Source organism: Oceanobacillus sp. HCA-5259, from assembly GCF_037892815.1.
Classification (GTDB): Bacteria; Bacillota; Bacilli; order Bacillales; family Amphibacillaceae; genus Oceanobacillus; species Oceanobacillus indicireducens.
On record NZ_JBBKBV010000004.1, the window covers coordinates 115,344 to 173,014 of the forward strand.

58 protein-coding genes, 2 tRNA genes and 2 other annotated features (2 of these 62 cut by a window edge) are annotated in these 57,671 nt (G+C 40.5%); of the genes, 52 read left to right on the forward strand and 8 right to left on the reverse strand.

Features of this window, described 5'->3' with window-relative positions; genetic code table 11:
* A protein-coding gene (gene uvrC, locus WKU33_RS04020; protein WP_340453337.1) for an excinuclease ABC subunit UvrC crosses the window boundary here: on the forward strand, nt 1-1,160 show its 3' portion. Its footprint begins 658 nt before the window's first position; the window shows 1,160 of its 1,818 coding nt (coding positions 659-1,818); the start codon falls outside the window, past its left edge; it ends in the stop codon at nt 1,158-1,160.
* A 178-nt stretch (nt 1,161-1,338) separates the two neighbouring features.
* Here the strand turns inward: uvrC and WKU33_RS04025 are convergent, their stop codons facing one another.
* Nucleotides 1,339-1,776 (reverse strand): YslB family protein, encoded by a 438-nt coding sequence (locus WKU33_RS04025; RefSeq protein ID WP_188857041.1) that lies wholly within the window; start codon nt 1,774-1,776, stop codon nt 1,339-1,341.
* A 568-nt stretch (nt 1,777-2,344) separates the two neighbouring features.
* Here WKU33_RS04025 and WKU33_RS04030 point away from each other — a divergent pair.
* The 4 genes from WKU33_RS04030 to WKU33_RS04045 all read left to right on the forward strand — a co-directional run bounded on the left by WKU33_RS04030 (nt 2,345) and on the right by WKU33_RS04045 (nt 6,195).
* Nucleotides 2,345-2,965 (forward strand): succinate dehydrogenase cytochrome b558 subunit, encoded by a 621-nt coding sequence (locus WKU33_RS04030; RefSeq protein WP_156857865.1) that lies wholly within the window; start codon nt 2,345-2,347, stop codon nt 2,963-2,965.
* Nucleotides 2,966-2,996: 31 nt separating this feature from the next.
* Nucleotides 2,997-4,748: a succinate dehydrogenase flavoprotein subunit gene (sdhA, locus tag WKU33_RS04035; RefSeq protein ID WP_340453340.1), complete on the forward strand. Its 1,752-nt coding sequence runs from the start codon at nt 2,997-2,999 to the stop codon at nt 4,746-4,748.
* A gap of 15 nt (nt 4,749-4,763) precedes the next feature.
* Nucleotides 4,764-5,528, forward strand: a complete 765-nt coding sequence (sdhB, locus tag WKU33_RS04040; protein ID WP_340453342.1) for a succinate dehydrogenase iron-sulfur subunit — start codon at nt 4,764-4,766, stop codon at nt 5,526-5,528.
* 211 nt (nt 5,529-5,739) lie between these two features.
* A complete protein-coding gene (locus WKU33_RS04045; RefSeq protein ID WP_340453344.1) occupies nt 5,740-6,195 on the forward strand; it encodes an acyl-CoA thioesterase in 456 nt (151 codons plus the stop codon).
* Nucleotides 6,196-6,274: 79 nt separating this feature from the next.
* Here the strand turns inward: WKU33_RS04045 and WKU33_RS04050 are convergent, their stop codons facing one another.
* Entirely contained in the window at nt 6,275-6,685 is a 411-nt protein-coding gene (locus tag WKU33_RS04050) for a carboxymuconolactone decarboxylase family protein (RefSeq protein ID WP_336251334.1), read from the reverse strand.
* 235 nt (nt 6,686-6,920) lie between these two features.
* Nucleotides 6,921-7,145 (reverse strand): helix-turn-helix domain-containing protein, encoded by a 225-nt coding sequence (locus tag WKU33_RS04055; protein WP_156857869.1) that lies wholly within the window; start codon nt 7,143-7,145, stop codon nt 6,921-6,923.
* Nucleotides 7,146-7,367: 222 nt separating this feature from the next.
* Here WKU33_RS04055 and WKU33_RS04060 point away from each other — a divergent pair, with 222 nt between their 5' ends.
* From WKU33_RS04060 to yihA, 13 genes are all read left to right on the forward strand, one after another.
* Complete coding sequence (locus tag WKU33_RS04060) at nt 7,368-7,823, forward strand: MarR family winged helix-turn-helix transcriptional regulator (protein WP_156858027.1); 456 nt, start codon at nt 7,368-7,370, stop codon at nt 7,821-7,823.
* Nucleotides 7,824-7,844: 21 nt separating this feature from the next.
* The gene (racE, locus tag WKU33_RS04065; protein WP_340453348.1) at nt 7,845-8,660 is read left to right on the forward strand and encodes a glutamate racemase; all 816 of its coding nucleotides are present in this window, start codon (nt 7,845-7,847) and stop codon (nt 8,658-8,660) included.
* Between the two features lie 109 nt (nt 8,661-8,769).
* A complete protein-coding gene (locus tag WKU33_RS04070; RefSeq protein WP_340453350.1) occupies nt 8,770-9,849 on the forward strand; it encodes a GerMN domain-containing protein in 1,080 nt (359 codons plus the stop codon).
* A 220-nt stretch (nt 9,850-10,069) separates the two neighbouring features.
* A complete protein-coding gene (gene rph / locus WKU33_RS04075; protein ID WP_340453352.1) occupies nt 10,070-10,837 on the forward strand; it encodes a ribonuclease PH in 768 nt (255 codons plus the stop codon).
* Nucleotides 10,838-11,431, forward strand: coding sequence for an XTP/dITP diphosphatase (locus tag WKU33_RS04080; protein WP_340453354.1), 594 nt, complete (start codon nt 10,838-10,840; stop codon nt 11,429-11,431).
* A 52-nt stretch (nt 11,432-11,483) separates the two neighbouring features.
* Entirely contained in the window at nt 11,484-11,996 is a 513-nt protein-coding gene (locus tag WKU33_RS04085) for a metallophosphoesterase (RefSeq protein WP_340453356.1), read from the forward strand.
* A gap of 883 nt (nt 11,997-12,879) precedes the next feature.
* Nucleotides 12,880-12,953, forward strand: a tRNA-Gly gene (locus WKU33_RS04090).
* 1 nt (nt 12,954) lies between these two features.
* Nucleotides 12,955-13,028 (forward strand) — tRNA-Arg (locus WKU33_RS04095).
* A 412-nt stretch (nt 13,029-13,440) separates the two neighbouring features.
* Complete coding sequence (locus WKU33_RS04100) at nt 13,441-14,409, forward strand: tetratricopeptide repeat protein (RefSeq protein ID WP_340453358.1); 969 nt, start codon at nt 13,441-13,443, stop codon at nt 14,407-14,409.
* Nucleotides 14,410-14,525: 116 nt separating this feature from the next.
* On the forward strand, nt 14,526-15,815 hold the full coding sequence (tig, locus tag WKU33_RS04105; protein WP_340453360.1) for a trigger factor: 1,290 nt from the start codon (nt 14,526-14,528) through the stop codon (nt 15,813-15,815).
* Between the two features lie 268 nt (nt 15,816-16,083).
* On the forward strand, nt 16,084-17,361 hold the full coding sequence (gene clpX / locus WKU33_RS04110; RefSeq protein WP_188857038.1) for an ATP-dependent protease ATP-binding subunit ClpX: 1,278 nt from the start codon (nt 16,084-16,086) through the stop codon (nt 17,359-17,361).
* 229 nt (nt 17,362-17,590) lie between these two features.
* The gene (gene lon / locus WKU33_RS04115) at nt 17,591-19,939 is read left to right on the forward strand and encodes an endopeptidase La (protein WP_188857037.1); all 2,349 of its coding nucleotides are present in this window, start codon (nt 17,591-17,593) and stop codon (nt 19,937-19,939) included.
* A complete protein-coding gene (gene yihA, locus WKU33_RS04120; protein ID WP_188857036.1) occupies nt 19,908-20,489 on the forward strand; it encodes a ribosome biogenesis GTP-binding protein YihA/YsxC in 582 nt (193 codons plus the stop codon). The genes lon and yihA overlap by 32 nt, the downstream gene beginning before the upstream one ends.
* 66 nt (nt 20,490-20,555) lie before the next feature.
* Here yihA and WKU33_RS04125 read toward each other — a convergent pair whose 3' ends face one another.
* Nucleotides 20,556-21,035: a LiaI-LiaF-like domain-containing protein gene (locus WKU33_RS04125; RefSeq protein WP_188857035.1), complete on the reverse strand. Its 480-nt coding sequence runs from the start codon at nt 21,033-21,035 to the stop codon at nt 20,556-20,558.
* A gap of 755 nt (nt 21,036-21,790) precedes the next feature.
* On the opposite strand from WKU33_RS04125, the gene hemA reads away from it, so the two are divergent.
* From hemA to WKU33_RS04160, 7 genes are all read left to right on the forward strand, one after another.
* The gene (gene hemA / locus WKU33_RS04130; protein WP_156856307.1) at nt 21,791-23,164 is read left to right on the forward strand and encodes a glutamyl-tRNA reductase; all 1,374 of its coding nucleotides are present in this window, start codon (nt 21,791-21,793) and stop codon (nt 23,162-23,164) included.
* A 37-nt stretch (nt 23,165-23,201) separates the two neighbouring features.
* Nucleotides 23,202-24,128, forward strand: a complete 927-nt coding sequence (gene hemC, locus WKU33_RS04135; protein WP_340453367.1) for a hydroxymethylbilane synthase — start codon at nt 23,202-23,204, stop codon at nt 24,126-24,128.
* Nucleotides 24,128-24,871 carry a uroporphyrinogen-III synthase gene (locus tag WKU33_RS04140; RefSeq protein WP_188857033.1) on the forward strand — a complete coding sequence of 248 codons (744 nt, stop codon included), beginning with the start codon at nt 24,128-24,130 and terminating at the stop codon, nt 24,869-24,871. Before hemC ends, WKU33_RS04140 begins: the two co-directional genes overlap by 1 nt.
* 3 nt (nt 24,872-24,874) lie before the next feature.
* Nucleotides 24,875-25,876: a porphobilinogen synthase gene (gene hemB / locus WKU33_RS04145; RefSeq protein ID WP_340453369.1), complete on the forward strand. Its 1,002-nt coding sequence runs from the start codon at nt 24,875-24,877 to the stop codon at nt 25,874-25,876.
* A 14-nt stretch (nt 25,877-25,890) separates the two neighbouring features.
* On the forward strand, nt 25,891-27,180 hold the full coding sequence (gene hemL / locus WKU33_RS04150) for a glutamate-1-semialdehyde 2,1-aminomutase (RefSeq protein WP_340453372.1): 1,290 nt from the start codon (nt 25,891-25,893) through the stop codon (nt 27,178-27,180).
* 704 nt (nt 27,181-27,884) lie between these two features.
* The gene (locus WKU33_RS04155) at nt 27,885-28,841 is read left to right on the forward strand and encodes a LysM peptidoglycan-binding domain-containing protein (protein ID WP_188857031.1); all 957 of its coding nucleotides are present in this window, start codon (nt 27,885-27,887) and stop codon (nt 28,839-28,841) included.
* 64 nt (nt 28,842-28,905) lie between these two features.
* Nucleotides 28,906-29,895: a hypothetical protein gene (locus WKU33_RS04160; protein ID WP_340453373.1), complete on the forward strand. Its 990-nt coding sequence runs from the start codon at nt 28,906-28,908 to the stop codon at nt 29,893-29,895.
* Here WKU33_RS04160 and WKU33_RS04165 read toward each other — a convergent pair.
* A complete protein-coding gene (locus WKU33_RS04165; protein WP_336253640.1) occupies nt 29,892-30,137 on the reverse strand; it encodes a hypothetical protein in 246 nt (81 codons plus the stop codon). The genes WKU33_RS04160 and WKU33_RS04165 overlap by 4 nt on opposite strands.
* A gap of 67 nt (nt 30,138-30,204) precedes the next feature.
* Nucleotides 30,205-30,429, forward strand: a binding site (T-box leader).
* 53 nt (nt 30,430-30,482) lie between these two features.
* Between WKU33_RS04165 and WKU33_RS04170 the strand changes: the two genes are divergently transcribed.
* Nucleotides 30,483-33,125: a valine--tRNA ligase gene (locus WKU33_RS04170; RefSeq protein ID WP_340453375.1), complete on the forward strand. Its 2,643-nt coding sequence runs from the start codon at nt 30,483-30,485 to the stop codon at nt 33,123-33,125.
* Between the two features lie 60 nt (nt 33,126-33,185).
* Here the strand turns inward: WKU33_RS04170 and WKU33_RS04175 are convergent, their stop codons facing one another.
* Entirely contained in the window at nt 33,186-34,067 is an 882-nt protein-coding gene (locus tag WKU33_RS04175; protein WP_188856601.1) for an ATP-grasp domain-containing protein, read from the reverse strand.
* A gap of 59 nt (nt 34,068-34,126) precedes the next feature.
* Between WKU33_RS04175 and WKU33_RS04180 the strand changes: the two genes are divergently transcribed.
* The 26 genes from WKU33_RS04180 (at nt 34,127) to yajC (ending at nt 55,650) form a co-directional block, all read left to right on the forward strand.
* Nucleotides 34,127-35,347, forward strand: a complete 1,221-nt coding sequence (locus WKU33_RS04180; protein ID WP_188856600.1) for a bifunctional folylpolyglutamate synthase/dihydrofolate synthase — start codon at nt 34,127-34,129, stop codon at nt 35,345-35,347.
* Between the two features lie 93 nt (nt 35,348-35,440).
* Nucleotides 35,441-36,196, forward strand: coding sequence for an SPOR domain-containing protein (locus tag WKU33_RS04185; RefSeq protein ID WP_188856599.1), 756 nt, complete (start codon nt 35,441-35,443; stop codon nt 36,194-36,196).
* A 166-nt stretch (nt 36,197-36,362) separates the two neighbouring features.
* Complete coding sequence (gene radC / locus WKU33_RS04190; protein ID WP_156856296.1) at nt 36,363-37,043, forward strand: RadC family protein; 681 nt, start codon at nt 36,363-36,365, stop codon at nt 37,041-37,043.
* Nucleotides 37,044-37,242: 199 nt separating this feature from the next.
* Nucleotides 37,243-38,280, forward strand: a complete 1,038-nt coding sequence (locus tag WKU33_RS04195) for a rod shape-determining protein (protein WP_156856295.1) — start codon at nt 37,243-37,245, stop codon at nt 38,278-38,280.
* Nucleotides 38,281-38,292: 12 nt separating this feature from the next.
* Nucleotides 38,293-39,195 carry a rod shape-determining protein MreC gene (gene mreC, locus WKU33_RS04200; RefSeq protein WP_156856294.1) on the forward strand — a complete coding sequence of 301 codons (903 nt, stop codon included), beginning with the start codon at nt 38,293-38,295 and terminating at the stop codon, nt 39,193-39,195.
* Complete coding sequence (gene mreD, locus WKU33_RS04205) at nt 39,192-39,725, forward strand: rod shape-determining protein MreD (RefSeq protein ID WP_156856293.1); 534 nt, start codon at nt 39,192-39,194, stop codon at nt 39,723-39,725. The genes mreC and mreD overlap by 4 nt, the downstream gene beginning before the upstream one ends.
* 44 nt (nt 39,726-39,769) lie before the next feature.
* The gene (gene minC / locus WKU33_RS04210) at nt 39,770-40,456 is read left to right on the forward strand and encodes a septum site-determining protein MinC (protein WP_336251341.1); all 687 of its coding nucleotides are present in this window, start codon (nt 39,770-39,772) and stop codon (nt 40,454-40,456) included.
* Complete coding sequence (gene minD / locus WKU33_RS04215; protein WP_336251342.1) at nt 40,449-41,249, forward strand: septum site-determining protein MinD; 801 nt, start codon at nt 40,449-40,451, stop codon at nt 41,247-41,249. Before minC ends, minD begins: the two co-directional genes overlap by 8 nt.
* Before the next feature lie 323 nt (nt 41,250-41,572).
* Complete coding sequence (locus tag WKU33_RS04220; RefSeq protein WP_340453380.1) at nt 41,573-42,334, forward strand: M23 family metallopeptidase; 762 nt, start codon at nt 41,573-41,575, stop codon at nt 42,332-42,334.
* A complete protein-coding gene (locus WKU33_RS04225) occupies nt 42,321-43,172 on the forward strand; it encodes a site-2 protease family protein (protein WP_336251344.1) in 852 nt (283 codons plus the stop codon). The genes WKU33_RS04220 and WKU33_RS04225 overlap by 14 nt, the downstream gene beginning before the upstream one ends.
* A 60-nt stretch (nt 43,173-43,232) precedes the next feature.
* Nucleotides 43,233-43,309, forward strand: a sequence feature (ribosomal protein L21 leader region).
* 14 nt (nt 43,310-43,323) lie between these two features.
* Nucleotides 43,324-43,632, forward strand: coding sequence for a 50S ribosomal protein L21 (gene rplU, locus WKU33_RS04230; protein ID WP_336251345.1), 309 nt, complete (start codon nt 43,324-43,326; stop codon nt 43,630-43,632).
* Between the two features lie 12 nt (nt 43,633-43,644).
* Complete coding sequence (locus tag WKU33_RS04235; protein WP_340453383.1) at nt 43,645-43,974, forward strand: ribosomal-processing cysteine protease Prp; 330 nt, start codon at nt 43,645-43,647, stop codon at nt 43,972-43,974.
* A gap of 13 nt (nt 43,975-43,987) precedes the next feature.
* On the forward strand, nt 43,988-44,278 hold the full coding sequence (gene rpmA / locus WKU33_RS04240; protein ID WP_156856287.1) for a 50S ribosomal protein L27: 291 nt from the start codon (nt 43,988-43,990) through the stop codon (nt 44,276-44,278).
* A gap of 263 nt (nt 44,279-44,541) precedes the next feature.
* Nucleotides 44,542-45,054 carry a Spo0B domain-containing protein gene (locus tag WKU33_RS04245; protein WP_340453386.1) on the forward strand — a complete coding sequence of 171 codons (513 nt, stop codon included), beginning with the start codon at nt 44,542-44,544 and terminating at the stop codon, nt 45,052-45,054.
* 11 nt (nt 45,055-45,065) lie between these two features.
* A complete protein-coding gene (gene obgE / locus WKU33_RS04250) occupies nt 45,066-46,346 on the forward strand; it encodes a GTPase ObgE (protein WP_340453387.1) in 1,281 nt (426 codons plus the stop codon).
* A 22-nt stretch (nt 46,347-46,368) separates the two neighbouring features.
* Complete coding sequence (pheA, locus tag WKU33_RS04255) at nt 46,369-47,220, forward strand: prephenate dehydratase (RefSeq protein ID WP_156856284.1); 852 nt, start codon at nt 46,369-46,371, stop codon at nt 47,218-47,220.
* 136 nt (nt 47,221-47,356) lie between these two features.
* Entirely contained in the window at nt 47,357-48,298 is a 942-nt protein-coding gene (safA, locus tag WKU33_RS04260; RefSeq protein WP_156856283.1) for a SafA/ExsA family spore coat assembly protein, read from the forward strand.
* A gap of 296 nt (nt 48,299-48,594) precedes the next feature.
* Nucleotides 48,595-49,335 (forward strand): NAD(+) synthase, encoded by a 741-nt coding sequence (gene nadE, locus WKU33_RS04265; RefSeq protein WP_336251351.1) that lies wholly within the window; start codon nt 48,595-48,597, stop codon nt 49,333-49,335.
* 58 nt (nt 49,336-49,393) lie between these two features.
* A complete protein-coding gene (locus WKU33_RS04270) occupies nt 49,394-49,912 on the forward strand; it encodes a YhcN/YlaJ family sporulation lipoprotein (protein WP_156856281.1) in 519 nt (172 codons plus the stop codon).
* 299 nt (nt 49,913-50,211) lie between these two features.
* Complete coding sequence (locus WKU33_RS04275) at nt 50,212-50,946, forward strand: YebC/PmpR family DNA-binding transcriptional regulator (protein ID WP_156856280.1); 735 nt, start codon at nt 50,212-50,214, stop codon at nt 50,944-50,946.
* A 351-nt stretch (nt 50,947-51,297) separates the two neighbouring features.
* Complete coding sequence (gene ruvA / locus WKU33_RS04280) at nt 51,298-51,900, forward strand: Holliday junction branch migration protein RuvA (protein WP_156856279.1); 603 nt, start codon at nt 51,298-51,300, stop codon at nt 51,898-51,900.
* Between the two features lie 18 nt (nt 51,901-51,918).
* Nucleotides 51,919-52,923 carry a Holliday junction branch migration DNA helicase RuvB gene (ruvB, locus tag WKU33_RS04285; protein ID WP_156856278.1) on the forward strand — a complete coding sequence of 335 codons (1,005 nt, stop codon included), beginning with the start codon at nt 51,919-51,921 and terminating at the stop codon, nt 52,921-52,923.
* Nucleotides 52,920-53,117: a DUF2905 domain-containing protein gene (locus WKU33_RS04290; protein ID WP_188856584.1), complete on the forward strand. Its 198-nt coding sequence runs from the start codon at nt 52,920-52,922 to the stop codon at nt 53,115-53,117. The genes ruvB and WKU33_RS04290 overlap by 4 nt, the downstream gene beginning before the upstream one ends.
* Before the next feature lie 45 nt (nt 53,118-53,162).
* A complete protein-coding gene (gene queA, locus WKU33_RS04295) occupies nt 53,163-54,191 on the forward strand; it encodes a tRNA preQ1(34) S-adenosylmethionine ribosyltransferase-isomerase QueA (RefSeq protein ID WP_340453392.1) in 1,029 nt (342 codons plus the stop codon).
* Nucleotides 54,192-54,207: 16 nt separating this feature from the next.
* Nucleotides 54,208-55,347 (forward strand): tRNA guanosine(34) transglycosylase Tgt, encoded by a 1,140-nt coding sequence (gene tgt / locus WKU33_RS04300; protein ID WP_156856277.1) that lies wholly within the window; start codon nt 54,208-54,210, stop codon nt 55,345-55,347.
* A 54-nt stretch (nt 55,348-55,401) separates the two neighbouring features.
* A complete protein-coding gene (yajC, locus tag WKU33_RS04305; protein WP_156856339.1) occupies nt 55,402-55,650 on the forward strand; it encodes a preprotein translocase subunit YajC in 249 nt (82 codons plus the stop codon).
* Nucleotides 55,651-55,943: 293 nt separating this feature from the next.
* Here the strand turns inward: yajC and WKU33_RS04310 are convergent, their stop codons facing one another.
* Nucleotides 55,944-56,321 (reverse strand): TIGR04086 family membrane protein, encoded by a 378-nt coding sequence (locus WKU33_RS04310; RefSeq protein ID WP_156856276.1) that lies wholly within the window; start codon nt 56,319-56,321, stop codon nt 55,944-55,946.
* A 93-nt stretch (nt 56,322-56,414) separates the two neighbouring features.
* Nucleotides 56,415-57,671 carry the 3' portion of a stage V sporulation protein B gene (spoVB, locus tag WKU33_RS04315; protein WP_340453394.1) on the reverse strand. It continues 297 nt past the right edge of the window, so the window shows 1,257 of its 1,554 coding nt (coding positions 298-1,554); the start codon falls outside the window, past its right edge — the gene reads right to left on this strand; it ends in the stop codon at nt 56,415-56,417.

Sequence of the window (57,671 nt, forward strand, 5' to 3'; positions counted from 1 at the left end):
AACTGCGAGATCAAATTCAGCATATCGATGTTGTCATGGAGAAACAGAAAATGACAATGACCGATAAAACGGATCGTGACATATTCGGGTATAGTTATGATAAAGGCTGGATGTGTATTCAGGTATTCTTCATGCGCCAAGGTAAGTTGATTGAACGGAATGTAACAACTTTTCCATTTTATGACGATCCAGAAGAGGCGTTCACTAGTTTTATTGGAAGATTTTATTTACACCAAAACCATTTGAAACCGAAAGAAATTCTAATGCCAATTGGTACAAATAACGAATTGATCAGTAAGTTGTTGGAAGTCCAGGCACATACCCCTTTCCGTGGCAGGAAGAAAGAACTTGTTGAATTAGCAATGAAGAATGCAAAAATCGCCTTAAATGAGAAGTTTCTTTTAATTGAAAGGGATGAAGAACGGACGATTATCGCAACAGAGAAGCTTGGTGAGATTCTTAATATTGAAACGCCTTATCGCATTGAAGCCTTTGATAACTCGAATATCCAAGGAACAGATCCAGTTTCCGCGATGATAGCTTTTGTAGATGGTCGGCCGAGTAAAAAAGATTACCGCAAATATAAAATTCGAACAGTTGATGGTCCTGATGACTATGAAACGATGCGTGAAGTAATCCGAAGAAGGTATACGCGCGTACTTAAGGAAAATCTACCACTGCCTGACTTGATCATTGTTGATGGTGGAAAAGGCCAAATAAGCGCGGCGACGGATGTGCTCGAAAATGAATTAGGCCTTGATATACCAATAGCCGGTTTAATAAAAGATGAAAGACATAAGACGAGTGAACTACTCTATGGCTCGCCGCCAACGATTGTTCCACTCGAGCGACGATCTCATGAATTTTATCTTGTCCAACGGATTCAGGATGAAGTGCACCGGTTCGCAATTACGTTTCACAGGAATCTGCGCAGTAAGGGATTATTCCAATCTTCTCTTGATGGTATTCCAGGTGTCGGTGAAAAACGGAAAAAGTTATTGCTCCGACATTTTAAATCAATCACGGAGCTGAAAAAAGCGTCGGTCACAGATATTACTAAACTGGGAATTCCATCGAACACGGCTCAAGAGATCATCAATCATTTAAATGAAATAGATGCACAGGAGAAAGAAGAAACGGAAGAAAAAACGAATTCATAATACAGATCTTCATTCAAAGAGCTCTTTTCCCATGAAATTTGCTTTCGTGAATTATGGCGTTAGTCCGTTATCTTCTGGCTGTATAACATAATAAATTTCCCTGTTGGCAGGGAGGTTGCACCACTATGAAAATACGCACTGCTCTCGTATAAACAGTACGAAGAAACAGTGCGTATTTTTAATTTGTGTAAAACACAGTGAATTGGATTTGATGGATGCGGCGATTGATCTCTTCTTTGCATTCACATTCTATTCCATCAATCATTTGTACAGCTTCCGCTAGAAAGCCTGCTTCCAAACGGAAATCTGCTTCTAGTGGACCTTTTAAGCGCAATACGACCGAGTCAGAGAGAAGATGAAATATTTTCTCCTGTTTTTTTTCTTTTACGAGTTCCATTTTGCCGATACCTAACATTTCAAAGATATATGTAATATCATCTATAGAATTTATTTCAAATTTCCTTGCAAGATTTTTCCCCATGAAATAAAGCAATGTAGGTGCCTCGTTGCCTAATAGATCAGGAAGCGCGAGATAACGAAGGATATCAAACCCTGCACCGGATGTCTGTAATTCTTCAAGTTGAGAAATCGGGATCGTCGTCAGCTGCTTACTCATTTCTGTCACCCTTTCCATCATAGACTGTCAATATACTAAACTATCATAAATAGACTTTTATTTATTATACAATACATAAATACAGCGAACCAGTCATAACTGGAGTTAGGATAATTACGTGTTACTGCGAGTCTGCAGTTACGCTAGCTCTCCTTAAATTAGGATGTCTGCTACCGTTCCGGAAATATACTAAGCTTTCCGCAAGATTCGTGCTGAGCCCCGGCGCATAGGACGTGTTAAAGTAGACGTTGCCATATCATAGTTTGCCTCGAAAGAAAAGCGTTTCCTGAGAGGGTTCATCGACTTTGCTTCCTTACTGAGTCTTTTTTAAACGCAAATTATTTTAAGTTTGGTATAATTAAACTATGGGAGTTTTTGGAAGGTCCAAGCTGCTTACTTCGAAATTGTTAGAAATAAAATCGTTTTCTTGACGGTTTATAAACTAAGAAGTACAATAAAAGTGTTACAATTTTGTATCATTTTAGAGGTTCATGTAGAAATAAGTAGAACCTATTAAACTAAAATGATAACTAAATATGAAATTATTAACCTACAAGGGGGGAAAAACATGGCGGGGCAACGTGATTTTTACTGGAGAAGGTTACATTCTTTACTAGGTGTTGTTCCAATCGGAATATTCTTAGTCCAGCACTTAATAATTAACCACTTTGCCGTGTATGGAGAAGAAAGCTTCAATAAAGCAGCAGGTTTTATGGGAGGGCTTCCATTTGTCATATTACTGGAAATCTTTGTGATCTACCTGCCGATTCTTTATCATGCAGTATTAGGGGTATACATAGCATTTACTGCAAAGAATAACGTAGCGAAATATGGATTCTTCCGCAACTGGATGTTCAAGCTGCAACGCTGGACAGGAATTATTACATTAGTATTCATTGCATGGCACGTATGGGAAACACGCGTCCAGATTGGACTTGGAAATGCTGAAGTAAACTACAGCTTAATGGAAGGAATTCTTTCCAGTCCATTTATGTTCTGGTTCTACATAATCGGTGTAGTTTCAGCTGTATTCCACTTCGCTAATGGTCTGTGGAGCTTCTTTGTAACATGGGGTATTACGCAATCACCGAAATCGCAGCGTGTGTTGACATATGTAGCACTCTTCATTTTTATCGCGGTCAGCTATATCGGTGTAAGAACATTAATTCAGTTTGCGTATGGTGTGTAAAAGTAAGTAATTAGAGGAGTGAGTCAAATAAATGAGTAATCGTAAAGTTGCTGTAATTGGTGGTGGTCTAGCAGGATTAATGGCTACAATCAAAGCAGCAGAAGCAGGTGTAAAAGTTGATTTATTTTCAGTTGTTCCTGTAAAACGTTCTCACTCTGTATGTGCTCAAGGTGGAATTAATGGAGCGGTTAATACGAAGGGTGAGGGAGACTCACCATGGCTTCATTTTGATGACACGATATACGGTGGAGACTTTTTAGCTAATCAACCACAAGTAAAGGCAATGTGTGAGGCGGCTCCGGGGATTATACATATGTTTGACCGGATGGGAGTTATGTTTAACCGTACACCAGAAGGCCTGCTAGACTTCAGACGTTTTGGTGGTACACAAATGCACCGTACTGCATTTGCCGGAGCAACTACGGGGCAACAGTTATTATATGCATTGGATGAACAAGTCCGTCGTTATGAAGTAGAGGGACTTGTTACAAAGTTTGAAGGATGGGAATTCCTCTCAGCGATCATCGACGAAGAAGGTGTCGGACGGGGAATTGTTGCTCAGGACATTAAATCACATGAAATTCGAGCATTTCGTTCTGACGCTACTATTTTCGCAACAGGTGGTCCTGGTATCATCTTTGGAAAATCAACGAACTCGATGATCAATACTGGTTCAGCTGCAAGTATTCTTTATCAACAGGGAGTCAAATATGCAAACGGAGAATTTATTCAAATTCACCCGACAGCAATTCCTGGAGATGATAAACTGCGCTTAATGAGTGAATCTGCTCGTGGAGAAGGTGGACGGATCTGGACATATAAAGATGGGGAGCCTTGGTACTTCCTGGAAGAAAAATATCCAGCTTATGGAAACCTTGTACCGCGTGATATTGCTACAAGAGAAATCTTTGATGTTTGTGTGAACCAAAAGCTTGGTATTAATGGAGAGAACATGGTTTATCTTGACCTCTCGCATAAGGACGCAAAAGAACTTGATATTAAGCTTGGTGGAATTATAGAAATCTATGAAAAGTTCGTTGGAGAGGATCCGCGTAAAGTTCCGATGAAGATATTCCCAGCAGTTCACTATTCGATGGGCGGACTTTGGATTGATGAAAATCAAATGACAAATATCCCAGGAATTTTTGCAGCGGGAGAGGCTGATTATTCCCAGCACGGTGCGAACCGTCTAGGTGCAAACTCGCTACTATCCGCAATTTACGGTGGTTCTGTTGCAGGCCCGAAAGCGATTGAATATATTGACGGACTTGATAAACATGCAGAAGACATTAGTGACCAGCTCTTTGACGAGAAAGCACGAGAAGAGCAAGCGAAATTCGATGATCTATTAGGCATGGATGGAACCGAAAATGCTTATGTGTTGCATAAAGAGCTAGGTGAATGGATGACGGACAACGTAACTGTTGTACGAGAAAATGAAAAGCTGCTTCAAACAGATGAAAAAATTCAGGAGTTACAAGAACGCTGGAAGAATATCAATATTAATGATACTTCTCGTTGGAGTAACCAAGGAGCCATGTTTGCGCGTCAGCTGGATAACATGTTGCATCTTGCGCGTGTTATTACCATTGGTGCCTATAAACGTGATGAAAGCCGCGGAGCTCATTACAAACCGGCATTCCCTGAACGTAATGATGACGAATTCCTGAAGACAACAATCGCGGAGTTTGACAGCAAGAATGTGGAACCGATTATTAGTTATGAGGAAGTTGATGTGTCATTAATCAAGCCTCGTAAACGTGACTACACAACTACACACTAAGGGGGAGAATACAAGATGGCTGAAAAAAGTACAGTTACATTTATTATAACTCGTCAAGACAGTCCAGACTCTGAACCCTACGAAGAAACGTTTCATGTTCCATACCGTCAGAATATGAACGTTATTTCCGCGTTAATGGAAATTCAACGGAATCCGGTGAATGCAAATGGGGAAGAAACATCACCGGTCATGTGGGAGATGAGTTGTTTAGAGGAGGTATGTGGTGCCTGTTCGATGGTAATTAATGGTACCGCAAGACAATCATGTGCAGCGTTGGTTGACCAGTTGGAGCAGCCAATCCGCTTGGCACCAATGTCGACCTTCCCGGTTGTACGTGATTTAATTGTCGACCGTGAGCGGATGTTTGATGCATTGAAACAAGTGAAAGCTTGGGTTCCAATCGACGGAACGCATGATCTTGGACCAGGACCAAGAATGCCGGAGAATAAACGGCAGTGGGCGTATGAACTTTCAAAATGCATGACGTGTGGTGTTTGTCTGGAGGCCTGTCCGAATGTTAACGACAAATCCGACTTTATCGGACCGGCGGCTCTTTCACAGGTGCGCTTATTTAATGCCCACCCAACAGGAGCAATGCATGCAAGTGATCGATTAGAAGGTTTGATGGAGGATGGCGGTATCAGCGGCTGTGGTAACTCACAAAACTGTGTACAAGTATGTCCGAAAGGCATCCCGCTTACTACTTCGATTGCAGCAATGAACCGTGCAACAAATCTGCACGCCTTCAGAAGCTTCTTTGGCAGTGACAAAGCATTATAAAGTGAAACTTAATAAGTGGGGGGTTATTTTATCCCCACTTATTATTAGTTGAACAAACTGGAGTATAGGGCCCGTTAACTTCCATCAAAACTCCTTTGGCAGACTTTTTGATGTGGGAGTTTTACGGACGATTGTACTGGGATGAAATAAAGCGAATGGTCCTTACCTATGTAGGCGAGGACCATTCCGTTATTTAAGGGGGAGCATTGCGATGAAGGGAATAGATTACATAAATGATTTGGAGACATGGCGTTCCGAATTTTCTTTTTCCATACCGATAAAGGTGCGTTTTTCCGAAACGGATTTATATGGTCATGTCAATAATACGTCCGTTTTCATTTATTTCGAAGAGGCACGAATTGAGTTTTTGCAATCTTTTGGCTCATTTAAGGATTTGGATCAAAAGAAACGAGGGTTTGTTGTCGCTGACCTCCAATGTAATTATCTCAAGCAAATGTTTTTCAATGAAACGATAGATTTCTATGTTAAAGTGGAAACAATCGGTACAACATCCATGGACTTACATTATATGGCGGTTAATAATCAAGGTGAAATAACGGTAACGGGAAGAGGTCGTGTCGTAATGATGGATTTTACAACGAACAAAGCCTGGGCTATCCCTGAGGAAATGAAAACAATACTTGCAGACAAAAATCATGTACGCTAAATGGAGAAAACCGACTTTCTATGAAAAGGAAGTCGGTTTTTTAAATCTATGTATCTTTTAAAACAAATTCAATCTTATATTAATCTTCAGGAGTTGAAACGGTTAAGCCACGTTCGGCGAAAACTTTTTTCGCGACAGAAAGTGCATTCAGCACACTAGGGAATCCTGTATATGGAATGAGATGCATAATACAACCGACAATCTCTTCCGGCGTTAGACCAACAGATAATCCAGTTTTAATATGCATTTCGATTTGCGGTTTTCCTTGAGCGACGAGAGCAGTAATGGTTGTCATTACCTTTTGCTTGTTGTCCAATCCAGGACGCGCATAAATGTCTCCAAAAGCAAATTCAACAACATACTTGCTCAAATCTGGCGCAATATCTTTAAACGCCTCCCCAATATCCATTTCTCCAGTTGGATTACGATCATCGGATGCCGTAAGTTCCTGTATCTTATCTATCCCTCTTTGATAACGATCGTTTGTCATTGTAAAAACCTCCTTGATTTAATTGTATAAAAAGACTTTATAAAAGATAATATTCTGTCTTTTCGTATTAGTATATAGCCTTTTTGGACGACTCGTCAATGAGGGGCCATGCGTTACATTGTACAAGCCTGTTAGTTTATACTTTGAACCTCTCATGACTGAAGTTACGAGTGCGCTTGGTTTATTCATAAAAAGATAAATTAGACCGACTTCCACTAATGAAAGTCGGTCTAAATTACAGCTTAAGTTCTCCCATACGAAGAAGCTCAACGACTGCCTGTGAACGCCCCTTTACTCCCAGTTTCTGCATCGCGTTTGAAATGTGATTTCTCACGGTTTTTTCCGATATAAACAGTTTCTGGGCTATTTCTTTTGTTGTCATATCTTGTACAAGCAGTTCAAATACTTCCTTTTCTCGCTTCGTTAATAATTGCTTCGGTTTATAGTTGCTGTCCTTCAAATTATAACCCCTCCTTGCTCTTGATAGAGCTGCTTTTTGAAGGGAATTATTTAGTCATTATAGCTTATGAACGGAAAGGAATTTAGTGCGTGGTAAATGACCTATTTTAGAGCCTTTACTCCGGGGCTAAGCAGCAAATTTACTATGCTACGGATGAAAATTTGGTATACTAGTCTAAGGCGTTGATTCAAATTTGAAATTAGAGTGTAAGGAGGTTGCCGAATGGAGAATGAGATTGCTTCATCAGAACCCATCGTTAAAATTGAAAAAAGATTACGTTATATATCTGGAATGATCAAACAAAACGGCAGGAAGATTTTACATAACTATCCCATAACCTCTCCGCAGTTTGTAGCCCTCCAGTGGTTACTGGAAGAAGGCGACTTGACGATTGGAGAGCTTTCAAATAAAATAAGTCTTGCTTTTAGCACAACGACCGATCTTGTAGACCGAATGGAAAAGAATGAACTGGTTGAACGAATCAGGGATAATAAGGATCGACGGGTAGTGAGGATTCATTTATTGGACAAGGGAAAAGTGATTATCCACGAAGTAATTGAAAAGCGTCAGGAATATTTACGGGAAGTTCTCGCCGGCTTTACCACGGAAGAAGAAACAGTATTAAATGAAATGCTTGATTCATTGTATGATCGAATGAAGCAAGTAAATGAGAAATAGTAGATAAGGAATGAACGAAAAGTGGAGAGACCAATAGGAGTAATTGATTCAGGTGTAGGCGGTTTGACCGTAGCACTTGAACTTATGAGGCAACTGCCAAGAGAGAAATTAATTTATCTTGGGGATACGAAACGCTGCCCATATGGACCAAGAACGAAAGAAGAAGTTCAGCAATTCACTTGGGAAATGGTGAATTTCTTATTAGAAAAAGAAATTAAGCTGCTTGTAATTGCGTGTAATACAGCTACAGCCTATACGATTGATGATTTAAAAGATAAATTAGATATCCCGGTGATCGGTGTCATCAATCCGGGGGCAAGGGCAGCGATTAAAGCAACAAACAATCAAGAAATTGGCATTATCGGGACAGAAGGTACAGTGAAAAGTGGCGCTTATCCGGAGGCATTAAAGCGAATCAATCCAGAACTTCATGTACAAGCGCTTGCCTGTCCATTGTTTGTGCCACTAGTGGAAAGAGGAGTCTTTTCAGGTGAGGAAGCAAGAACAGTTGTACAGACAACGTTAGAGCCTTTAATGAAAGATAACGAGATGGATACATTAATTTTAGGATGCACGCATTATCCTTTATTAAAACCGCTGATTCAAGATGTAGTTGGTAACAAGGTTGCGGTGATTTCCTCAAGTGAAGAAACAGCAAGGGAAACAAGTGCTGTACTTGAAATTAAACATCTGCATAATAAATCAGGTGTGCAACAGGTACATGAAATTTATTCTACAGGGGATATGGAATTATTTAATTGTATCGCAACTAAAATTTTCCAAAGTAGTATCCAGCAGCAATTTAAAATTAAACGAGCAGTCATTGAAAAAGATTAGCGCCTAGCTAGTCTTTTTTAATAGGAATTTTTATTTTTCGGTAAGATGGTCTATTTTCACATGATAGCTCGTATATATTGTAGTACAAACCATCGCAGGGAGGTATTGCATGAAAGCGAGTCGATTATTAATTCCAGGTGTATGTGCGTCATTATTGTTACTGACAGCCTGTTTCCAAGGGGAACAGTCTTCTGTTGAAATCGATCCACCAGAAAATGCAGAAGCAGTGAATGATACAGCAAACAATGATCAAACGGAGGTAGAGGACGTTGAAGCGGCTGAGGAAAACACTGAAGAAGCTGCAGATATGATTGCCCGCCAGCTATATTTGATTGATGAAAACGGCATGGTCGCCTCACAAATAATTGAATTGCCATTGCTTGATTCAAATGAAGTTGCAACCCAAGTATTAGAGTATCTAGTTGATGATGGACCGGTAATGGATCTACTGCCAAATGGTTTTCGTGCGGTCTTACCCGCAGGAACGGAAGTACTTGGTTTAAACCTTTTAGAAGACGGGACAATGGTTGTAGACTTTTCCAAGGAATTTGAAGAGTATGCCGCTGAAGATGAAGTGAAAATACTTGAAGCGATCACACATACTTTAACACAATTTGATAGTGTAGAAAGGGTTCAACTTTGGGTTAATGGCCATCCACTGGATGAAATGCCGGTAAATGGTACACCGATTGGAAAAGGTTATTCGCAAGCACATGGAATTAACGTTATTCAGAATGACACGATTGATTTTATTAATAGCGAGGCAGTAACAATGTATTACCCTGCAAGTGACCAGGAGAATCGTTATTATATCCCGGTTACTCAATATGTAGGTGCTGAGAATGAAGAAGAAATGTTTGAAGCGATTGTCACTTCTTTAATGGAAGGTCCGGGCTTTATGACAAATGTGACTCATGTATTCAATGATGAGGCAATGCTCGTGAGTGAGCCTGTCCTATCAGAGGGCGTGTTGGAACTCACTTTTAACGAAGCGATATTAAAAGATGTTGAAGAAGCAGTTATTGCCGACGAAGTGATGGAGACGATTGTCCGAACATTAACAGTACAAGATGAAATTGACGCTGTTGATATTAAAGTGGAGAATAAGGATGTTATTGCAAATGAGAACGGGGAACCATATAGTGACCCTGTTACTGCCGACTTCTTTGTTCCAAGTGAGAAGCTTTAATAAAAGGATTCCGAAGCTGGGGGATGCCCTGGCTTCTTTTTGTTTCATAGCATGCCAAATACTTTTTTAGAGTTTTTGAGTATCGTTAATATTTCATGCACAAGGAAACTATAAAATAAAAATACAGTGGATTATTAATCTGCAACTTTTGTAGGAATGATGATTTTTCTTTCGGGAAAAGTATGGTAAGCTTGATTTGACGAATGAGGAGGATTTTTACATGAGAAATGATGGAAGAAAAATAAATGAATTAAGACCTATTAAAATGGAAAAAGATTATATTATGCATCCTGAAGGTTCAGTATTGATCGAAGTGGGGAATACAAAAGTAATCTGTAATGCAAGTGTTGAAGACCGAGTACCACCATTTATGAGAGGGCAAGGGAAAGGTTGGATTACTGCTGAATATGCGATGCTTCCACGGGCAACAGAGAAACGAAATATCCGGGAATCCTCGAAAGGGAAAGTCACAGGGAGAACGATGGAAATTCAACGACTCATTGGACGTGCATTACGTTCTGTTGTTGATTTAGAAGGGTTCGGTGAGCGTACGGTATGGGTAGATTGTGATGTCATTCAAGCGGATGGCGGGACCAGAACTGCTTCCATTACCGGAGCTTTTGTTGCGATGACACTTGCGCTCGGAACTTTACTGGAAAAAAAGCAAATCAAATCCTTGCCTGTAAAAGCTTATTTAGCAGCGGCGTCAGTCGGAATACTATCATCAGGAGAAGCAGTTCTTGATTTAAATTATGAGGAAGATGCCGATGCAAATGTAGATATGAATATTGTAATGACTGGTGCAGGTGAATTTGTGGAAATCCAAGGTACAGGAGAAGAGGCCACATTCTCGAAAAACGAGCTCTTTACCATGCTGAATTTGGCCGATGAAGGTTTACAACAGTTATTTGAGTTACAGAAAGAAATACTGGGGGAGCTTGGAGAATCCATTGGAAGCGAGCAAGTGGCGCAAGGTGAGGAGATTTAAATGAAAGAAATCATTATCGCAACTCGGAATAAGGGTAAAGTCAATGAATTTATCGATTTTTTTAAACCCTACGGTATAAAGGTGCAATCCTTGCTGGACATTGCTGAACAACTCCCTGATATTGAAGAGACTGGAGATAGTTTTGCAGAGAATGCGACACTTAAAGCGGAGCAAATTGCAGAGTTGTTGAATCGTCCAGTTCTAGCAGACGACTCCGGTCTCGTCGTTGATGCGCTCCACGGTGCTCCGGGAATTTATTCCGCCCGTTATGCCGGAGAAGAGAAGAGTGATGAAGCAAATAATCAAAAGCTACTTAAGAATTTGCAGGAAGTTCCGCAAGATAAGCGAACAGCAAGATTTGTTTGTGTACTTGCAATCGCCGTTCCTGGTGAAGAAACAACGCTTTACAGGGGTGTCTGTGAAGGGAAGATAGCGCTTAATCCCAAAGGGACGAACGGTTTCGGCTATGATCCACTGTTTATCCCTAATGGATATCAACAAACGATGGCAGAATTAAGCGCTGCAGAAAAAAATCAGATAAGCCACCGAAGTAACGCAATAAAACAATTGGAAAACTGGGAAAAGCTAACTTGAGGTTAAACATCCTCTTTACATGAAAAAGGACGAATAGAGAGGGAGATGCAGCATGACGAAAGTTTTGATTGTCAGTGATAGTCACGGACTAGCAGAGGAACTATCGGAAATCAAAGAAAGGCATGAGGTTGATTATCTCATCCATTGCGGAGATTCTGAGCTCGATATCGACTCCGGTCCAATGGAAGGTTTTTATAAAGTAGCAGGAAACTGTGACTTTGACAACCGTTATCCGATAGAGCAGACGATGGAGATTGATGGCTTGAACTTCCTCGTTGTTCACGGGCATCTGCATAAAGTGAATTATGGTCTAACCGCACTTTCATTACGTGCGCGGGAAACGAATGCGGATGTAGTTTGTTTCGGCCATACACATGTCGCTGGTGTTGTTCAGGAAGGGGAACAGCTATTTATTAATCCAGGTAGTATCTATCAGCCAAGGGGTGGAATGCAAGAGAAAACCTATGCTATTTTAGAATGGGATACAGATCGGGATATAGCCGTGAAGTTTTATACCCTCACTGGCGAACATTATGGAGCGTTGGATTATCCGAAGAATACTTGATGTTTCAAGTAGCTTGCTAAGGAATTTAGTTTTCTTGGCGAGCTTTTTTAAATTTGATAAGATGTTTCAAGGGTAGTTGTCCGGCTTCGGTGTATCCTTTCGACTTAACCATTTCTTTCATCTCCCGGCTACGTACTTCCTTCCGCTTGCTTTTCCACTTGCAGTCTCTCCGTCCAGTAAATTTAGGTTCGATGGAAGCTTCGCCTTGGCCTTCACCTTGACCCTTGGATTACTATTACTGCTCTCACGTCCCACAGCCCCTCCCGAAAATTGAAGGAATCTGTAAGAAACGAAAAAGTCCCGTTAGCTTTCCGAAAGGTTTATCGAGTGCCGTAACGGTTGAGCTAACGGGACTTCAGCGGACATTTAGTGCCGAAGCGTCCCAAGTAGGATTCGAACCTACGACTTACAGCTTAGAAGGCTTTCGGAAGGACGACGACTATATTCCGCTTATATTTCGTAAAATTCACTCTTTCCGTTCCGCCCCATAGAACCTTCGTAACGACGTTTTTTCAATCAAATCGGTTAATTTTACGATAGGATAGCCACGTACCTGCGTCATGTAATCCGCTAGATATTGCGTATGCCGAATATACTCCCGGATTGTACTATCGTGAGGATTCCGCGCTTTCTTCGCTTAAACCTTGCTCTAACGTGTAGCCCTTCGCCAGTACTGTCGGCTACTACCGATCCCCGTGATGAAAGTTGCACTCACACTGAATGAAAGTAATCAGCGGTACAATGGAAAAGAGAAATAGTACGTTACAAAAATCTTTCAAAATAGATGTTGACATTTTATGTGAAACTGCTATAATAAATCTTGTTCGCTTCTAAAACATATATTTACATAATGAATTTTTAAAACTAAATAAAAAAGCATCCTGCGGGTGTAGTTTAGTGGTAAAACCTCAGCCTTCCAAGCTGATGATGAGGGTTCGATTCCCTTCACCCGCTCCATGTCCCAATAGCTCAGCTGGATAGAGCAACAGCCTTCTAAGCTGTAGGTCGTAGGTTCGAATCCTACTTGGGACGCTTTTCAAACAGCAAAAGAGAAACCTAACTTGTTTTAGGTTTCTCTTTTGTATTATGATAAGATATATATACTTTTATCTACTTGCTTGCGCTTTCGAACCAGATGAAACAACTCCTCGATTGGATGAACGGAATTAAACCGTAGCAGAGAATGCAAAAAGCTGCTTTTTTCTTTCTCTTCATCACGGTGTCATCATCCATAAGACTTCCGCCTTTAAGTAGGGGAATTGTGTAGGTGGGAGATAATGGATGTTAGCACCCTGATCATTCAACTAACATTCCGCCGGAGTAGAATAAACTTCCCGCCGAATGAAGTTTCATTTTATGTTTCATATTCAATAGGAAAGGTAAAACTATTTATTAAGTCATTCTCATATAAAATGAAACAAAAGGAGGAGGTGACCTGAGAAAAATGAAACCTGGAAATATCATTTTGTTTCCAAAATGGCAAAAAGTGTTAGAAGAAGAAAGTGTTGCAGCAATTAAAGAAAAGAAATTCGAGGATGCATTAGAAAAATTAGATAACCTGTTAAGCTATGACGTGAAAAATCATGATATTTATACCGGTAAATTAATCTGCTTAATGGAACTGGAACGTTATAAGGAAGCGCAAGAACTCTGTGAATCTTTAATAGAAGAAAAAGATTCCCACTACTATCAATACATACATATTTATTTAACATTATTATTCCAAACAGATCAGTATGATACATTAATTGATGTAGTATCTGTGGAATTAGAAAGCGGAAACGTACCAAATCATTTGCAAGAACCATTTAAACAGCTCTACACGATGAGTGAAAAAATGCGGCTGAATGTGGAGCTGGAGCGTTCGAATGTTTTTCTGAATGCACTCTATGATGCCGTTCACCAAGATAATCATATCGAACAATGGAGACTTATTGACAAACTCAGTAAAACGACAATCCAACCAAATGAGAAAGTGATCTCGTTGCTTGCAAATGAACATATCCATCCGCTTGTCAAAACAGCCATCTATTTATGGTTGAAGAATCTAGGAGTAGCAAAACCAGTAGAAGTACATAAGTTTGGTATTCAAATGAAGGTGATACCGAGTGAGACGCCGGAAGTTAATGAAAGTGCAATCGCAAAAGAAATTGCTACTGAGATTAAGAAAATAGAACAAAGCAATCCATCGCTATATGAGGTGATGAATACGCTTTTAGAACACTATCTCTATGCGCTCTATCCGATTACACCATCAATTGATGAATCATTTTATATCGCGGAAGCATTATTACAGATTGGGAATGACTATTTAAACATAGCCGTGTCCACACCAGAACAGGCAGAGGTAGATAAGTATATCCAAGAAATTAAAACAACCGATCTATTATATGCAAGTATTATTGATGATTAGGAACAAAGGCTTGAAAGACCTCTCAATTATGGTATAATGATTAAGTTGTAAAAATTGAAAACGAACCCTAAAAAAATGTTATTAAGTTAAACAATAGATGTTGGAGGTAATTAATAATGACAGCGAAATGGGAAAAACAAGAAGGAAATAAAGGGATTTTAACATTTGAAGTTCCTGCTGAAGAATTTGATCAAGCATTAGATCAAGCATTTAAAAAGGTAGTAAAAGATGTACAGCTTCCAGGTTTCCGTAAAGGAAGAGTTCCGCGTGGATTATTTGAAAAGCGTTTCGGAGTAGAATCCCTTTATCAGGATGCAGTAGATATCGTATTACCAGAAGCTTACTCAAAAGCAGTTGACGAGGCGGATATTTTCCCAATCGAACAGCCGAGTGTAGATATCGAACAAATCGAAAAAGGGAAAGAATTGATCTTCACTGCAGAGGTTGAAGTGAAGCCTGAAGTTACTTTAGGTGAATATAAAGGACTAGAAGTGGAAGAAGAATCAGTTGAAGTGACAGATGAAGACATCGAGCAAGAATTAAAAAATCTTCAGGAGCAACATGCGGAGCTTGTTGTTAAAGAAGATGGGGAAATTGCAGAAGGCGATACGGTTGTTATCGACTTTGAAGGTTTCACTGATGGAGAAGCGTTTGAAGGCGGTAAAGGTGAAAACCAAAGCCTGGAAATCGGTTCTGGTCAATTCATTCCTGGATTTGAAGAGAAGTTAATCGGTAAGAAACCAGGAGAAGAAACAGAAATCGATGTAACCTTCCCAGAAGAATACCATGCAGAAAATCTAGCTGGTAAGGAAGCAACTTTTAAAGTTAAAATTCATGAAGTCAAAGCAAAAGAACTTCCAGAACTTGATGATGAGTTCGCGAAAGATGTTGATGATGAAGTAGAGACACTTGAAGAACTCAAGACGAAAAAGAAAGAACAAATGCTGGAAGAAAGAACGCAAGCAGCAGAAACTGCAAAACGTGAAAGTCTAATTGAAAAAGCATCTGATAATGTTGAAGTTGATATTCCAGATGCAATGGTAGAAAATGAATTGGAACAAATGCTTGCTGAATTTGAACAACGTCTACAGATGCAAGGAATGACGTTAGAAATGTATTCCCAATTCTCTGGTCAAGATGAAGATGCGCTGAAAGAACAAATGAAAGAAGATGCGGCTAAACGAGTGAAAACTAGCTTGACGCTTGAAGCAATTGCAAATGCGGAAAATCTTGAGGCTACAGAAGAAGAAGTGAATGAAGAGATTGACAAGATGGCTGGCATGTACGGTGTAGAGAAAGATCAACTTGTTCAAATCCTTGGTGGAAACACAGAGACAATCCAAAACGATCTTAAAATAAGAAAAGCAATCGATCTATTAGTGGAACATAGCAAAGCAGCTAACTAATCATCCCGGCTAAGACAAGACAACATGAACAAGGTGCGAATTCCCTCGCACCTTGTTTCTGTATAACCGAAACGGAACAAGCATTAATTTACATTTCACTGACTTAACGGTTGCTATCTGTCATATAGATAAGTAATATGGAATTAATTAAAGTGGCTACGATATCATGCTACAAGGTTTATCGTTTTGTTTTTTATTTCGTATCTGATATGATTGCTATAATTAAGTCAGGAAATTTAATTTTCTTATGAACTATAGGGGTGAAAAAATGTTTAAATTCAATGAAGAAAAAGGACAATTAAAATGCTCCTTTTGTGGAAAGAATCAGGAACAGGTTCGTAAATTAGTTGCCGGGCCTGGTGTCTATATATGCGATGAATGTATTGTGTTATGTACAGAAATTGTAGAAGAAGAACTCGGTTCGGAAGATGCGATGGAATTTACAGAAATCCCAAAACCAAGGGAAATCTGTGAAATCCTTGATGATTACGTCATTGGGCAAGATCAAGCGAAGAAGAGTCTGTCTGTAGCTGTTTATAATCACTACAAACGAGTCAACTCAATGAATAAAACCGACGATGTAGAACTGGCGAAAAGTAACATCGCTCTGATTGGACCTACAGGAAGTGGTAAAACATTACTAGCTCAAACATTAGCACGCATCATTAATGTGCCTTTTGCTATGGCTGACGCTACATCACTTACAGAAGCTGGTTATGTAGGAGAAGATGTCGAGAATATTCTTCTTAAACTAATCCAAGCAGCCGATTATGACGTGGAAAAAGCGGAAAAAGGAATTATTTATATCGATGAGATTGATAAAGTAGCAAGAAAGTCTGAAAACCCGTCAATTACAAGAGACGTTTCAGGTGAAGGTGTACAACAAGCTTTACTTAAGATTCTAGAGGGAACGGTTGCAAGTGTACCACCACAGGGCGGGCGCAAACATCCACATCAAGAATTCATCCAAATCGATACGACAAATATCCTATTTATCGTAGGAGGAGCCTTTGACGGAATTGACCAAGTAATTAAGCGCCGTCTTGGTAAGAAAGTTATTGGATTTGGAGCAAACGAACAACAAGAAGATTTGGACATGGGTGCACTGCTTTCCAAAATTTTACCAGAAGACTTGCTTCGCTATGGGTTAATTCCAGAATTCATTGGTCGTATTCCGGTTATTTCTAGCTTAACACCATTGGATGAGGATGCCCTTATTCAAATTCTGACAAAACCTAAGAATGCGCTCGTGAAACAATATGAGAAGCTATTTGAAATGGATGATGTGGAACTGGAGATGGAGGAAGCTGCTCTACGTGAGATTGCGAAGAAGGCAATCGAACGGAAGACAGGTGCCCGGGGTCTTCGTTCCATCATTGAAGGGCTTGTGCTTGACGTTATGTTCGAGCTTCCTTCCCGTGAAGATATTACGAAATGTATTATAACAGAGGATACGGTGAAAGAAGAACATGGCAGTCCTAAGCTTGTATTTCGTGATGGTACGGTAATTGAAGGTAATGAGAATTTACCAAAAGAAAGTGCGTAATATGAATTAGAACATTTTTGAGATAATGGAGACTGGCTGCTTAAAAGATGCTCTCGTCTGTTTGAAGAGCCTATTAGCAGTAAGTCTCCATTTCTGTATGTATAAATAGGATATTGGGGAATAGTACTTACTACAACATGTAAATCAACTATAATAATCAATTAACTATTATTTTTCGGTTGAACGCATTAACATGGAGTTATACATATTCATTTTGGAGGTCGTTATCATGGTTAACAAAATAAAGAAAGTCCCCCTCCTGCCTTTACGCGGTTTAATTGTGTTTCCATCCATGGTTTTACACTTGGATGTTGGAAGAGATAAATCGATCGCAGCACTGGAGAAAGCAATGGTTGATGATCAACTTATATTCCTGGCTGCACAGAAAAAAACGAGCATTGATCAGCCGAAAATAGATGAGATATACCGAATTGGTACACTTGCAAAGGTCAACCAAATGCTGAAGATGCCTAATGGCACGTTGCGTGTATTGGTAGAAGGACTTGACCGTTACGAAATTGTCCGCACTATCGATGAAGAAGACGAGGTTCTAGTAGAAATTGCACAACTAGAAGAAGTACATGCAGATCAGACGGAAGAAGAGGCACTCATGCGTGCACTACTTGAACAATTTGAGCAGTATACGAAGCTCTCCAGGAAAGTGTCTAGCGCAACAGCACAGTCAGTTGTGGACATGGAGGACCCAGCACGGGCCGCTGATATTATTAGCTCGCACTTATCCATCAAGTTAAAGGAAAAACAGACATTATTAGAAATGACGAATGTCACCGAACGTATGCAACACATCATTAGCTTAATTACGAATGAAAAGAAAGTACTAAGCATCGAAAAGAAAATCGGTGAACGAGTTAAAACATCCATGGAGAAAACGCAGAAAGAATATTATTTGCGTGAACAATTAAAAGCAATTCAAAAAGAACTCGGTGATAGAGATGGTAAATCCGGTGAAGTCAGTGAATTAAGAGAAAAAATTGACGAATCCGATATGCCGGAACATATTTACGAAATTGCCCTTAAAGAATTAGGCCGTTACGAGAAAGTACCACAAAGCTCTGGAGAAAGCTCTGTCATTCGCAATTACTTGGATTGGCTATTGGATCTGCCATGGACAAAACAAACGCAAGATACAATTGACATTAATGAAGCTGAAAAAGTATTAAATGAAGGCCATTACGGACTGGAGAAAGTAAAAGAACGCATCTTGGAATATCTAGCTGTCCAAAAGCTGACGAACTCTCTAAAAGGTCCAATTCTTTGTCTAGTTGGGCCGCCTGGTGTTGGGAAAACATCCCTTGCACGTTCCATTGCTCAGTCCGTAAATCGAAATTTCGTGCGTATTTCCCTCGGTGGAGTGAGGGATGAAGCGGAAATAAGAGGTCACCGAAGGACTTATATTGGTGCAATGCCAGGTCGGATTATCCAAGGAATGAAGAAGGCAGGTACTATAAATCCGGTATTTTTACTCGATGAAATTGATAAGATGTCAAATGACTTCCGCGGGGATCCCTCCGCTGCAATGCTCGAAGTATTAGACCCAGAGCAGAACAATAGTTACAGTGATCATTTTATCGAAGAAACATATGATTTATCGAAAGTATTATTTATTGCAACGGCAAATAATGTGAATAGTATTCCTGGTCCGCTTTTAGACCGGATGGAATTAATTTCTCTTTCCGGCTATACGGAAGTGGAAAAGCTCCATATCGCAAAAGAACACTTATTGCCAAAACAAGTTAAAGAAAACGGATTAAAACCATCCAATTTACAAATTAGAGATGAAGCACTCCTGCAAATTGTAAGAACTTATACTAGGGAAGCGGGCGTCCGTAGCCTGGAAAGACAACTTGCTAAAGTTTGTCGTAAAGCAGCCAAAATTATTATTTCCGGTGAGAAGAAACGAGTAGTCGTTACGGTCAAGAATTTAGAGGATTTCCTAGAGAAACCATTATATCGTTATGGTTTAATGGAAGTTGAGGACCAAGTCGGTGCTGCAACCGGTCTTGCTTATACATCGGCAGGTGGCGATATCTTATCTATTGAAGTATCCCACTATCCTGGAAAAGGTAAATTAATTCTAACTGGTAAGCTAGGTGAAGTGATGCAGGAATCTGCTCAAGCTGCCTCCAGTTATGTCCGCTCCCGTGCCAAGGAACTGCAAATCCCTGCTGACTTTTATGAGAAGTTTGATATTCATATTCACGTACCAGAAGGAGCCACACCAAAAGATGGACCTTCAGCGGGAATTACCATTGCAACGGCACTTGTCTCGTCACTTACTGGCCGCGCTGTTCGGAAAGAGGTTGGAATGACCGGGGAAATAACGTTACGGGGAAGAGTACTTCCTATCGGCGGCTTAAAAGAAAAATCATTAAGTGCACACCGGGCTGGCTTAACGACAATCATTATTCCGAAAGAAAATGAGAAGGATATTGCGTCTATTCCAGAAAGTGTACAACAGAATGTAACATTTATCCCGGTCAGTCATTTAGATGAAGTATTGGAAATCGCATTGGTGGAGGAAGAAAATGAAAATCAATCAAGCGGAAATCGTAATTAGTGCGGTCTCGAAGAAGCAATACCCGGAGGAAGGCTTATCTGAGATCGCTTTAGCGGGACGTTCGAATGTCGGAAAATCATCTTTTATCAATACATTGATTAATCGAAAAAACTTGGCTCGAACGTCACAAAAACCAGGAAAAACCCAAACGTTGAATTTTTATAAATTGAATGAAGCTTTTTATTTTGTAGATGTCCCGGGCTATGGCTATGCAAAGGTATCCAAGAAAGAAAGAGAAAAATGGGGTAAAATGATGGATGAATATTTCCAGCAAAGAGAGAACTTGAAAGCAGTTGTTCTCGTCTGTGATGTCCGTCATGAACCGACAGACGCCGATGTCCAAATGTATGATTATCTTAAATATTATGAGCTTCCTGTCATTATCATCGCAACGAAACTCGATAAAGTAAAAAAATCAAAACAACATCAACATGTGAAAGTCGTAAAAGACACGTTTGAAGTTGATGCAGAAGACATTGTCATTCCCTTTTCAGCGGAAACCGGTGAAGGGAAAGACCAAGCTTGGCAAGCAATTAAACAATATTTATAAGGTTCACCTCCTCTTTCGGAAATTTTTACTTTCGCGTAAAGAGGAGGTCTTTCCTCTGGAATGATTCTACTTCTTTCTTAATAAGACAAAACCTAAGATAATTAGTATGATTGGCCAATACCTTTCCACTAAAGCAATTACATCATATATCCAATAAAAATATGAATGAAACGCGGTTGAGTAAATAAATAATACTCCAACAGCAAGGAAGGCAATACCAGGGAGAAAGCCCGTTTTCGTCTTAAAATAGCGAATTAAAAAGGCTAAACCAATTATGATTAAATAAACTGCCCAATGATTAATCCAAAAATGATAATATGCTGATCCGTGTAAGTGGATCCCGATACCGAGAATAAGAATACCGGTGAAAATATGTTGATAACTGCGGGAACGGTAACTGTGAATCAAAAAGGCTAGTCCTATGATAATTAAAAGGGTTTGCCAAGAATAGAAATCAGTAATGATCGGTAGTTTCAATTCACGCAGCAGAAAAAATACGCCAATTCCAATTAATATGTAAGCAAGTAAAGGATTTTGTGTTCTCATCCATCTTCTCCTCTAACAAATAATAATCAATTTTAACATTACACCCTAAACCTTTGCACCTGGAAATTAATCGTATGAACCCTTTCATTCAGCGTAAGTGTATTTGCTCGTTCCTTTAGTTTAGAACTCTAATCGCCGTTCAGTTGCCCGGTGGACGGATGCTTTCCGCGGGCACAGCCGAAGCCTCCTCGGGCTACCGCCCTGCGGGGTCTCCGGACTCGTGCTATTCCCGTAGGAGTCACCGTCCACCGGGCAACTGAACTGGTAGAGAGGATTATTATTAACGGAAACTATCCCACTATGATGAGAGTTCTAATTCTTTAAATGAAAAATAGTGTTCCAAATTCGGTCATTCATGGGAGCAGTCCAGACACCTCGAGACTCCTGCGGGAGGCCGGCTAAGTACGGTCACGTCCTGTGACCAATGCCGGCATTAGAACCTCCTGTTCGTCGATAGGCCTAGGTGAGACCCCGCAGCGGGCTTGCCCGCGAGGAGGCTCACCAGCCGCCCGCGGAAAGCGAGAGGTGTCTGGACTGCGGACCCCGGAAAGAGAGTTGCACTTACGCTGAATGAAAGGAATTTGGAGTCTCAGACTGTGAAAGTTTTGTTACATTATAACTGTAACAAAATTGTAATTGTGCTAAAGCTGTAAAATTACTGGATAAAGCCTTATGATATAATAATACTATACTTATAGTGGAATATGTAAATGCAATTACGGAAAAATGATTGATTACTTCTGGAGGTAAGACACGTGCACATTTTAAAAGTTGGATTTAACTACAAGAATGCTCCTGTTGCAATTAGGGAGAAATTGACTTTCTCCGAGGAGTCTTTACATGAAGCAATGGTTGAGCTAAAAGCAAGAAAAAGCATCTTAGAAAACGTCATATTGTCAACTTGTAATCGTACGGAAATTTATGCGGTTGTTGATCAGTTACACACCGGAAGATACTATATAAAAACATTTTTAGCTGATTGGTTCGGGATTGACAAAGCTGAATTTGAAGAGTACTTGCAGATTAACGAAAATGACGATGCACTGGAACATCTGTTTCGGGTGACGACTGGTTTAGATTCGATGGTGCTAGGGGAAACACAGATTCTTGGTCAAATGAAGGATGCATTTTTTGCATCACAGAAAGTGAAAGCGACCGGAACGATCTTTAATGAACTGTTCAAACAAGTTATCACCTTTGGAAAGAGGGTACACCATGAAACAGCGATCGGTGAACATGCCGTATCAATAAGTTATACCGCTGTCGAATTGATTAAAAATAAATTAGGAAAAATTCGTGATAAAAATATAACGATTCTCGGTGCAGGAGAAATGGCCGAACTTGCTGTGAAAAATTTACAAGGTGCTAGCGCATCGAATCTTACCATTGTAAACCGGACGTATTCGAAAGCAGAAACAATGGCAAGTAAATTTCAAGTGGAAGCAGAACCAATGGAGAAACTACTGGAAGTTCTGCAATCGACTGACATCTTATTTACGACAACTGCCGCTGAAAATATCGTACTAACAAAGGAAATGCTCGAACCAGTTCTTTCTAGAAGAGAAGGCAGAGCTTTATTTTTAGTTGATATCGCCGTTCCTCGGGATATAGATCCTGCAATCGGTGAACTTGATAAAGTATATTTATTTGATATTGATGATTTACAGCATATTGTCGATGAGAATTTAGAAGAAAGAAGAAAAGCTGCAAATGAAGTGGAGCAGTTACTTCATGAAGAAATTATCGAATTTAAAGAGTGGCTCCGCACGCTAGGTGTTGTCCCGGTAATTTCCGCACTTCGGAAAAAAGCTTTAGGCATTCAAGCGGAAACGATGAAAAGTATTGAACGGAAAATGCCTGATTTAACGGAGCGGGAGAAAAAGGTTCTGAGTAAGCATACGAAAAGTATTATTAATCAATTGTTAAAGGAGCCGATTACTCAGGCAAAAGAATTGGCTGGATCAGAGAATGCGGAAGAAAGTCTGCAGCTTTTTGTAGATATATTCGGCATTGAAGCAGAAGTAGTTGAGGAGTTCGAAAAGCAAACGGAAAAAAATGAAAGTATGAAAGAATTGAATCGACCGGAAAACTCACCGCTTCCTCGGATTAAAGAGATTTCCAGTATATAGAGACAAGGAAACGGATTTGCAATTAGGAGGTTTTTTCATGCGGAAAATTATTGTTGGATCAAGGCGAAGTAATCTTGCTTTGACACAGACGAAATGGGTTATTGAACAATTAAAACAAGCGGGGGTGAAAAATGAATTTGTCATCGAGGAAATTGTTACAAAAGGCGACCAGATCCTTGATGTCATGTTATCAAAAGTAGGCGGTAAAGGCTTATTTGTAAAAGAAATTGAGCAAGCCCTTTATGATAAGCGTATCGACTTTGCAGTTCATAGTATGAAAGATATGCCTGCTGTACTTCCAGAAGGCTTAATAATTGGCTCGATTCCAGTTCGGGAGGATTATCGAGATGCTTTCATTTCAAAAAATGATCTGAAACTGAACGAATTACCAGCGGGGGCAATTGTCGGTACCAGCAGTTTACGTCGTAGCACGCAAATCCTTGCTGCCAGGCCAGATCTTGAAATAAAATGGATTCGCGGTAATATCGAAACCCGCCTCAGAAAGCTTAGAGAAGAAGATTATGATGCAATTATTCTTGCAGTCTCAGGTATTAAACGAGTTGGTATGGACTTATCGATAGTTACAGAATACCTTGATCCTGAAGTTTGTGTACCAGCAGTCGGACAAGGAGCTCTTGCGATTGAGTGCCGGGAAGACGATGAGGAAATGAGAGAAATCCTCTCCTTAATCAATGATGAGGAGACAACGGAAACGGTCACAGCAGAACGGACATTTTTAGACTTGCTCGAAGGTGGTTGTCAAGTGCCGATTGGCGGTCATGCCTATTACAAGGAAGATGAACTTGTAATGACAGCGTTGGTCGGAACCCCTGATGGTAAAACAATTTTGAAGGAAGTAGTAAAAGGGAAAAACCCGGTTGAAGTTGGAACAGAAGCTGCGGGCCTTCTTATTAATCAAGGAGCAAAAGAAATTGTTCAAAAGGCGAAAGAGGAGCAGGAGTAATGTCCGGTGACTTAAAGGGAAAACGTATCATCGTGACAAGGGAAGCCGGTCAAGCGAAGAGTTTCTCGGAAAAAATACGAGAACTCGGAGGCATACCGATTGAAATCCCGCTTCTTCGGATAAATAGTATAACAGCAAGCAATGAGCAGGATGTTTTCAATCGTCTGAAAAGCTATGATTGGATTATTTTTACGAGTGCAAATGGCGTGAATTGCTTTTTTGCTGCATATGATAAAAATGGTGGCCATTTTGGGGAGCAAGTAAAAATCGCTGCGGTTGGTCATAAAACGGATTTGGCACTACAACGATTCGGCTATACAGCTGATCTCGTGCCTGATACATATGATGCAGAATCCTTGGCAGCGATTTTCCTGCCGATTTACCAAAATAGAGAACAGATTTTATTAGTGCGGGGTAGCCGTTCCTTGGATATTTTACCGAAAAAATTCACGGAAAGAGGCATTGCTTTCGATTCGATAGAAGTATATGAGACAATGATAAATGGAGGTATAAAAGAACGATTGCATGAAGTGATACAGAAGAATGCCTTTGATTATCTCACCTTTACAAGCCCTTCAACAGTGAACGCATTTATTGACTTATATGGAGAACCTGTTCCGGTTCCTTGTGTCTGTATCGGTACAACGACGAAAAAGGCGGCAAGTGCGGCAGGTTTCAACCAGTTGATCACTGCAAAAACATTCACGATTGAAGGAATGCTCGAAGCAATGATTCAAGATTAATTGATGGAAGGAATGTTAGATTTGAGAATGAATAATCAATTTAAGAGACATCGCCGCTTACGGAGTAGTGCATCAATGCGGGCGATGGTGCGTGAAACACATCTTCATGTTGAAGATTTTATTTATCCGATATTTGTCATCGAAGGGGAAAATATTAAGAATGAAGTGCCATCGATGCCTTCTGTTTACCAATTCTCACTGGACCGCTTAATGGAAGAGGTAACAGAAGCATATGAATTAGGTATACGTGCACTTATGTTCTTCGGTGTCGTTACAGGTAAAGACGAGGTTGGTTCCGGGGCGTATGCAGAAGACGGGATTGTGCAGCAAGCCACCAAGCTTGTAAAAGAAAAGTATCCTGAGTTGCTCGTTGTTGCTGATACATGTCTTTGTGAATATACAGACCACGGTCATTGCGGCGTGATTCATGGCAATGATGTAGATAATGACGAGTCATTAAAATTGCTTGCAAAAACAGCTGTATCTCAAGCTGAGGCAGGGGCGGATATTATTGCACCATCTAATATGATGGACGGCTTTGTCGCAGTTATAAGAGAAGCACTGGACGAGGCAGGGTTTACCCACATTCCGATTATGTCATACGCAGTTAAATATGCTTCAGCCTTTTACGGACCTTTCCGCGATGCGGCCGATAGTGCTCCGCAGTTCGGTGACCGGAAGACATACCAGATGGATCCGGCAAATCGTCTGGAAGCAATCAGGGAAGCTCGGTCAGACGTTGAAGAAGGAGCAGACTTTCTTATGGTCAAACCAGCGTTATCCTATCTCGACGTTATCCGTGACATCAGAAATGAATTTGACCTTCCCGTTGTTGCTTATAATGTGAGCGGAGAATATGCAATGGTAAAAGCTGCCGCACAGCATGGCTGGATTGATGAACAACAACTTGTGATTGAAATGCTAACTTCCATGAAACGTGCAGGAGCAGAAATTATATTAACATATTTTGCAAAAGACGTTGCGGCAGTTTTACGTAATTCATGAAGGAGGAACGAACGATGAAAAACTTTTCAAAATCCATTGATGCATATAAAGAAGCAGTTGACCTAATGCCTGGTGGTGTGAACTCACCCGTTCGCGCTTTTAAATCAGTCGGCATGTCGCCAATCTTTATGGAAGAGGGGAAAGGTGCGACGATTACGGATATTGATGGAAATGAATATATTGATTATGTGTTAAGTTGGGGACCGCTTATTTTAGGTCATGCCGATGAGCGGGTAACAACCAAATTGAAAGAAGTAGTTGATAAAGGAACGAGTTTCGGTGCACCAACTGAAATGGAAAATAAATTGGCTGCACTAGTAAAAGAACGAGTGCCTTCCATCGAAATTGTTCGGATGGTAAATTCGGGTACCGAAGCGACGATGAGTGCAATCAGGCTTGCCCGTGGATATACTGGCAGAGATATTATTGTGAAATTTGTAGGAAGCTATCATGGCCATGGTGATTCCTTATTAATTAAAGCTGGTTCCGGTGTAGCAACACTTGGTCTCCCGGACAGCCCAGGGGTACCGGCTTCGACTGCAAGTAACACGATTACAGTTCCATATAATGATTATGAAAGTGTTCAGCTTGCATTCGAACAGTACGGAGACCAGATTGCTGCGGTCATTACCGAGCCTGTCTGCGGTAACATGGGAGTCGTTCCACCAAGAAATAACTTCTTACAAAACTTGCGTGAACTTACAACAAAACATGGTGCATTACTTATTTTTGATGAGGTCATGACAGGCTTTCGTGTTGGTTATAATTGTGCTCAGGGTTATTATGACGTAATACCGGACCTTACTTGTCTTGGGAAAGTTATCGGTGGAGGGCTTCCGGTCGGTGCATTCGGTGGAAAACGAGAGATTATGGAACAAATCGCACCTCAAGGTTCGATCTATCAAGCGGGAACATTATCCGGAAACCCTCTAGCAATGACAGCGGGTTACGAAACATTAAAAGCGATGGACGAGGCGGCGTATGAAGAGCTCGGGAAATTAGCTGACCGGTTAGAGGCAGGTTTCCAGGAAGCTAGCGAGCAACATGGTATTCCATTACAAATTAACCGTGTCGGTTCTATGGTTGGTGTATTCTTTACAGCTGAAGAAGTCATCAACTTTGAAACAGCACAAACTTCTGATTTAGATCGTTTCGCGGCTTATTATCGCGGCATGATTGAAGAAGGAATTTTCCTGCCACCATCCCAATTTGAAGGACTATTCCTATCAACTGCACATACGATGGAACACATTGAAAAAACAATCCAAGCAGTGAACCGGGTGTTTGCAAATCTAACTAAATAACTGCAATCCATTATAATCACTTTCATTCAGCGTAAGTGCAACTGTTTCCTGGAGGTCCGCAGTCCAGACACCTCTCGCTTTCCGCAGGCGGCTGGTGAGCCTCCTCGGGCTGGCGCCCTGCGGGGTCTCACCTATGCCTATCCTCCTGCTGGAGTCTCGAGGTGTCTGGACTGCTCCGAGGAAAGGCCAAATTCGGAGCAATACTTTTCATTTTAGTAAGAGAGCACCTATCATGGTGGGATTTTTTCCATTAATAATAATCCTCTCTACCAGTTCAGTTGCCCGGTGGACGGTGACTCCTGCGGGAATAGCGCGAGTCCGGAGACCCCTTAGTGCTCAGCCCGAGGCAGACTAAGTACGCCACGTCCTGTGGCAACGTCTGCATTAGCATGTCCTGTGCGTTGAGGCTTCTGCTGTGCCCGTGGAAAGCATCCGTCCGCCGGGCAACTGAACGACGATTAGAGATCTAACCAAGAGAATGCGCTAAACACTTACGCTGATTGAAGGCAATTGGCACTTTATTTAATAAACACTTTGGTTTTTTGGTTCGAAAATTAAGTCATAACCTTTGAAGACCTGATACACGGGGATTAATCCTCCAGCTGTATCAGGTTTTTTTCATGCATATCTCCTTTTATCCATTCATATAGATAGTGTATACACAGGGTTTAACTGTATAGGCAATGGAGAAGGGAGGAGTTATTTTGTCTTCTGCTAATCAAAATTTTCAATTTGAATTACAAGAAACATTATATTTTGACCGAGGCGATGAAGTACTCGAATTAATAGGCGTTTCACTTAATCCGGAAATAACGATTCAACCATATGATACGTACGTGTCCATCCGGGGCGAGATTGAACTGCGGGGAGAATATATGCGCGATGAACAACGGATAGACGAAACAGATCACCCTGCACTAGATGAGCTTGATGATTTGGATGCGAGAAGGTTTGTGGAAAAAGTAGAGAGTAAAGAAGATAATATGGCTGAATTTTATCATCGTTTTCCTGTAGATATTTCCGTTCCGGAATACCGGATTGAGAACATGGATGATATTAGAATAGAAATTATTAACTTTGATTATGAATTACCGGCAAATTCAAAATTACAGCTTACTGCAGTAGCGGAAATTCAAGGAATTAAAGCGGAAGTCGATTTATGGCAAGAACGAGAAACAGAGGAAAGGAAAGTAGAGTCGGAAGAGGACGAAGAACCAGACTCATTCACATTTGAAGTGGAAAGAGAAGAGGTTGTTGCAGAAGAGGAAAGGACCAAGGAAGTAGCAGAGGAGTTGGAGCAAGAGGAAGAAACGGAAGTGGAAGAGGTAATAGATGTAAATGAAGTACGGGAACCGGAACCGGAAACGGAAGAAGTGCAAGAAAATGAACTGATAATCCGTGCGAAGGAAGAAGAGGAAGTAGAAGAAGATGGAAAGACGGATGAAGTTGTAAATGATGTTAGTTATTTAAAAGACATATTCCGCCATGAAGAGGAAGAAAGCTATGCAAAAATGCGTATTTGCATTGCGCAAGAAGACGATACGATCGAATCAATCGCGGAAAGATTTCAAGTTAGTGCCCTGCAGTTAATCAAACAAAATAAACTTGATGAAGACTTTGATATTAGCGAGGGACAGTTACTGTATATCCCGAAGAAATGAAATAATCCCCTTGTGAATGGAAGCAAGGGGTTTTCCTATGTTAAGCATTCCGGAGGTTATCAGGATGGAGAAACAAGCTGAAATTCTTAAAGCCTATAATATATATCCTCAGGCAATTGTCGCTGTTACGGACCGGCTGCATAAAGTAAAGGCAGGCGGAAAAGAATATGCATTAAAACGGAGCAGGTTAGATAAACAATCCATAGAAAATTGGGTGTCCGTCTACACCCGCGCAAATCAGGAAAACCTCCATGAAATTATCCCTGTTTATTTAACCCGGAATCGGGAAATGTATGTTGAATTTGCAGGTGAGTTTTATTACCTGACACCTTGGATAGAGACAAATACTAGATTTATTGGTGAAAATCGCATCCAGTCCATCTATAGGCAAATCGGTAGAATTCATGTTCAAACGAAAAATCTGTACCGATTAAACAAGGATGAATTGACGAATCGTTTTCAAACATATCAAGGAAACTGTACAAAAGATGAAACTCGGCTACTTGCGTGGATAGAAATCATCGAACAAAAACATTATCCATCTCCCTTTGAACTGCAAGTATTAACCCATTATCGTGATATACGATTCTCCCTTTTCCGCTCCCGTCAACTAGTAGATGAAATCCTTTCCCTCGCGGAGGAGGAATCGAGTTGGGGAATCAGTCTGAATCATGGTAATTTACAAGCCGGCCATATATTTGATCATTATTTTATTAATTGGGAAAGCGCCTGTTATAAACATGCAGTCTTTGATTTAATGGACTTGTTCCGTTACGGAGCAATCCATGAGCCTCAGTTGAAGAGCCACTTTCTGAAAAATTTCTCCACCTATATGGAAGAGAATCCGTTAACTTCCTTGGAACAAGCTTTACTCAGCCTATATTTGCTGAACAGTGAAGAATATTTACGCTTAGTCGAGCAATACCATACAACCAATGAAACTAATATTTCCCATATACAGTTGTCTATTGAACTTGAACAGATTTATCGCCGATTAATCTTCGGGTTGAGTTTCCAAGAAATGCTTGAACAAAGGGCAAGGAAAGCCGATTAAAACCATTCCAAGTAAAAAGCAATATAGAGAAATACGAAAACACCTAGTAAAAATACATCTAAAGTTGTCGGAAGTATAATCGTACGGAGAAGCTGATATACTAATAACGGCGCCATCGCTTTTTCTAAAACGAACAAGCATTGCCTCGCCCATGGAGGCAGGCGATAACGATAATACCGACCCATACCATTCACCTCATTATAAATGATGAAGTACCATGCTTTATCGTATGTTGTAGCCACGTTTTTGTTCCGGTTAGAGTTGACGTTTTTAAGTGAAGTGTATACAATATAAGGTAATTAAAATATAATGATGCAAATGATTGGGAAGAGTACAGGATGAACGCCTACAGGAAGGGAAATGATTTGCTGAGAATTTCCTAGGAAGGTTGTGCTGGAAGGTCGCCCTTGATGCAGCTGCTTCGAATTACAGTAGAGGCACGCCGGCTATGCGCCGATATCTGTCGATGAGTGTACAAATATTTATTTGTAAACAAAGGTGGTACCACGGAAGTTAACTCTTTTCGTCCTTTTTTGAAGGATGGAAAGGGTTTTTTAATTGTTAAAACTAAAGGAGGGTGATCGGTAATGTCGGATAAAAAAGTAACATTGCCATCAAAATATAATCCAAATGAAGTAGAAGCGGGTCGTTATCAATTTTGGCTGGAGGGGAAATTCTTTGAAGCCCCGAATGATCCGAAGAAAGAGCCTTATTCTATCGTTATTCCGCCGCCAAACGTAACGGGCAGGCTGCACCTAGGGCACGCTTGGGATACGACAATGCAAGACACGATTATCCGTATGAAGCGAATGCAAGGATATGATGTTCTCTGGCTTCCAGGGATGGACCATGCAGGAATTGCAACCCAGGCAAAAGTTGAAGGTGAATTGAAAAAGATGGGAACGAACCGTTATGAGCTTGGACGGGAAAAGTTCCTTGAGAAATCTTGGGAATGGAAGGAAGAGTATGCTTCTTTCATCCGTTCACAATGGGAAAAGCTTGGCTTAAGTGTTGATTACTCGAGAGAACGATTTACGCTTGATGAAGGATTGTCCGATGCGGTTAAAGAGGTTTTCGTCAAGCTTTATGAGAAAGGACTCATCTACCGTGGCGAATACATTATCAACTGGGATCCGCAAACAAAAACAGCTCTCTCCGATATTGAAGTAATTCATGAAGAGGTCGAAGGGAAATTTTACCACTTTAAATATCCAATCAAAGATAGTGATGAGTTTATCGAGATTGCTACAACACGTCCGGAAACGATGCTTGGAGATACGGCGGTAGCTGTTCATCCGGATGATGAAAGGTACCAACATCTTATTGGGAAAACGGTAATTTTGCCACTTGTCGGTAGAGAAATCGAAATCGTTGCAGATGATTATGTTGATATGGAACTAGGTTCTGGTGCGGTAAAAATAACACCGGCCCATGATCCGAATGACTTTGAGATTGGTAATCGTCATAACTTGGAAAGAGTTCTTGTTATGAATGAAGACGGCACGATGAATGAAAACGCTGGTAAATATGAAGGTATGGACCGGTTTGAATGCCGTGAACAGATTGTAAAAGATCTAGAAGAAATCGGTGCCCTTCTGAAGATTGAGGAAAGGGTCCACCAGGTTGGCCACTCGGAACGAAGCGGTGCAGTTGTGGAACCGTACTTATCGACCCAATGGTTTGTAAAAATGAAGCCACTTGCTGATGCTGCAGTTGCGCTACAAGAGAGTGATGATAAAGTCAATTTCTTCCCAGAAAGGTTCGAACGGACGTACCTCCACTGGATGGAAAACATTCGTGATTGGGTAATTTCACGACAGTTATGGTGGGGCCACCGGATACCGGCCTGGTACCATAAAGAAACAGGAGAAATCTATGTAGGAAGAGAAGCCCCTCGTGACCATGAGAATTGGGAACAGGATGAAGATGTACTTGATACATGGTTCTCCTCCGCCCTTTGGCCGTTCTCTACGATGGGCTGGCCGGATACGGAAGCGGCTGATTTCAAACGTTACTTCCCGACTAAAGCACTCGTAACTGGCTACGACATCATCTTTTTCTGGGTAGCGCGGATGATTTTCCAGTCGAAGGAATTTACAGGGGAAAAGCCATTTGAAGATGTGCTCATTCATGGATTAATCCGTGATGCAGAGGGAAGGAAAATGAGTAAATCTCTTGGAAATGGTGTTGACCCGATGGATGTTATCGATAAATACGGGGCAGACTCCCTTCGTTACTTCTTGTTAACTGGCTCAACGCCTGGACAGGATTTACGATTCCACTGGGAAAAGGTTGAATCAACTTGGAATTTCGCGAATAAAATCTGGAACGCTTCCCGATTTGTCTTAATGAACTTAGAGGATTTCAACTATGATGATATTGATTTGTCTGGAGATCTTTCAGTTGCTGATAAATGGATCTTGACAAGATTGAACGAGACGATTGATCAAGTAACGAAGAATACGGATAAATATGAATTTGGGGAAGCGGGTCGTCAGTTATATAACTTTATTTGGGATGAGTTCTGTGACTGGTATATTGAAATGGCGAAACTGCCACTTTATAGTGATGATGCCGCCAAGAAGAAAACGACGCAATCTGTATTAGCTTATGTGCTTGACCAGACGATGCGTTTGTTGCACCCGTTTATGCCGTTTATTACAGAAGAAATTTGGCAGCAACTGCCACATGCTGGAGAATCCATTACCATTGCCAGCTGGCCACAAGTGAAACAGGAATTACATGATGAACTGGCTGTTAAAGAAATGTCTCGTCTTATGGCCATCATCAAGTCAGTTCGTAATATCAGAGCTGAAGTTGATACACCAATGTCGAAGAAGATCAATATGCTAATTGAGGCGGAGAACGAACAAATTGTCTCTGAACTTGAGCGAAATCGAGCATATGTGGAGCGTTTCTGTAATACGGAAAAATTAGAAATTGCCGCTAAGCTACAAGTTCCAGATAAAGCAATGACAGCCGTTGTGACAGGAGCAGAGATTTTCCTGCCGCTGGAAGGTCTAATCGATATTGATAAAGAATTGGAACGTCTGGAAAAGGAATTGGAAAAATGGACTCAAGAAGTAGATAGAGTTAAGAAGAAATTATCTAATGAAGGCTTTGTGAGTAAAGCTCCAGAATCTCTAGTTGAATCGGAAAGACAGAAGGAAAGAGATTACTTGGAAAAACAGGCAAAAGTAAAAGCAAGACTGGAAGAATTAAAAGGTTAGGAAAAAAAGAAGCAGCTGGAGGCTCAACTCATTGAACCCCAGCTGTTTTTTTGTTCCCCTTTATAATTTATTTAAAATATATTCCATCATGTAATCTGCAGCATTGATGCCAGTACATTCATATAAATTCCGGATATGTGCGTTGGAGTTTATTTCACATACGATTGGCTGATTTCTATCACCATTCAATAAATCAACTCCGGCAAAATCAGCATCGATTGCTTTCGCCGCCTTCACTGCTAGTTCTTCTTCTTCTTGAGATGGTGTATAAGCTTCCATTCGGCCTCCCGCCGTAATATTAGCCCGGAAATCGTCTGCAGACCTCCTTTTCATTCCAGCAACGACTTTGTCACCTACAACTTGCAAACGAATATCCACTCCATAACTCGTGTGGACAAATTCCTGGAAGACAAATGGCTTATTGCCGATTAACTGAAGTTTTTTATCGAGTTCCTGTTTATTTTTAACAAGATATACTTGCTCACCGAAGGAACCGAATGCTTCTTTCATTACGAGAGGAAATCCGAGTTCCTTAATTGCCTTATCTATAATCCGTTCGTCAAAACTCCCTGTGTGGAAGATTTTTGGAGCGATAATTGTTTTCGGAATTGGCAGCTGTAATTTGGAAAGTTTTTGATACGTTGCAATTTTATCATCACTCACAGCAATCGCTTTTGCCTGATTAAATACAGGAACACCAAGGTATTCCAATTGCTTCGCTAAATAAATATCCTTATCTGTAAATACTACATAATCAGGGAGGGAGGTTTCCGATAATAAACCAAGGCTTGAGGTTGTAAGCAGACTTAGTAAATCATTATTTTTAATAATTTCAGCCTTACTATTTAATGTCCTTGCAGCTGTTTGAATCATTTCCGCGAAATCAAGAAATTTATTTCCTGGCAAGTTGCCGTTATAGATGATCCATCCGGTTCGTTTCAACTTTCATTTTCCTTTCTGCTATAATTAACTTACGATCAATCGAGGAAAGCGGTGTTATCATGTTTTCTACTATACAAGAGGTGGAAGTGTTTTTCAATGAACGAAAAAAATTGGGGATGAAACCAGGTCTTGAGCGGATTACTGGATTGCTCAATCGTTTAAATAACCCAGAAAAACATTTCAAAGCGATTCACATTGCCGGTACGAACGGTAAAGGATCGACATTGCATTTTATTAAAGCCGCCCTGATGGCAAACGGCTATGAGGTTGGGGTTTTTACATCACCGAGCTTCACGGGCTTAGGAGGCCACATTTTTTTAAACGATCAACAACTATCTGAACAAGCATTACTTGAATGGATGAATCGCCTTTTCCCGCATATTAGGGAAATGGATAAGGCGAATCTTGCACCGACAGAGTTTGAAATACTTACTGCTCTGGCGTTTTCTTTTTTTGCGGAAAATGGAGAAATTGTTCTCATTGAGACGGGAATGGGTGGGCGATTCGACACAACGAACGTCTTGCAGCCGATTCTGTCGATTATTACATCGATTGCTCTTGACCACACGGATTATTTAGGGGGAAGTGAGGAGGAAATTGCTTGGCACAAGGCTGGAATTATTAAAAAGGCGATACCGGTTATCATTGGTAATGTGAGTGAGGAAGCTTTTGCTGTAATTAAAGAAGAGGCCCGGCATAAACATGCTCCCTATTATAGGCTTGGGATCGATTTTAATCGCAGCCAGCTTAATCTGCAAATGAAAGGTGAACACCAGCTTGATAATGTCAGTCTTGCGATTCAAGCGGTACTTATTTTAAAGGGAAATGGCTTTGAAATGGATGTAGAAAAAGGGATCCACCAGATGGAAAAGACGATGCTTCCTGGCCGGTTTGAACAGATTCAAAGTAACCCAACGATTATCCTTGACGCCGCTCATAATCCGGACGGGATAAAGGCTTTTGTTCAGACTGCCAATGAATTATTCCCAGATGCGGAGAGACATGTGATTGTTGCCATGTTTCGTGATAAGGCAACGGAAGAGATGCTGGACTTACTAACAGAACAATTTGATCATGTCACCCTTACTTCCTTCGATCATCCGCGGGCATGGAACCTTGATGAATTCCAAGGAAATACCTCGGTCGATCAAATAGATTCTGACTATCAAGCAGTTCTCGAACGTACTTTACAAAGTGATAGCGTATATTTTATTACCGGCTCTCTTCATTTTATAACAGAGATACGTCACTATTTATTGAATCAACGTAAAAAGTTGTAGAAAACTTTTACAATTCACCTGACAAATTTCTTCTAGTTTTTCATTCTGGATATGGTAGAGTAATGCAAAGGAATTCTAGCAGGGAGTGACGAGATGTCAGATAATAAATATACGGATGATCGGTTTATTGAGGATGGCAGCGCAGTAAAGAAGAAAGTGGAAAATGAGTTTACACCTGTCCATTATCATCCAAAAAAAGTAAAGGATAATAGTTGGCTTGCACCTGTTTTCCTGACCATTCTATCAGCCGGTGTGATTGGTACAGTGTTAGGAATATTTATTATCAATTTATTTACCGGTATCGAAAACGAGCAGACGGGTGAGGATCCGAGTCCCTCTACAGCAGTCACCGCTCAAGGAACGGACAATCAAGTAAAAGCGGAGCAACAATTGCCGACACTTGCTGCATACGTTCTCCAAGCTGGTTTATTTGAGGAAAAAGCAAATGCAGAGGAATGGCAGCAATCCTATATGTCAGCAGGAGAACCAGCATTCATTTGGGAACGAGACGGTCAATACTTTTTATTGATTGGGATTTCCCATACAGAGGAACAAGCTAAACAAAGGGCGATGGAGTTACAAGGTGAAGGATTCGATGTGTTCGTCAAAGAGTGGCAAACAAATGAAAAAGAGCTGAAACTAACAGAAGGTGCGTCTGAATGGGTTGAACAGCTTGGGCAAGTATGGGAGGAAGCATTAACTGCCAAAGAAAACACTCCCCTCGTGAACCATTTGGAACAAGCACCGAAAGCAGATGAATTAGGGAATCTCGTTGAAATTTTGAGTGAACAGACAGAAAATATTGAAGTTTACCTTCTGCAAGTCATGCAAGCTTATGATAATTTATAACTTGTCTGTTTTAGAATTATCAACAGATAAAACCACCTGATAAGGAGAATATCCTCGGGTGGTTTTTGTATTTTCACTTAGAAAACAGTCTATAAAAAAGGGATACGGGAAGTTGAGTTTTCCTTGCGAAGTTCGTAAAGTAAGAGCAAGAAAGGAGGTTGTAGGAATGCAAATCATGATTAAAGATGTACCGAAAGAGGATAGACCGAGGGAACGTGCTATTAGACTTGGAGCAAGTCATCTGACCAATCAGGAAATCTTAGCAATCCTGCTCGGTAGCGGCACGAAACTAGAGTCTGTCACGATGCTCGCCAATCGGGTCCTTATGCATTTTGAAGGGTTAAAATTATTACACGATGCCACATTTGAAGAATTGACAGCGATTAAAGGAATCGGTCATGCAAAAGGAGTGCAGATCCTTGCTGCAATTGAACTTGGAAAAAGAATGAGTCAGTATAATCCGGATGATAAATACGTGATCCGTTCACCCGACGACGGAGCAAATTATGTCATGGAAGAGATGCGCTTATTGAAGCAGGAACATTTCGTCGTTCTGTTCCTGGACACCAAGAACCACGTTATTCACAGGCAAACCATTTTTGTCGGAAGCCTCAATGCTTCGATTGTCCACCCGCGCGAGGTCTTCCGTGAAGCCGCAAAGCGTTCAGCTGCTTCGATAATTCTGACACACAATCATCCTTCAGGGGATCCCTCACCATCTCAAGAAGATATCCATGTGACGAGACGCTTAGTCGAGGCTGGGAAAATAATGGGAATAGAAGTACTCGATCATTTAATCATTGGAAATCGTAAATTTGTGTCATTGAAGGAAAAAGGGTATCTGTAACAATATAAGACTATCTATTTTATCATTTATTTCGTATAATATTATAGGAATTGTTTTATCAAGCGCCATTTTTCTGCTAACAATTGAAAGTGGCGCTTCTTAATCTTGAAAAAGGATAAAATGAATGTTTGCAACAGGTTTAAGAAATAGATATAGTTAACTACATATAAGAAATTCGTGAACGGAGAGGGAGATTGGATTGGCAAAGTTTAGTTTTTCGCAGGATTTTGGTATCGATTTAGGTACTGCAAATACATTGGTGTTCGTTAAAGGTAAAGGAGTAGTTGTGCGGGAGCCGTCCGTTGTTGCCAAAAATTTGGAAACAGGTAATATCGAAGCGGTTGGAAGTCATGCAAGAAATATGATTGGTCGTACGCCAGGAAACATAACAGTTATTCGTCCGATGAAAGATGGGGTTATTGCGGATTATGACACGACGGCAGCGATGATGAATTATTATATTAAGAAGGCAATGCGTGGTCGTTCCATTTTTGCAAAGAAACCGAACGTAATGATTTGTGTTCCTTCCGGGATTACAATGGTGGAAGAACGTGCGGTAATTGATGCGACTAAACAAGCTGGCGCCCGCGAGGCGTTTGCAATCTCTGAACCATTTGCTGCTGCTATCGGTGCTGGTCTTCCTGTTTGGGAGCCTACAGGCAGTATGATAGTCGATATTGGCGGGGGAACAACAGAAGTTGCGGTAATCTCCCTTGGCGGCGTTGTTACAAGCCGTTCAATCCGTGTAGCCGGTGATAATATGGATGATGCGATTATTAATTATATCCGCAAAGAATATAGCTTGTTAATTGGAGAACGTTCAGCGGAGTCAATGAAATTAGATATTGGAACGGCAGGAGAAGTAACCGAAGACAGCGAATTGGATATTAGAGGAAGAGATTTGCTGACTGGCCTGCCGAAAACAATTTCAGTAACTGCGAAAGAAGTATCTTCTGCTTTAAATGAAACAGTGGATGCAATTGTTGAAGCAGTGAAGAACACACTTGAAAAAACACCGCCAGAACTTGCTGCAGATATTATGGATCGCGGTATTGTACTGACAGGCGGTGGCGCGATGCTCAAAAATATAGACCAAGTAATAAGTGATGAAACGAAAATACCGGTTTTCATTGCGGATGAGCCACTAGAAAGCGTGGCAGTAGGAACAGGGAAGTCAATTGACTATATCCAGCATTTCCGAAATACAAATGTTTCAACTCTATCTTCAAATAATTAAGTAGGTGTTTTCATGCGTTTTTTTAGGAATAAACGACTTTTTATCTTTCTGATTGGTTTTATCTTACTCGTCGTGCTTGTTGGTTACACCTTCAAAGACCGGATAAATGTTACCTTTGCAGAAGAATTTATAAACGATGCGATTGGCTGGGTGCAATATGTGATCCACACACCAGTCAATTTTACAACAGATGTCTTTACAAATATTAAAGATTTCCGCAACACATATGAAGAAAATCAGGTACTGAAAGAACAACTTAGCCAGTACCGCTCACTCATTTACGAAGTTCAGGAAGTTAATAAAGAAAATGAAGAATTACGTGATGTGCTCGATTTGATGGAATCTGATTCAATTCGCAGTCATGAGGCAATTCAGGCAATCGTTATTGCCCGCTCTCCCGAAAGATGGCTTGAACAGGTAACAATCAATAAAGGTAAAAATCACGGTGTCAAAGCAAATATGTTAGTTATGACGGCAGATGGGATGATTGGAAAGGTTCAGTCAGCCAATGAGCATACTGCTAGAGTAAAATTGTTAACCGGATTTGATCAATTTAATCGGATATCTGCAATGGTTTCCCGTGATAAGGGACGCAATATATTCGGTATGATCGAAGGGTTTGATGAGGAGACGAATTCATTACTCTTCCGCATCATTGAAGAATCGGAGCAAGACATAGAGGAAGATGACCTTGTCGTATCTTCTGGTATGGGGGGCGTATTTCCAGCGGGAGTTCCGATTGGTACAGTAAAGGAAGTGACATCAGATCAATACGGTTTAACCCAGATTGCTCTTGTTGAGCCGTCTTCCGATATGTATGATATTAATCATGTCATCGTACTTGACCGTGCAGTTGACCAAGTTGATGAATCTAGTGAGGCAGATGATGGAGAAGAGGAGGACAATGAAGAATGAAAAAGGCCTACTTACCACTCATTCTACTTGTTCTTGTAATTATTGAGGGTTTGGCAATCAACCTTCTACCAAAAGAAATAGCATTAAGTGATTATTTAATTATCGCTCACTGGGTTCTAGCTTTTCTTGTTTACATTGCTGTTTACTACGATGTGGAAGATACATATTATTCCATTGTATATGCCTTTATGTTTGGGCTATTAATTGATGTTGTCTATGCAGGTGTTCTTGGTGTTTATATGTTTTCCTATGGGATCGCAATCTACGCTGTACACGGTCTCCAGAAAATATTGCATCGTAATTTTTACGTCTTGCTTCTACTATGTGTTACGGCAATTGCACTTGCTGATGGCTTAATTTACTTGATGTATACCGTTATTGGTGTGACAGATATGATTTGGTCGGATTATTTACTTAGAAGATTACTGCCGACAATACTTGCTAATCTGTTATTTTTACTACTTCTATTTCCTTTACTTAAGAAACGAATTGTTCGCTGGAGTGAGGAACAATTGGATCACGGAAATTAAAAAGTAGAGGATATTTAGGGCTTTTTTGGAAGAGGTGACGAAATTTGCATGAAAAGAAACCAATAATCACGATAAAAGGGAACAGGGAAGGCCTTACATTAATGATTGATGATGAAGTGCCTTTTGATGAAGCCCTTGTCGAATTAAAAGATAAATTACAATCGACTCAACAAAATAAAAATGAACCGGTTGTTTCTGTGAAAGTACAATCTGGCAATCGTTTTGTAGACGAAGAAAAGCAGTATAAGTTACGGGATATGATTGAAGGGGATAATCATTTTAAAGTAACAGCAATTGAAACAAATGTTGTTCACCGTGATGAAGCGCTGCGCTGGAAAGAGGAGAGTGAAATTAAGACGATCCACCGGATTATTCGTTCTGGACAAGTCTTAAAAGTAACTGGCGATCTCCTGCTTATTGGTGATGTAAATCCGGGTGGTAAGGTTATGGCCACTGGTAATATTTATGTTTTAGGTAATTTATTCGGGATTGCCCATGCTGGTTATAAAGGTGATCGCAGTACGTTTATTGCAGCATCTTATATGAAGCCAACTCAGTTGCGGATTGCTGACTATATTAGCCGCGCGCCAGACTATGAAGCGGATGGTGTCTATATGGAGTGTGGCATAATTGATGAAAATGAAGATAAAATCATCATTGATTCGTTAAAGCTTCTTTCACGGAAACGAAATGAAATAAGCGGATTCGAAAGGAGAATGCAAAATGGGTGAAGCTATTGTAATTACTTCTGGTAAAGGTGGCGTAGGAAAAACAACAACGACCGCTAATATAGGTACAGCATTAGCTTTAATGGAGAAAAAAGTCTGTCTGGTGGATACAGATATAGGCTTAAGAAATCTTGATGTGATTATGGGACTTGAAAATCGGATTATCTATGACATTGTGGATGTCGTTGAGGAACGCTGCCGGTTAAATCAAGCATTGATTCGCGATAAACGCTTCGACTCTTTGGTTCTTCTCCCAGCTGCACAAACCAGTGATAAATCTGCGGTTACTGTTGAAGGTATGAAAAAAATCGTTGCTGAATTGAAGCAAGAATATGATTATATCATTATTGATTGCCCTGCAGGAATTGAGCAGGGATTTCAAAATGCTATTGCGGGAGCAGATCGGGCTATTGTCGTAACGAACCCCGAGAAATCAAGTGTACGTGATGCTGATCGCATCATAGGCCTCTTGGAACAGGAAGAAATGACGGAAGCTCCTCGTCTTATTATCAACCGGATCCGGAATCATATGATGCAAAGTGGCGACATTATGGAAGTGGATGAGATCGTCCAGTTATTGGCGATTGATTTAATTGGTATTGTGATCGATGATGAGGAAGTCATTAAAGCTTCTAACAATGGCGAGCCTGTTGCTTTAAACCCCAACTCTAAAGCTTCCATTGCTTATCGAAATATTGCAAGAAGAATCCTTGGAGAAAATGTGCCGCTACAATCTTTAGAAGAAGATAAAGGCATCTTCCAACGCTTCAAAAAATTCATCGGCATGCGCTCATAAAACTATAATAATATTAATCAAAACCGATACTTTTAAAAGTGTCGGTTTTTTGGTTTCTTATTTGAATCTGCAACTACTATATATCGGAGGTTAATCCCGTCGCACCAGAAATACAGTATACTTTCCGCGGGCTATTCATCCAAAACAAATTAAAATGAACAGAAACTCCTGCGGGAGGCCGGCTAAGTACGGTCACGTCCTGTGTGACCAATGCCGGCATTAGAGCCTCCTGTCCGTCGATAGGCCTCAACTATAAATCATTCATAACTCCGGACGAGCTTTCATATATTGATAAGGAAATAGCAGGAAAGACGGTGAATGGAATGAGTAGGGATATAAGAAAAGTTCGAAAAGCAATAGAACAACGTAAAAAAGAACGGAGCGTACCAAAAAAAGGAATGGAACAAGACAGTGGAATCTTTCACCAACCTGAAGAAAAACACGGATACCCACCAGAAATTAACAACTATGTTTTTAAAAAGAAAGCAGGTAAAGACCTTGTAACCGGCCTGATGATGAAAGGTATTCTGTCGGGAATTCTATTCTTTTCTGTCGCTCTTTTAATGACTACCAACCACACCTTACTTACAAAACCTCAGGAAATGGCCAATCAATTATTACGTAATGACTTCCCATTCGCTAAAGTAAACAGTTGGTACCGGGATGTATTCGGCAGTCCGTTAGCATTCTCCCCGCAATCTGTGGATCTGCCAGAGGAACACCAGGAAGCGGTTATGCCGGTAACAGGAGATATAATTGAAACCTTCCAAACGAATGGAACAGGTGTAAAGATATCCCCAGGTAAAGAAACGGATATCGTTGCACATCACGAAGGAGTTGTTGTATTTGCAGGAAAATATCCGGACACAGGCCGAACAATTGTCGTCCAACATGCTGATGGGACGTATTCTAGTTATGGTAATTTAACGGATATTGATGTGCATCTTTATCAATACGTAACGGCAAACGAGCGAATCGGTACATTCGCACCTACGGAAAGTGCTGATGCAGTTTATTTTTCTTTGGAAAAAGATAATACATTTCTAGATCCGGTCAAGGTGATAGTGGTTGATGATGGCTCGTAACCTACTTCCTCCGCTTCACATTCATCCAGTTCTAATATTATTTATCGGCATTTCTTTACTGACCGGTACTTTCGTGGAAATGATGATTATCTTTGCAATTGTGTTTATTCATGAAATGGGGCATTATTTAGCGGCGAAATTTTTCAAATGGCGGGTAAAAAGAGTGATGCTCTGGGTGTTTGGTGGAGTAATGGAGACGGAGGAGCATGGGAATCGGCGGGTGAAAGAAGAATTAATCGTTACATTGGCAGGACCAATTCAGCATATTCCAATCTACTTTGTCCTTCATGCGCTGTTTTATTTCGAATTGATTTCTGAACCGCTATTCCAAACAGCGATATGGTATAATACGGTTATACTTTTATTTAATTTATTGCCAATCTGGCCACTTGACGGCGGAAAAATTCTTTTCTATTTATTATCGGTCATCCTTCCTTTTCGGAAAGCATTGGATGCCATTTTTTTATTATCTTTGTGTTTGTGTGCTTTTCTTTCGATAGGTTATATAATTTTTTACCCATTTACGTTGACTTTTACCGCAATCATGATTTTTCTATTTCTTGAAAACAGATTAGAATGGAAACGCCGATTCTATGTATTCATGCGTTTTCTTATGGTAAGATACAGAGGGAACGAGACTGTTAAAAAAATTGAACCGTTATATTTGCCGGGTAATTTAACATTGATGGACGTATTTAATCATTTCAAAAGAGAAAGAAGACATTTGATCATTATTCCAGCAAATGAAAGATCCGTTAAGCGAATCGATGAAACAGACTGTTTACATGCCTATTTCCATGAAAAACAATATACAAAACGAATAAAAGATTTATTCTAAATGGAAACTTGACATAACTGCTTTAAATATGGTAATATCAATACGTTACTCAACGTAGCACCAGTGCTACAACCGCTCAGAACAGGTTTTAAACTTTTATGAGTGAGAGTACCTGTATGGCGAGTCTTAGTGATTAAGGAGGTGCGGATTCATGTACGCAATTATCGAAACAGGTGGTAAGCAAGTTAAAGTTCAAGAAGGTCAAGAAATTTATGTTGAAAAAATTTCTGCAGAACCAAACGAAACGGTAACATTTGACAAAGTACTCTTCGTTGGTGGAGATGACGTAAAGGTCGGAGCTCCATATGTTGACGGTGCGAACGTAACAGCTAAAGTTGAAAAGCAAGGCCGTCAAAAGAAAATTAGAGTATTCAAATACAAACGTAGAAAGAACTACCATCGTACACAAGGGCATAGACAGCCTTACACAAAATTAGTAATTGAAAAAATCAATGCTTAAAGGTCGGTTCAAGTGATTCAAATAACTGTTGAACGTAAGAAAGATTTATTGCACTCCATTGAACTTTCTGGACATGCTGAAAGTGGACCATATGGCTATGACCTCGTCTGCGCGGCTGTTTCCGGAGTGTCGATTGGGGCAGTAAACGCAGTCTTCGAATTAACTGATACGGATATTGACATTAAGCAGGGAGGAGAAGGTGGTTATTTAAAAATCACTTTCCCTTCCCTCTATATTGAAGACGAATTGGAAAAGGCACAACTTCTTCTTGAAGGAATGCTTGTTTCCTTAAAATCCATTGAAATGGAATACGGTGAATTTATACGAATTCAGGAAACATAAGGAGGTGCACGACATGCTACGTTTAGATTTACAGTTCTTTGCTCAGAAAAAAGGTGCAGGTAGTACTCGTAACGGACGTGATTCACATTCAAAACGTCTAGGCGCAAAACGTGCGGATGGCCAGTTTGTAACAGGTGGTTCCATTCTATACCGTCAACGCGGTACAAAAGTTTACCCGGGTGATAACGTTGGCCTTGGTTCAGATGATACACTATTTGCAAAAGTGGATGGTGTTGTTAAGTTCGAACGCTATGGTCGCGACCGTAAGAAAGTAAGTGTTTATCCGGAAGCTCAAGAAGCATAAAAGATAAATAGCGAACTCCAGCCAAATTTCGGCTGGAGTTTTTTACTACCTACATAGGAACCTATAAATTTAAAATGCTGTAGATAAACTGAAACTTCATTCATTGGGGAATTCCTTCCCTCCCCAATGAATGTTAGTTGAACAGAATCAAGGATTTAGCGACAAGAAAGACCTCGTGCTTTTAACCTTTCCCGTCTTTATTATATTTGATGAAGTATTCATTCGTTTCTGCTATACTTTCTATATCAATGGGAGGTACACTTATGGAAGCAAAAGAGGTAGTTAGTATCATTCAATCGTATCGTCATGATTTGCTGAACGATCTGCAGATTATTCAGGGATATGTTAAATTAGGTAAGATGGAAAAAGTGGACGACAATCTGAATAAACTCTTCGCATTTTTCCATAAGGAAAGGAAATTACTGAATCTGAATATCCCGCATGTTGTTATCTGGTTTTTGGAATTCAGGATGAAGTACAATCAATTCAAGCTAGATTATTCGATCCGAGTTGATGATATAAAATTAACAGATACAGATCTGTATATTAAAGAGAAACTGGATCAAATTATTCAAGATATAGAACAAAGAGCCGATGACGAAAACGTTTATACCATTCACGTGGATTTTACAGAAAATGAAAAAGGCTGTACTATAAATGTTTCCATCGATTTGAAAGAGAGAAGTGCGGAAGATAATATTCCCCCTTCAGAAGATATTTACATAAAACAAACACCGGAAAAACGGATCTATAGTTTTGACGTGTTTGCAAGTTAAGAGGTGATAGTATGTTCGTCGATCAGGCTAAAGTATATGTGAAAGCAGGAGACGGTGGAAATGGTCTCGTTGCCTTCCGCAGGGAAAAGTTTGTTCCAATGGGAGGACCAGCCGGCGGTGATGGCGGTAATGGAGCAGATGTAATTTTTGAAGTTGATGAAGGTTTGAACACACTGATGGATTTCCGTTATAATCGTCACTTTAAAGCAAAACGCGGCGAAAACGGAATGAGTAAATCAATGCATGGAAAAAATGCTGAAGCCCTTGTCTTAAGTGTGCCGCCTGGAACGGTTGTTATTGATGAAGAAACAGAAGAAGTAATTGCAGATTTAACTGAACATAAACAACGGGCCGTCATTGTCAAGGGTGGAAGAGGCGGACGAGGGAATGTTCGCTTTGCGAGTCCCAAAAACCCCGCACCGGAAATTGCGGAAAACGGGGAACCTGGTGAGGAGAAAAATATCCGTATTGAACTTAAAGTAATCGCGGATGTTGGACTAGTTGGTTTCCCGAGTGTTGGTAAATCAACATTGCTATCTGTCGTAAGTGCAGCAAAACCTAAAATTGCCGATTACCATTTTACAACTTTGGCCCCGAATTTAGGAGTAGTCGATACAGGAGATGGTCGCAGTTTTGTTATGGCAGATTTGCCAGGTTTAATTGAAGGAGCGAGTGAAGGAGTAGGTCTCGGTTTTCAATTCCTCCGTCATGTCGAGCGGACAAGGCTCATCGTTCATGTCATTGATATGGCTGCATTAGACGGGCGTGATCCCTATGAGGATTATGTTACGATTAATGAAGAGCTTGCGTCTTATAACGAACGGCTTAAGAATTTGCCTCAGATAATTGTAGCGAATAAAATGGAGATGCCGGAAGCACAGGAAAATCTTGTCGACTTCAAGGAGAAGCTAGGGGAAGATATACGTATTTTCGAGGTTTCAGCAATCACAAAACAAGGTTTGAAAGAGCTAATTTATGAAATTGCTGACGGACTTGATAAAATTCCGAAGAGAGAACCTGATAAGACTGAGAGAGAGGAAACGGTTGTCTATCGTCATCATAAAAAAGCGGATGATTTTCATATTACACGTAACCCGGATGGTTCTTTCGTTCTTCACGGGGAAAAATTGGAACGATTATTTAAAATGACTGATTTTACTCGCGAGGAATCGCAGCAGCGCTTCGCCCGTCAGTTAAGAGGAATGGGTGTAGATAATGCGCTTAGAGAACGGGGAGCAAAGGACGGAGACACGATCCATTTGCTTGATTTGGAATTTGAATTTATAGAATAGATTTGTTTTTGGGGGGACCATTTTGACGACGATTGGATATTTAGGACCAAAGGGAACATTTACGAAATTAGCGGTGGATACAACATTCAATAATGAGGACAAAGTCAGTTATTCAACGATCCCTGAATGTATTGATGCAGTAGCAAATGATGAGATTGACATAGCGGTAGTACCGATAGAGAATGCGATTGAGGGAACTGTGCAGTTGACTGTAGATTATTTAATTCATGAAGTCACTTTACCGGTTGTGGCAGAAGTTGTTGTACCAATTCAACAACATTTACTCGTAAGACCGGATTTTGGTGGAAACGTATCGCAAATTACGGAAATTCATTCCCATAGTCATGCGATCGCTCAGTGCCATCGTTATCTTCATAAAAACTTAACTACAGCAAAGTTTTCGTATACGACCTCTACCGGTCGAGCGGCAGAAATTGTCGCTGAAAGTACAGAACCAATTGCTGCGATTGGAAACAGTTTGGCAGCTGAAGAATATGGTTTACAGATTTTCGCGGAAAATATTCACGATTATGCCAATAATCATACGCGATTTATCGTATTGGCAAAAAATAAAGCAATAGTAAATGTGAAGCATCCGGTTCAATTGGAGAAAACGACGTTGAAGATTACGTTACCTAGTGATCAACCAGGTGCCCTACATCAGATTCTCTCCGCTTTTGCTTGGAGGAAGATGAATTTGTCAAAAATTGAATCCCGTCCGACAAAAACAGGATTAGGAAATTACTTCTTTATCATTGACGTCAACCAAGCTTATGATGATGCACTGTTCCCTGGGGTGAAAGGAGAACTCGAAGCGCTTGGCTGTGAGGTGAATGTATTAGGTACCTATCCGGTATATCACATGAATCTATAATAACGCAGAGGCTAGGAAGATAAATTTTCTCTTAGCTTCTTTTTTGTGTTCCTTCCGGGTTAACTTTTGAGATTACGTTGCATATGTTGATATAGAGTAATTAGCCTAGATTGTTAACTAGAAAGGAAGGATCTTTTTGAAAATACACATTGTCCAAAAAGGAGACACGTTATGGGAGATTGCGAAGAAGTATCATGTGGATTTTGAAGAGTTAAAAGAACTGAATTCACATTTAGCAACCCCTGATATGATCATGCCCGGGATGAAAATAAGGATACCGACCCATTCCAAAAAGGTGACTCATGGAGATAAAACAAAAACGTTACCAAAAGCTGAAAAGAAACATGTTCCTGCTCCGAAAAAAGAAGTTAAGAAAGAAAAACCAATGACAGAGCTACCAAAAATGCCGACATTTCCATTTGAACCGGAGAAAATGTTACCAACTCTTGAGAAAAAGCACAAAGAGCATCCAGCACAAATTCATCCAGAACTTCCGAAAACTAGTAAAAAGAAAGAAAAACCAAAAGCTAAAGAACATGTAAAACCGAAACAAGAAAAACAAGAAAAAAAAGTAATGCCAAAAACACAGCCCGCGCACCCACCAATGCAGCCGCCTATGCACCAGCCAATAATGCCGCCGATGGAACAACCATGTTTCGTGCAACCACAAATGATGCCAATGTTTACTTATCCTTGTTCAGGATATATGCCAATGCCGCATGTACCAAGTAGTTGTGGTTGTGGCTGTGGCGGGGGACTTGGACATCAGTCGTTCCATCATGGTGGGGGATATGGACATCAATCGTTCCATCATGGCGGGCATGACCCGATGTTTATGCCTATGCAAATGCATACGCAAATGCCGATGCAAATGCAGATGCAGCACCAACCTCAAGTATTTCCTGGTATGATGCATCAACAGCAATTCCCATCAGAAGATATGTATCAAGGAGTAAACACAAATAACATGCAGATGTTTCCAGAACCAGCTTCAGGGTTAAGGAATGAAGAATTAGAGTTATACCCGACACCGGATGGGAATGAAGCAGATGCCTCAAATGATGAGAAAGAAGAATAATCATAAATCATTCAGAGACGAGACGTTACGTCTCTTTTTTTTGGGGTAAAAGAGAAATAGAAGAAATGGATACTTGTTTAATTTTAAAATAATGGTTTTCATGCTAAAATCGTACAAGACAGCGTTCATAAAGTGAAATTCATTCAATGGGGTTATCCTTCCGCTCCCACTGCATGTTAGTTGAACAGAATTAGGAATTTACGGACTATATTCCAGCATTGACATATTGGGTTTCCCTTATGTTTAGATGAGGGGATATTACAGACCGTTAATACGTGATAAAGGAGTGTACCAATTTGGAACAACATATTGAATCGATTGTAAAATGGTTAAGAGAACGAACAGAAGCCGCAAAAGCAGACGGTTTGCTTGTTGGTGTAAGTGGCGGACTGGATTCTGCCGTTGTAGCTAATTTGATTAAACTTGCCTATCCTGATAATTCTTTAGGGGTTATCCTGCCTATCCAGACAAGTGAAAAGAATATTCAAGATGCACGTGACGTCACGACAGCTTGCGGGATAGAGGAAATGACAATCGACTTAACAGAAACACATAAAATGATGTATCAAGCCATTTCGGAAAAAATGATTGAAAGTAAAAGTTTTGCCCAAGCGCAGGATCAATTAGCCGATGCTAATTTACGTGCTCGTTTACGAATGAGCATATTATACACAATCGCAGCGCATCGTAATCATTTGGTTGTCGGGACGGATAATGCGTCAGAATGGTATACCGGCTACTTTACAAAGTATGGTGATGGAGGAGTCGATATTCTCCCACTCGTTGATTTTACAAAGGGCGAAGTGCGTGAAATGGCTCAAGCCTTAAACGTACCGCAAGCTGTGATTGAAAAAGTTCCGAGCGCTGATTTATGGGAAGAGCAGACAGACGAAATGGAAATGGGTATCTCATATGCTGTAATCGATGCGTACTTGAAGGGGAAACAAATCTCCGAGGCTGATCAAGTGTTGATTGAAAGTATGCATGAACGCACGCAGCATAAAAGGGAAAGTCTGCCAATGTTTCACAGAAAATAAAATAGATGTGTAAAACAACCTTTCTTATACAAACTATAGATAAGGAGGTTGTTTTATTATGTTGAAAAAATCAATATTTTTTCTCTCGCTTTTGTTTATCGCAGGCTGTGTAATGTCACCTGGAAATAATTCGGAACAAGAGGGATATGGAAGTCCAAGGGCACCGAGTTATAGGAGCAGCGGGCATGATGAGGGTAATGTCAATGATTACGGTAGAATGTTACAAAAAGAAGAGCTCTCAACGAATGATTTCAATTCCTACACTGATCCAACGATTACGGATAGAAGTGAACAGATTTCACAAAAATTAATGGAAAACCGCGATATTGTCATGGCTGAAGTCCACGAAAGGGATGATCAGATTTATGTTGCGGTTCGGCTTAGGGAAAATATTGCAGATACTTCCCATGAAGAAAATGTCATTCCTGAAATTGAAAAACAGGTGAGGGATGTTATGGGAACGGATGAAAAGCAGATTATTATATGGACAGACCATATCGAATGGAATCAATTCAAAAACGAAGGAGCAGAGCTCGATTTCATGGACAACTTCAACAATTTTTTTGAAAGAGAATAAGTTGAAATAATTTTAAAGTGGTGTAAAACGTTTCCAGTGAAGGTTCACAGTCCCCTACCTCCCGCTTTCCTCAGAAATCCCTAGGTATCGGGACTGTTCCCTGGGTACCTCTAATGCATATTCATGTTATTTTTATTAGATAATATTATAATATTCAGTAAGCCTTGCAATCAGTTTCTCGCGGAACAGTCCCCATACACTAAAGGCGCCTGTGAAATTGCTCGGTGGAGGCTATACTTTTCACTAGGGCCATTTTTTGGTATAGTTATTAAAGATATTGCTAGAGAGGAGAATGTCCAATGGCTGGCCATTCCAAGTGGAAGAATATACAAAGAAGAAAAGGTGCACAAGACGCAAAACGGGGCAAAATCTTCATGCGCCATGCAAAAGATATTTATACCGCAGCGAAACAAGGTGGCGGAGACGAAGCAATGAACCCGGCACTCCGTTTAGCAATCGAAAAAGCTAAAGCGGATAATATGCCGAATGATAACATAGAAAGAAACATTAAAAAAGCAACAGGAACTTTAGATGGGAGAAACTTTGAGGAAATTACTTATGAAGGTTACGGTCCTGCTGGAACAGCAATAATCGTCCATGCGCTTACCGACAATAAAAACAGAACAGCGGGAGAAATAAGACACGCTTTTAGTAAAAACGGCGGAAACCTTGGAGAAAGCGGAAGTGTCGCATTCATGTTTGACAGGAAAGGTATTATTATCATCAATAATGAACAAGGTGAGATTGATGAAGATGAAATCACACTTGAAGCACTAGAAGCTGGAGCTGACGATATCCTTACACACGAAGGCGTATATGAAATTGTTACGAGCCCGGAAAATTTCTCTGAGGTAGTTGCTTATTTTATGGAAAAAGACTTTGACATAACAGATAGCGAGTTAACGTTAATTCCACAAAATTATTCCACAGTATCGGGAGAAGATGCAGAGAAATTGCAGCAACTGATCGATGCATTGGAAGATAATGAAGATGTTCAAGAGGTTTACCATAACATTGATGAAACAAATGAATGATTATCTCTAAAACTTCTATTCCAAACTGGGATAGAAGTTTCATCATTTCTATCCTTTTATCAGGCATTAACGGTCTGTAATACCCCCACACCTAAACAGGAGTGAAGCCCAAGATGTGAAGGTGGGGAATATACAGTCCGTAAATCCCCACTGAATGAAGTTTCACTTTATCATGGTGTAACCGTCCGTAAATCTGCCGTTGTCAATTGGTGGACGAGTTAATTTAAGCGGGCTGACGTACGTGGACACTTTGATTAACCGGACTAACCTTCAGCGGGAATCCCTAACTGAATGAAGTCTTGTTTTATGTTAGTATAAATCTATGAGGAAACAAAAGGAGAAGGTCATTAGATGATTGCTTATATAAAAGGCAAGTTGATGGCGATACAAGATGAAGCTATCATTGTTGAAACAACAGGTGGAATTGGTTATGAACTGCTTTGTCCGAATCCATTTTATTACCAGCATCAACTCGAAGAAGAAGTAATGATCCAGACATATCATCATGTCCGGGAAGATGCGCAGCTTTTATATGGGTTTAAGAATGAAGATGAGAAATATTTATTCACTAAGCTGATTTCTGTTTCAGGCATTGGACCTAAAGGTGCACTTGGAATTATGAGTGCGGTTGATATCCCTTCCTTTGTTGCTGCGGTAGAAAATGAGGATGAGAAGTTCCTGACGCAGTTCCCCGGGGTAGGTAAAAAAACTGCCAGACAAATTATTTTAGACTTGAAAGGGAAGCTCACTGCCTCGTTCAGTATTACACCAACGGAAGCCGAAAATATACATAGAACAGATGAAGCTGCCTTAATAGAGGCGAAAGAAGCACTGAGAGCTTTAGGCTATACAGAAAAAGAACTGACAAGCATCATGCCTGCATTGAGAAAAGAAAACTTAACGAATTCGGATGAAATTGTCCGCAAAGGGTTAGCATTATTATTACAAAGCTGAGAGAGGAGGAAGAGTTTGATGGAAGAAAGAATGGTAGCTGGGGACGTGCAGGAAGAAGATCTTGGACTCGAACAAAGTTTACGGCCAGAAACCCTTAAGCAATATATTGGACAAGATAAAGTGAAGGAGAACTTACAAATCTTTATTCAAGCAGCTAAAATGCGGAATGAGCCGCTAGATCATGTTTTACTATCAGGACCACCTGGTCTTGGGAAAACAACGCTTGCTGCTATTATCGCCAATGAAATGGGAGTCGATTTCCGGACTACTTCAGGACCAGCGATTGAACGTGCTGGTGATTTGGCTGCAATTCTTTCCTCTCTTGAGACAGGTGACGTCTTATTTATAGATGAGGTGCACCGATTACCAAGGGTAGTGGAAGAAGTCCTCTATCCGGCAATGGAGGATTATTTCCTCGATATCGTTATCGGTACTGGCCCAAGTGCCCGTTCCGTTCGGATTGATCTACCACCATTTACTTTAGTTGGCGCCACCACACGATCTGGATTGCTGACTGCTCCGCTCCGTGACAGATTCGGTGTTTTGAGCCGGCTTGAATATTATGAACAGAAAGATTTAACATCGATTATTGAACGGACTGCTGAGATATTCGAAACATCGATTAAGAAAGAAGCAGCAGCAGAAATCGCCTTGCGAGCCAGGGGAACACCAAGGATCGCCAATCGTTTATTCAGAAGGATTCGCGATATTTCCCAAGTAAAAGGGGAAAAAACAATTAGTTTAGACATCACGAAGCAGGCGCTTGCCATGCTGCAAGTTGATGACGCGGGTCTTGATCATATTGATCATAAATTACTAACAACGATCATCGAGCGGTTTAATGGAGGTCCAGTGGGGCTGGATACGCTAGCTGCTACGATCGGAGAAGAGGCGCAAACGATTGAGGATGTATATGAACCGTATTTGATGCAGCAAGGTTTTATCCAGCGGACACCTCGTGGAAGAATGGCTACCGCTCAAGCTTATGTACATTTTGGAATGGAAGGGCCGGAAAAGAGATGAATATAAGTAAATTATTGATTATAGCGGGGATCGTTTTAATCATACTTGGACTCATCTGGCGTTTTATTGGTAGACTCCCCGGTGATATTCAGTTCAAGACTGGAAATGTGACAGTTTATTTTCCGATCGTCACTTCTATTTTAATCAGTATTATTCTGACGCTGATTTTTTATGTTATCGGCAAGTTCAGATAACGAATTCGAATAATTTGAAACCGAAACAGAATGAAGGAGATACCTATGAATATAGAAGATTTTGATTTTCATTTACCAGAGCGCCTTATTGCGCAAACGCCGCTAAAAGATAGAACCCAATCGAAGTTGCTTGTCTTAGATCGAGGTAAGGATAATCCAGAACATCGAAATTTTAAAGATATCAAGGATTATTTAAAGCCAGGTGACTGCCTTGTATTAAATGATACAAAAGTTCTGCCAGCAAGATTGTTCGGTATAAAAAAAGATACAGGTGCAAAGATTGAAGTATTGCTGCTTCATCAAGACAAAGAGGATACGTGGGAAGTATTAACGAAGCCTGCGAAAAAAGTGAAAATCGGTACGGAATTGATATTTGGAAATAATGAGTTACGTGCAGTTTGTACAGGGATTAAAGATCATGGTGGAAGAATTTTTGAATTCTATTATAAGGGCATATTCTATGAAGTGCTTGATAAGTTAGGGGAAATGCCTTTACCTCCATATATTAAGGAACAGTTACCGGAAAAAGATCGTTACCAGACTGTTTATGCGAAAGAAGAAGGATCTGCTGCTGCCCCTACGGCGGGGTTACATTTCACAACTGAATTGTTGAAAGAACTTAAGCAGTTGGGAATAAAGCTTGCCTTCATTACGTTACATGTTGGACTGGGCACCTTCCGACCAGTCAGTGTTGATAATATTAAGGAACATGAAATGCATGCGGAATTTTATCATATGTCCGAGGAGACGGCAGCTACATTAAATGAAGTTAAACAATCAAACGGCCGGATCATTTCCGTTGGTACAACATCGACACGTACATTAGAAACGATTGCAAGAGATAATAATGGGGAGTTTATTGCAACAAGCGGTTGGACGGATATTTTCATTTATCCGCCTTACACTTTCCGAGCGATCGATGGACTGATTACAAACTTTCATTTACCGAAATCAACTCTTATCATGCTGATTAGTGCTTTTGCCGGAAGAGATAAAGTGTTGGATGCTTACAGAGAAGCGGTTGAGAAAGAATATCGTTTCTTCAGTTTTGGTGATGCAATGCTAATTATATAGACAAAGGAAGAATAATATGGTACCTATAACATATGAATTAATTAAAACAGATAAGCAAACAGGTGCAAGGTTGGGCAGAGTTCATACTCCTCACGGTTCCTTCGATACACCGACATTCATGCCGGTCGGAACACTTGCAACTGTGAAGACAATGAGTCCGGAAGAGTTACAAGAGATGAACGCAAATATCATTCTCTCCAATACGTATCATCTTTGGCTACGACCGGGAGAAGATATTATCCGTGAAGCAGGCGGGCTCCATAAGTTCATGAATTGGGACGGAGCTATCCTCACCGATTCCGGAGGTTTCCAAGTGTTCAGTTTGAGCGATATGCGGGAAATTGTGGAGGAGGGTGTCCATTTTCGTAACCATTTAAACGGGGACAAGCTTTTCCTTTCTCCTGAAAAAGCGATGCAGATTCAAAATGATCTCGGGGCCGATATTATGATGGCCTTTGATGAGTGCCCGCCATATCCTGCTACTCGTGAGTATATGAAGTCTTCTGTCGAACGGACGGCGCGTTGGGCTGAGAGATGCCTCGAAGCACATGGCAGGCCGGATGAGCAAGGACTATTCGGAATTGTCCAAGGTGGGGAGTATGAAGATCTACGGAAGCAGAGTGCCAATGATTTAATCTCGCTTGATTTCCCAGGATACGCAATTGGTGGTCTTTCTGTCGGGGAACCGAAGGATGTGATGAACCGGGTACTTGATTTCACAACACCATTATTACCGACAGATAAACCGAGATATTTAATGGGGGTTGGTTCACCAGACTCCCTTATCGATGGTGCAATACGTGGAATTGATATGTTTGACTGTGTTTTGCCAACCCGGATCGCGAGAAATGGGACATGTATGACGTCAACAGGGAGACTTGTTGTGAGAAATGCGAAATTCGCACGTGATTTCCGTCCAATTGATGAAAATTGTGATTGCTATGCATGTAGAAATTATTCTCGTGCATATATTCGTCACCTTGTTAAAAGTAATGAAACATTTGGATTTAGACTTACCACTTATCATAATCTTCATTTTCTGTTAAAATTAATGGAGCAAGTACGAGCTGCTATACGCGAAGATCGTCTTGGTGATTTTAAAGAGGAGTTTTTTGAACAATACGGGTTTAACAAACCAGACGCAAAAAACTTTTAACTTGAAAATGTTCTCATATTGAGATAGAAGGAAGGAGGATGAACGTTGGATTTAATGGCATTGTTACCGATAATTTTAATGTTTGTAATTTTTTACTTCTTGCTAATCCGTCCACAGCAAAAGAGGCAGAAACAAGTAAGAGAAATGCAAAATGATCTGCAAAAAGGTGATAAGGTTATTACAATCGGCGGTTTCCATGGAATTATCCATGCGCTTGATGAAGGTACAGTAGTTATTCAAGCAGGAGACGGTACGAAACTTACGTACGACCGATCCGCAATCCGCGAGAAGGTTGCTGAGTAAGCTCAAATGTGATTCAACTACATAGAATTGCAAACAAAAAATGGTCCTATTAAAGGGCCATTTTTGTAATTTCAAGTAGGTGATTGTCTATTAATGTACGTAATCTCGATAACTTTTTAAACCATGAATATAGCTTCCTGCACTCCGCTTTCCATGAGGAGTCTCCGTGTGTTTTTTCGTTAAGATATAATACAAAATAATATAATAGGACCTACATGTTAGAGTATCTTCTGGAGCAGTATCGAGGTATCAGGACTACGGACTTCAAGTAGAGAAGAAAGGACCTGTTTAGCTCATTCTGCATCTTTTTGAAAGAGGTTAACGCCGATCATGCCACCGAAGATTGCGGCTAGTATGAAGCCTGTGTGGTGAAGCATCTGCTGTATGGAAAAGCCATTTTGATAGCCGAGATATTGAACAAGGAAAATAAATAACGTAAAACCGAGTCCAGTTAACCCGCCAACGACCCATCCCTTTGACTTCCCCTTAATTCCAGTGATCATCCCACCAATAAACAACCCGACCAACCCGACTGAAAATGCTACCCAAGAAAGCATCCATTGACTAATTGTCGTAAACTGTAAAACTAATGCCAACACAAAACTAGAAACTACAATGAACAAAAGAATGAAGATCCAGCCATATAATAAAGCGATCAATTGCCGTTGCAACGTAATCTCCCCCTATGGTCGTCCTTTTTATTACTTTATTCAACTATGCGCCCTAATAGAAGTGAATTTTCACAGAATCTCCAATTTTCCCGTTTAGCGTAACCATTTATCAAAAATAGGGATTGCTCGCAGTTCTTCCTTTGTAATAAACTGGAGTAGAAACAATACACTGAGATAAATTGCAATCAATAGAAGGAAGACCAACCCAAGCATCATGATTCCCCCTGAACTTAAGATATAAATTTCTCTTAACATCCAACCGACGAAAAAAGGCAAGAGGAAAAGAGCGATCATTTTCAGCATATCTTTGAGGGGAATATGATATTTGATTTTTTTATTCAACACCGTTAAGTGTAATAAAGTAACGAGTATGACGGAGGTTGAAAGAGCAATGGCTACACCATTCATCCCGAATGCTGGTTGCTGTGCCAACACAAAAATTATTAATAATTTCATGAAGGTGCCAATCAATGTATTCCACATCGATTCCTTTGCATAATCAAGTGCTTGAAGTGCCGATTGTAATGGTGCTTGAATGTAAAGTAGAATATAAAAGGGGGCCATTAGGATGAGCAGCTGATTGGCACTCGAACTTCCGTACATGAATAATAAAATTTGTTCAGAGAAGAGTAACAATACAATAGTCGCAATCGCTCCTGAGGCAAATGAAATCCGGATTGCTTGATGAATCCGATAATGTATAAGTTTTTGATTGTTTTTTGCTCCTGCTTCGGAAATGGATGGAATCAGCGCGATTGCAAGAGAATGTGTAATAAAGGTTGGTAAGAATAGTAATGGGATGACGTAGCCTGTCAGTTCACCGTACTGCTTCGTAACTAGTGTTGCAGTCACTCCTGCAATAGCAAGAGCTTGAGAAACGAGAATCGGCTCAAGGAAATTAGAGATAGATCCAATCAGTCTGCTGCCAGTGCTCGGCAAGGCTATTGAGAATAATTCACGCATCGTTTCCCGTGTATTCCTGAAATATGAACGGATTGGTCTTCGATTTTTACCTGATTTTCGCAATTTAAACTGATATAGCATGTACATAAGAGAGGCAAACTCGCCCAGGATTACACTGAACATTGCTCCTGCTGCAGCGAACTCAACACCATAGGGAAGAAGTAGCTTAATGAAAATATAAACAAACACTATCCGGACGATCTGTTCGAACACTTGTGCATAGCTTTGCGGCTTCATATTATGCTTGCCCTGGAAGTATCCCCGAAGAACGGATGAGATGGCGACAATTGGAACAATCGGACTAATTGCGAGCAATGGATAAATCGTGCGCTCATCTGTGAGCAGCGTCGAGGCGATATAGGGCGAACCGAGTATCATAGCGATTGT

Coding starts and splice junctions, on each gene's coding strand:
- lon (WP_188857037.1), top strand. CDS start 17,591: ATGGTTAACAAAATAAAGAAAGTCCCCCTCCTGCCTTTACGCGGTTTA.
- WKU33_RS04060 (WP_156858027.1), top strand. CDS start 7,368: ATGGAGAATGAGATTGCTTCATCAGAACCCATCGTTAAAATTGAAAAA.
- ruvB (WP_156856278.1), top strand. CDS start 51,919: ATGGAAGAAAGAATGGTAGCTGGGGACGTGCAGGAAGAAGATCTTGGA.
- yihA (WP_188857036.1), top strand. CDS start 19,908: ATGAAAATCAATCAAGCGGAAATCGTAATTAGTGCGGTCTCGAAGAAG.
- hemL (WP_340453372.1), top strand. CDS start 25,891: ATGAAAAACTTTTCAAAATCCATTGATGCATATAAAGAAGCAGTTGAC.
- WKU33_RS04070 (WP_340453350.1), top strand. CDS start 8,770: ATGAAAGCGAGTCGATTATTAATTCCAGGTGTATGTGCGTCATTATTG.
- queA (WP_340453392.1), top strand. CDS start 53,163: ATGAATATAGAAGATTTTGATTTTCATTTACCAGAGCGCCTTATTGCG.
- rplU (WP_336251345.1), top strand. CDS start 43,324: ATGTACGCAATTATCGAAACAGGTGGTAAGCAAGTTAAAGTTCAAGAA.
- rph (WP_340453352.1), top strand. CDS start 10,070: ATGAGAAATGATGGAAGAAAAATAAATGAATTAAGACCTATTAAAATG.
- rpmA (WP_156856287.1), top strand. CDS start 43,988: ATGCTACGTTTAGATTTACAGTTCTTTGCTCAGAAAAAAGGTGCAGGT.
- minD (WP_336251342.1), top strand. CDS start 40,449: ATGGGTGAAGCTATTGTAATTACTTCTGGTAAAGGTGGCGTAGGAAAA.
- WKU33_RS04170 (WP_340453375.1), top strand. CDS start 30,483: ATGTCGGATAAAAAAGTAACATTGCCATCAAAATATAATCCAAATGAA.
- WKU33_RS04050 (WP_336251334.1), bottom strand. CDS start 6,685: ATGACAAACGATCGTTATCAAAGAGGGATAGATAAGATACAGGAACTT.
- mreD (WP_156856293.1), top strand. CDS start 39,192: ATGAAAAAGGCCTACTTACCACTCATTCTACTTGTTCTTGTAATTATT.
- WKU33_RS04185 (WP_188856599.1), top strand. CDS start 35,441: ATGTCAGATAATAAATATACGGATGATCGGTTTATTGAGGATGGCAGC.
- WKU33_RS04220 (WP_340453380.1), top strand. CDS start 41,573: ATGAGTAGGGATATAAGAAAAGTTCGAAAAGCAATAGAACAACGTAAA.
- WKU33_RS04140 (WP_188857033.1), top strand. CDS start 24,128: ATGTCCGGTGACTTAAAGGGAAAACGTATCATCGTGACAAGGGAAGCC.
- WKU33_RS04225 (WP_336251344.1), top strand. CDS start 42,321: ATGATGGCTCGTAACCTACTTCCTCCGCTTCACATTCATCCAGTTCTA.
- ruvA (WP_156856279.1), top strand. CDS start 51,298: ATGATTGCTTATATAAAAGGCAAGTTGATGGCGATACAAGATGAAGCT.
- WKU33_RS04085 (WP_340453356.1), top strand. CDS start 11,484: ATGACGAAAGTTTTGATTGTCAGTGATAGTCACGGACTAGCAGAGGAA.
- WKU33_RS04290 (WP_188856584.1), top strand. CDS start 52,920: ATGAATATAAGTAAATTATTGATTATAGCGGGGATCGTTTTAATCATA.
- tig (WP_340453360.1), top strand. CDS start 14,526: ATGACAGCGAAATGGGAAAAACAAGAAGGAAATAAAGGGATTTTAACA.
- WKU33_RS04160 (WP_340453373.1), top strand. CDS start 28,906: ATGGAGAAACAAGCTGAAATTCTTAAAGCCTATAATATATATCCTCAG.
- WKU33_RS04180 (WP_188856600.1), top strand. CDS start 34,127: ATGTTTTCTACTATACAAGAGGTGGAAGTGTTTTTCAATGAACGAAAA.
- WKU33_RS04030 (WP_156857865.1), top strand. CDS start 2,345: ATGGCGGGGCAACGTGATTTTTACTGGAGAAGGTTACATTCTTTACTA.
- WKU33_RS04270 (WP_156856281.1), top strand. CDS start 49,394: ATGTTGAAAAAATCAATATTTTTTCTCTCGCTTTTGTTTATCGCAGGC.
- WKU33_RS04100 (WP_340453358.1), top strand. CDS start 13,441: ATGAAACCTGGAAATATCATTTTGTTTCCAAAATGGCAAAAAGTGTTA.
- sdhB (WP_340453342.1), top strand. CDS start 4,764: ATGGCTGAAAAAAGTACAGTTACATTTATTATAACTCGTCAAGACAGT.
- WKU33_RS04045 (WP_340453344.1), top strand. CDS start 5,740: ATGAAGGGAATAGATTACATAAATGATTTGGAGACATGGCGTTCCGAA.
- hemB (WP_340453369.1), top strand. CDS start 24,875: ATGGAAGGAATGTTAGATTTGAGAATGAATAATCAATTTAAGAGACAT.
- WKU33_RS04025 (WP_188857041.1), bottom strand. CDS start 1,776: ATGAGTAAGCAGCTGACGACGATCCCGATTTCTCAACTTGAAGAATTA.
- hemC (WP_340453367.1), top strand. CDS start 23,202: ATGCGGAAAATTATTGTTGGATCAAGGCGAAGTAATCTTGCTTTGACA.
- WKU33_RS04080 (WP_340453354.1), top strand. CDS start 10,838: ATGAAAGAAATCATTATCGCAACTCGGAATAAGGGTAAAGTCAATGAA.
- radC (WP_156856296.1), top strand. CDS start 36,363: ATGCAAATCATGATTAAAGATGTACCGAAAGAGGATAGACCGAGGGAA.
- tgt (WP_156856277.1), top strand. CDS start 54,208: ATGGTACCTATAACATATGAATTAATTAAAACAGATAAGCAAACAGGT.
- clpX (WP_188857038.1), top strand. CDS start 16,084: ATGTTTAAATTCAATGAAGAAAAAGGACAATTAAAATGCTCCTTTTGT.
- yajC (WP_156856339.1), top strand. CDS start 55,402: ATGGCATTGTTACCGATAATTTTAATGTTTGTAATTTTTTACTTCTTG.
- WKU33_RS04245 (WP_340453386.1), top strand. CDS start 44,542: ATGGAAGCAAAAGAGGTAGTTAGTATCATTCAATCGTATCGTCATGAT.
- mreC (WP_156856294.1), top strand. CDS start 38,293: ATGCGTTTTTTTAGGAATAAACGACTTTTTATCTTTCTGATTGGTTTT.
- obgE (WP_340453387.1), top strand. CDS start 45,066: ATGTTCGTCGATCAGGCTAAAGTATATGTGAAAGCAGGAGACGGTGGA.
- WKU33_RS04125 (WP_188857035.1), bottom strand. CDS start 21,035: ATGAGAACACAAAATCCTTTACTTGCTTACATATTAATTGGAATTGGC.
- WKU33_RS04275 (WP_156856280.1), top strand. CDS start 50,212: ATGGCTGGCCATTCCAAGTGGAAGAATATACAAAGAAGAAAAGGTGCA.
- sdhA (WP_340453340.1), top strand. CDS start 2,997: ATGAGTAATCGTAAAGTTGCTGTAATTGGTGGTGGTCTAGCAGGATTA.